Below are 40,712 nucleotides of genomic sequence, written 5' to 3'. Positions count from 1 at the left end.
GCCGACGAGGTCACCAGGGTGGCCCGCGAGGTGGGTACCGAGGGCAAGCTGGGCGGCCGCGCCAACGTCAAGGGCGTGTCGGGCATCTGGAAGGACCTGACCGACAACGTCAACTCGATGGCCAACAGCCTCACCTACCAGGTCCGCAACATCTCCCAGGTGACGACCGCGGTCGCCAAGGGCGACCTGAGCAAGAAGATCACGGTCGACGCCCAGGGCGAGATGCTCGACATGAAGGACACCATCAACAAGATGGTGGACCAGCTCTCGACCTTCGCCGACGAGGTCACCAGGGTGGCCCGCGAGGTCGGTACCGAGGGCAAGCTGGCCGGTCAGGCCCACGTGCGCGACGTGTCCGGGGTCTGGAAGGACCTGACCGACAACGTCAACTCGATGGCCAACAACCTGACCTACCAGGTGCGGCAGATCTCCATGGTCACGCGGGCGGTCGCCGCCGGTGACCTGACCAAGAAGGTCACCGTCAACGCCAAGGGCGAGATGCTGGAGCTGAAGGACACCATCAACGTGATGGTGGACCAGTTGTCCGCGTTCGCCGACGAGGTCACCCGAGTTGCCCGTGAGGTGGGTACCGAGGGCAAGCTGGGCGGCCGCGCCAGCGTCAAGGGCGTCTCGGGTATCTGGAACGACCTCACCGAGAACGTGAACTCGATGTCGCACAACCTCACCACGCAGGTGCGCAACATCTCCGAGGTCACGACCGCGGTCGCCGCCGGCGACCTCACCAAGAAGATCGACGTCAACGCCCAGGGCGAGATCCTGGAGGTGAAGACGACGGTGAACACGATGGTGGACCAGCTGTCGGCCTTCGCCACCGAGGTCACCCGGGTCGCCCACGAGGTGGGCAGCCAGGGGCAGCTGGGCGGTCAGGCCAAGGTCGAGGGCGTCACGGGCACGTGGAAGCAGCTCACCGACAGCGTGAACGGCCTGGCGGGCAACCTCACCACGCAGGTGCGCGCGATCGCCGAGGTCGCCAACGCCGTCGCCAAGGGCGACCTGACCCGCAACATCCAGGTCGACACCCGCGGTGAGATGGAACAGCTCAAGGACAACATCAACCTGATGGTGTCCAACCTGCGCGAGACCACCGCCGACCAGCGCGACGCCGACTGGCTCAAGTCCAACCTGGCCCGCATCTCCGGTCACATCCAGGGCCACCGCGACCTGAACGAGCTCGCCCGCCTGATCATGACCGAGGTGACGCCGCTGATCGACGCCCAGCACGGCGCCTGCTACCTGCCCGAGGACCAGGACCACGAGGACATCTTCCGCCTCTACGCGGGCTTCGGCTTCCAACCCTCGGAGGAGCGCCGACGCATCCGCATGGGTGTCGGCCTGGCCGGGGAGGCCCTGTCCCAGCAGGTCGAACAGCAGATCTCCAACATCCCGTCCGGCTACGTCACGGTCGAGTCGGGGCTGGGCGAGGCCGCACCGCGCAACCTGTACATCCTTCCCATCGTGACGGAGGGGCGCTCGCTCGGCGTCGTGGAGTTCGCCTCCTACGAGGAGTTCCGCGAGATCCACAAGAACTTCCTCCGCCAGCTGGTCGCCCTCCTCGGCACCACGATCAACACCATCCTGGCCAACAACCGCACCGAGCACCTGCTCGAACAGTCCCAGCAGCTCACCAGCCAGCTGCGCGAGCGCTCCAACGAGCTCCAGCGCCAGCAGGAGGAGCTGCGGGGCAAGAACGCGGAACTGCGTCAGAAGGCCACCCAGCTGGCCAACCAGAACCGCGCGATCGAACTCCAGAACCAGCAGATCCAGCGTTCCCGCAACGCCCTGGAGGAGCGCGCGCACCAGCTTCAGGTCTCGTCCAAGTACAAGTCCGAGTTCCTGGCGAACATGTCGCACGAGCTGCGCACCCCGCTCAACAGCCTGCTGATCCTGGCCCGGCTGCTCGCCGACAACGCCGAGCAGAACCTGTCCGCCAAGCAGGTCGAGTTCGCCCAGACCATCCACAAGGCCGGCAGCGACCTGCTGCTGCTCATCGACGAGATCCTCGACCTGTCCAAGGTGGAGGCGGGCCGCGCCGAGGTGCAGCCCAGCGAGGTCTCGATCGCGCAGCTCGTCGACTACGTGGAGGCCACCTTCCGCCCGATCACCGGTGAGCAGGGGCTGGCGTTCGCGGTGGACGTGTCCCCGGACATCCCCGGCACACTGTGGACCGACGAACAGCGCCTCCAGCAGATTCTGCGCAACCTGCTCTCCAACGCGGTCAAGTTCACCCCGCAGGGCGAGGTCCGGCTGCTCATCGAGCCCGCCTGGGCGCTGGAGGACACCGACCTCGACATGTTCGTGGAGAACGAGGAGGTCATCGCGTTCACGGTGGCCGACACCGGCATCGGGATCGCCGAGGACAAGCTCCAGGTGATCTTCGAGGCCTTCCACCAGGGCGACGGGGGCACCTCCCGGCGCTTCGGCGGCACCGGCCTGGGCCTGTCCATCAGCCGGAGCTTCGCCCGCCTGCTCGGCGGTGAGATCCGGGTGCAGAGCGTGGCCAACCAGGGTTCGACCTTCACCCTGCTGATCCCGGTGCGGCTGCCCGACGACGCGGGGGAGGCGGCCGAGGCGCTCTCCGCCATGGAGCCGGTCCCCGCGCTGGAGACGGGCCGCGGCGAGCACGAGCCCCTGACCGACCTCGACCACGACCTCGACCTGCCCGACGAGGACTTCGACGCGGTCGTGGCCGCGCTGACCGACTCCGGGGAGCCCGAGGAACCGCTGCCGATGGTGCAGGTGCTCAAGGCGCCCGAGCCCGCAGAGGAAGAGTCGTCCCAGGAGACCGCGGAGGCCCGGCCCGACCCGGAGCGGCGTGCCGTCCTCGCCGGCCAGCGCGTGCTCATCGTCGACGACGACGTGCGCAACGTGTTCGCGCTGACCAGTGCGCTCGAAGCCCAGGGGCTGGAGGTCCTCTACGCTGACAACGGCCACACGGGGATCGAGAAACTCGAGGCCAACGAGGACATCTCACTCGTCCTGATGGACGTGATGATGCCCGAGCTGGACGGCAACCAGACCACCCAGCGCATCCGGGAGATGCCCCAGTTCGAGGACCTGCCGATCATCTCCCTGACGGCCAAGGCCATGCAGGGGGACCGGGAGCGCAGCCTCGCGGCGGGTGCCACCGACTACGTGACCAAGCCGGTCGACCTCGACCACCTCCTGGACGTGATGCGCAGGTGGCTCACGGCCGGACCGGAGGAGACCCGGGCCGGTGCCGCGGCCGACGATGCGCAGGACGGTGAGACGGCGGCGCCCCCGGGCGGGCACAATGGCGCCACGGGCGACGAACCCCACAGCGGCACCAGGGACGACAGCGAAGCGAACGGGGCCGCTGGCAGCACCGGTAGCACCCCGACCGAAGACTCGGAGTAGCAAGCAGTGACTCAGAAGGCCAACATCCTCCTCGTCGACGACCGCGACGAAAACCTCATCGCTCTGGAGGCGGCCCTCACCTCCCTCGACCAGAACCTGGTCCGGGCCAACTCCGGTGAGGAGGCACTGAAGCACCTTCTGGGCACCGACTTCGCGGTCATCCTGCTCGACGTGATCATGCCCGGCATGGACGGATACGAGACCGCCGCGCACATCAAGCAGCGCGAGAAGACCAAGGACGTGCCGATCATCTTCCTGACCGCCCAGGAGGTCGACCGGCACCAGGTCTTCCGCGGCTACTCCTCGCGCGCGGTGGACTTCCTGATCAAGCCGTTCGACCCGTGGGTGCTGCGCTCCAAGGTCGAGGTGTTCGTGGAGCTGCACCAGCTCAAGGCGCAGATGCGGGAGCAGGCCAGGTCGCTCCAGCGCGTCCTCGGCCAGGAGACCGGCGAACCCGGCAGGGACCTCGCCGAACAGCTCGCCCAGCGCTCCCGCCAGGTCCAGTCCGACCTGGCCTCGCTGCGCGAGCACATCGTGGACAACTACCAGGAGGTCGACCAGCCGCTGGTGGACGCCGTCCGCCGCGTCGACCGCGCCGCCTCCCGGCTGTCCACCCTGGTCGACACCCTGCACGGCCCCGAGGAGTAGGGGTTGTGTTCGGTCGGGCCGGCACCTGTGTGCTGGTGACAGGTCCGGGCGCTGACAAGCCCGGGGGTTGGTGGGCCCTTCTGGCCGCCCCGGGCGGGTTTGGGTCCCCTTTTTCGCGGTGATCTTGCTACCAGGGGCAACTTCGGCGCCGAAATCGCCCCTGGTAGCAAGATCACCGAGGGTTGGGGCACGGCCAGGTGCTACGCGCGAAGCGGAGGCGGGCAGCGTCACGCGTCGGGAAACGGGGCGCCCCCACACCTGTCAGACCCCCGGGCCAGGGACGAACCTCCGGACCACGGGTGTCAACCCAACCGAAGCAACATCACCCGGACACGGGCCGAAGCCAGGGGCAGGACCGCGCCGCGGGCGTCCGCCGAAGGCGGTGGCGGGCGACACGCGGGCGGGCGGAGGCCCCGGGAAGACACAGAAGCACATCTCAGGGCCGGGGCGGCAGGGCCAGGCCGATGTGTTCGCCGATCTCCTCGATGAGGCCCAGGTCGGCGAGGCGGAAACTCCCCCGGTTGCTGCGGCGGATCAGGGTGAGCGCGCCGCGTACGCCCCGGCTGCCCCGCAGCGGTACGCACAGCAGCGAACCCGCCCCGAGCATGGAGAGCAGCGGCGCCCCCGCCCCGGTGCGGCCGAGGACCGTCTCGTCCTCGATGAGCGGGAACAGCAGCGACTGGCCCCTCCCCAGCACCTCGCCCGGGATGTCGGAGTCCCCGGGGGTGAGCGCGGCGACCTCCTCACGCTGGCCCGCGGGGGCGTCGGCCGGGCCGACCACGGCCGCGCGGCGGGCCGCCTCGGGGTCCCCCGGCAGGTCGCGGACGTCGATGATCACCCAGTCCGCGTACGAATCGGCCAGCAGGTCGGCCGCTTCGGTCAGTGCGAGCCCCCTGGTCGGTGTGGTGCCGCGGAGCAGGAGCCTGGTCATCCGGGTCAGCACGTCCAACCGTCTGGCGGCCAGCACCACGACCTGGTCCTCCACCTCCGCCTCCAACGGGGCGGGGCCCTCCTCCTCCGTGCCGTTCATGGGCGGCGACATCGCGACCAGGACCAGCGGCTGCGCCTCGGTGGGCAGCTCCAGTCGGGTGAGGGTCAGGTGCACGTCCTCCGCCCAACCGCGCTGGGCCAGCCGCGACTCCAGGTTGGCGGGACCGTCACCGCGCAGTACGGCGGCCAGCCACGACTGCATGGCCGCTCGTTTTCTCAGGTCGACGAAGTGGGAGAAGGGTTTTCCGGTGAGGTATCCGGGGGCGCTGCCCAGCTGGTTGGCTCCGGCGTTGTTGATCCTGCGGATGTAGCCGTCGTGGTCCAGCAGGACCACCGGCACGCTGAGTTCGCCGAAGACGGCGCGCAGCAGGGCGCGGTCGCCGTCCTCCGCGGGCCGTCGCGGCCCGGGCGGCTCACTGTGGGCGCGGGCCAGCTCGCCGCCGACCGACCCGAGCAGGCGTTCGGCGTACTCCAGTTCGGCCAGGGCCGCCTCGGCGGTGCCCTGGGCGTCGTCGGGGTACATGGCGTGCGTGTCGCTCAACGCGGCTATGCGTTCACTCAGCGCAGCGATCTCACGTTGCAGATCGGCGAGGTTCTCCGGCACGCTCACGGTCTCCCGGTCATCTTCGAGGGCGTCTTGCCAGCACCCGTGCGGGCGGGTCTGACACGGTTGTCTCCGATGTCTCCCGGCCGAAGCTGACTGTCGTCCGGTCGAGGGTCCCCCGAAGGTTACCTTTGGTGCTGGAACCCTGGACGTCTGGAGGAGGTTCGGACGGTGTGGATCGAACACCTTGCGCGTGACATCGCCGCGCTGGGGCAGACGGAGAACACCACCCTCGAACGCGCCCTGGATCAGATGAGCAGGGCCGCCGCCCTCGGCGTCCCCGGGTGCTCGGCCGCCCTGGTGGTGGTCTGGCGCGAGGTGGTCGGTGCGGACGGGGCCATCCGCCACGTGGTCACTGACTACGGAGCGTCACACGCCGACCTCTCCGAGGCGCTGGAACACCAGTACACGACCGACGAGGGCCCCACGGTGGAGGCGGTTCGCGAGATGCGCCAGGTCCGGGTCGCCGACGTGCTGCGCGAGCACCGCTGGCCCCGGTACACGAGCATGGCGGTCCAGTGCGGTGACCGCTCCTCGGTCACCCAGCCCAGCAAACTCGCCGGGGACGGCGACGGTGACGAGGACCGGATCCTCACCTTCGGGGTGCACTCCGGCCGGGCCGACGCCTTCGACGAGGTGGTCGTCACCCAGCTCACCGCGCTGCTCGCCGAGCACGCGGCGATGGCCCTGCACACGGCGGGCCGCCAGGCCGACGCGGCCCGCGAGTCCGCCCACATGCGCCGCGCCATGTCCGCGCGCACCGTGATCGACCAGGCCAAGGGGATCATCATGCATGCGCGCGGCTGTGACGCGGACACCGCCTTCGCCGCCCTGCGGGAGGTGGCTCAGCGCAACCGGAAGAAGGTCGTGGACGTGGCCCGGGACCTGGTGGAGCAGAACACCGGGCCGCAGCGGTCACAGCGGTCACAGCGGCCGCGGGGGCCGCGGGCGGACGGCCGCTGAGCACCGGTGCCGGGGCTGGTTCGGGCTGAGTCCCGAGTGTGACCGGGAGCCGTCATGATGAGGGCTCGGGGCCGTTGCCGTGAGCGACGGCGGTCGGCCCGCCCGGGACCGCCGCCCCGGGGCAGGCGAACGACAAGGAGAGCCGAGCGTGACGTCAGACATCTCGATCCGCCGCGAGGATGGCGTCGTCGTCGTGACACCCGTGGGGGAGATGGACGCGGTCACCTCGCCCGCGCTCGCGCAGGCCCTGGACGAGGTCCTGACGGCCCCCCTTCCGAGGGGGGTGGTGGTCGACCTCGCCAAGGTGGGCTTCTGCGACTCCCGCTGCATCGGCGTTCTGGTCTCGGCCTTCCGGCAGGCCCGCGACCTGGGTCTGGGCCTCATCGTCGCCGAACCCCAGCAGCAGGTGAACCGCCTGTTCGTGATCGCGGGGATCGACCAGGTCATCCCGATCAGCGCGAGCACCGGTACCGCGGTGGAGAGCCTCAGGAGGTGAACCGCGCCTGCCGCTCCAGCCGCGCCCTGCGGTCCAGCCTCGCCTGCTCGTCGAGGAAGTGCAGCCGTACCAGCGAACCCTCACCGCCTCCGCAGATCTCCAGGTAGTCACAGGTCTGCCGGGTGATCCACAGCCCGTAGCCGCGGGAGCGGAGGCCGTCGGCGGGACGGTACCCGGTCAGCGGGTCGCAGAGGCCGCCCCGCTCGTCGAAGACGTCGCACACCCACCGGTCCGCCGCCCGCCACACGCTCACACTCCCCTTGCCCGCCCCGTGTTCGAGCACGTTGGCGGCGAGTTCGTTCACCGCCACGACCAGGCCGTCCAGCCGGTCCGGGGGCAGCCCGAGGGCGGTGCCGAGCGCCGTGAGCTCGCCGCGCAGGCGGGGGAGCGACTGGCCGATCTCCAGGCCGTGGACGGGTCCCTGAACGGCAAGCGGCTCCGGCGTCCGGGGGCGGCGGCCGAAGGCCTGGACGCCCAGGTAGACCGGGTTGGGGTGCGGGCCGTCCGCGTCCACCAGCGCCGGGTGGGTGGCGCGGACCGCGGAGCGGGCACCCGGCCCCAGGGGGCGTTCGTCGTGCACGCACAGCAGCCGCATCCGGACCGGGGCCAGCGCCGTGCTCAGCACCGACTCCAACCGGTGCCACTCACGCCGTTCCAACGCACCGCCGAAGAGCGGCGGCTCGGCGACCACGCTGACCGGCACGGGGTCGTGGACCAGGGCCAGGCGGTGCAGGGCGGCCATGGTGCGGCCGGGCGCGTCGTAGAGGGCGCCCCGGTCGACCACGTGCACCCGGCCGCGCTCGTGCGGGGTGAGCGACTCCAGGAGAGCGGCAGGGTCGGCGACGGCGAGCACGGCGTGCGCGTCCTCGTGTACGGCCGACCGCAACCGCTCTCCGGCCACCTCGTGGAACCGTCTCTCCCGGCGGAAGAGCAGGCCCTGGTGTTCGAACGTCATCAGTGGGGGAGTCCGTTCAGTTCACGACTCCGGACAGGAGGAGGTCGGTCTCCTCCTCCTCGGTGTCGTCGCGTTCGGCCTGTTGCGGACGGGAACGCCGGTAGGCGAGTTCGGTCTCCACGGCGATGCGCTGCCAGGTGAACCGGGACCGGGCGCGGTCCACGGCTGCGATGCCGTAGGCGGTGCTCATGGTGGGCGTGTTCAGGACGGCGCGCACGGAGCGGGCGACCTCGTCGGGGCGGCCGAAACGCATGAGTACGCCGCTGGTGCGGTGCAGCACGGCGCCGGGGACCGCTCCGGTCGCCGTGGCCACCACGGGCAGGCCGCAGGCCATGGCCTCCAGCACGGCACCGCCGTAGGGGTCGTAGGCGGTGGCGGAGACGTACACGTCGGCCGAGCGCAGCAGACGGGGGAGCTCCTTGCGTTCCGCGGGTCCGGTCAGGTGCACCCGGTCGTCGACCCCTGCTTCCTTGGCGAGCAGTTCGATCCGCCGCGCGTTCTCGTCGATGGCGACGTCCTGGTCCTCCGCGGTGGAGACGAGCAGCAGTTCGGCCTCGGGCAGCCGGGTCATCGCCTCGACCAGTCGCTGGGCGCCCCCGGCCTCGGTCAGGGAGGTCACGGAGACCAGGCGGGGCCGCTCCTCGCGGCGGGCCTGCCAGGGCTCGGCGGAGGCGCTGCCCTCGACGCTGAAGTGGTCGGTGTCGACCCCGAACGGCACGACGCTCACGTGGTGGCGTGGTACGCCGAGGCGGGCGAGTTCGCCCTGCTGGTCGGTGGAGTTGACCAGGACGTGGTCGGCGCGGGAGGCCAGGATCGTCTCCATGCGGGCGCGGTCGGGCCGGTGGGTGAGGCCGGAGCGCTGTTCGCTGGCGTTGAGGGAGTGGAAGGTCTGGACGAGGGGGGTGCCGCTCTGGTCCTTCTCGCTGTGCGCCTGGGCGTGCAGGGCGGCCAGGCCGCTGGTCCAACCGACGGCGTGCAGGACGTCGGGGGTGTCCTCGTCGAGGACGGCGGCGAGCGCGGTACCGAAGGCCCCGGTGTGTTCGGCCTGCTCGTCCTCGGAGAGCGGCCGGGCCGGTCCGGCGTCCAGGTAGGCGACGGAGACGCCGCGGGCCATGCGGGTGCGGCCGTCGGGCTGTTCGGGGCTGCTGCGGCGTGCGTAGACGGTCACCCTGTGGCCGCGTTTGGCGAGCTGGCGGGACAGGGCGCACACGTGCAGGCTCGCGGGGCAGGTCGGTTCGCCCCGGTGGGCGGGCAGGGGGTTGGCGTGTTCGGCGACCATGGCGATCTTCACTGGGCTGAACTCCTTGGACACCGCCGTGGTGTCCGTTGTGGATGGGCCCGGGGGACTCCGGAGCGGGGAATCGGAATCCAACCGGGCGGGACTGTGTGCGTTGGTCCCCGGCCGGTGCCGTGGACCGGCACCGGACCGCCGGGTTCCGGGCGGTGGGACGCGGGGCTCAGGGGCCCGGGGGAGAGGGGCCGCGAACCGGTGGAGGGGGGCGCCGGGCAGCACTGGGCACCGCACGCACGCGAAGTGTGCGGACGGCGGGTACCGGAGAGTGAAGGAGAGGGGAGCGACGCACGACAAGACCACACCAAACGACCGTCGAAGGAGGAATCGAGCCACCGGGCGTGCCTGGGGAACCGAGGATCACGCGTGGGGCGGGGTCGTGTGTGTCTGCGTCTTAGACACCCAACGGGTCCCATTCTGCCAGACGGCGGGCGAGCCGACAACGTGGCTCCGGGCCGCCACCGGCGCCGATCCACCGCCCCGGGGCCGCGGCGCCGGGGCGGCCGCCCCTTCGGGCCAGTGCTCTGTACTGCGGGTTGACCGAACATGGAGCCGGGCCCTGTCGGCCGGGTCCCGGCACCGCTACTGTCGGAGCGGAAGCGGACGACGGCACAACACACGCCCCAGGCCCAACGGCCACAACACTTTTGGCGGCGAAAACCGGTGCGGGAACTGCATATCCGGGTGTTTTCCGCCATGATGTACGCGGATTTTGACCGACTCCGGCAGGGGCTCGGTACGGTTGCAGAATCCAGACGTTGTACGGGACTCGACCAAAGACCCGGCGCCTGGCGCCGGGCAACCGGCCACGGCCGATGAAACGGGAGGAAGGGCGTATGGGTGTCGCTGGTGGGGAAGTCATTGTCACGGCCCTCACGCACCGGGGCGCTATCCGCCCCGCCAACGAGGACTCCGTGGTCATGGGTGCGCTCACCGTCGCCAGTGCGAACATGACCTCCCCGGTCCGCTGCGTACTGCCGGTGAGCGAACCGGTCATCCTGGCGGTCGCGGACGGTATCGGCGGCCAGGCAGCGGGAGAGATCGCCTCCGAGCACGCGGTGCACCGGATGGCCGAGATGGGGCCGCGCCTCAACGGTCCGGAGGAGATCGCCCAGCTCCTCAGCAACATCGACGAGGAGATCAAGGACCACGCCCTCCAGCACACCGAGTTCTCCGGTATGGGGACCACGGTCGCCGGGGTCCTGCTCAACAGCGACGGCAACTTCTGGTTCAACGTGGGTGACTCCCGCACCTACCGCCTGGAGGGCCGCCACCTGCGCCAGCTCTCCGAGGACGACTCCCCCGCGCTCCCGCCCTCCGAGGACGGGCGCCCCGTCACCACCAACTTCATCACCCAGTCCCTGGGCGGCAGTTCGGGCGGTTCGATGGTTCCCCACGTGGGCCGGGACGAGGCCGCGGACCCCAGCGCCTGGCTCATGTGCAGTGACGGCCTGTCGGACCTGGTGCTGCCCGAGGAGATGGAACGGATGATCGCCGAGGCCGGCAGCGACGAGGCGGCCGTGCACGCCCTGTGGCAGGCCGCCATGGAAGCGGGCGGCAAGGACAACATCAGCATCCTGCTGGCCCGGCGCCGCTGACACGGCACACGACGAACCCGGGAGGGGTCCGCGCGTTTCGGCGTGCGGGCCCCTCCGTCGTTCGCGGGCGCCTGTTCGCGCCTAGCTCCGGGCCGAACCCCCGCCCGAACCGGGGCGGTTGCGCATGCGCACCACGACGAGCACGACGGCACCGATGGCGGCGACCGCCACGACGATGCCGACCAGGACCATCAGCGGGGAGGTCCCGTTCTCCGCCGCGTCCTCCTCGGCCGCGGCCGGGGACTCGTCGATCGGGTCCTCCTCGGCCTCCTCGGTCTCCTCGGCGCCGCCTGCGGGGGCCTCCTCCTCGGCCTCCTCCGGCGCGGCGGCCGCGACGGCCTCCTCGGTCACCGAGAAGGTCAGGGTGTCCTGGATGGGGTGGCCGTCGGAGGAGACCACGCGGAAGGCGATGGTGTACTCACCGGCCTCCTCCAGCGGCGCCAGCCCCACGGCCACGTCGGTGCCGTCGAAGGCCAGGTCGCCCTCCTGCTTCTCCGCTCCGTCGGGCCCGGTCACGACGACGGCACTGCCGCTGCCGCCCTCCATCGGGGCGTTGTTGAAGGACAGCACCACCTCTTCGGGGAGGGTGTCGAGGGTGTCGCCGTCCTCGGGGTCGGAACCGGTGAGCACGTCGTGGGCGAGTGCGGGGGAGGGCGCCAGCAGCAGGGCCGCAGCGGCGAAGGGGGCGATCAGGGCTGCGGTACGGGACTTTCTCATGGTCTTCTCTCAGGCCGTTCGGATGCGGTTCACACCCGGAGGACACGGGGCTGCCCGTGCCGGTCCGGGTTCCTCGTCTGGTCCGCGTCGGCGGTCCGGGACCGGTCGTGGTCCGGGGGCGGGCCGAGGCGGAGCGCGGACGAACCGGGAGGCCCGCGGGGTCCGTGCGTTGACGGTACTGGGGGAGGGGGAGCGGTGGGCACAGGCGCGGTGAGCGCCTGCCCGGGCGCTGCGAACGCGAGCTCGGGGGCGCCCAGGAGACGAGGCAGGGCTCGGAACACGGCGGTCGCCAGCGACCAGAGCGCGGACTCTCCGCGGGCCAGCAGTGCGGCGGCGAGCAGAGCCGCCCACAGGTGTGCGAACAGCATCCCCGGTGCGAAACCGAAGGCGTGGAGCAGGCCGTGTCCGCTGTGGTCGGTTCCGGGGGCGAGCGCGAGGAGTCCGGGTTCCGCCGCGCCCTGGAGGAGCAGGTGCAGGGCGAGTTGGGCGAGGGCCAGCACGGCGAAGATGTCGCCGAAGCCCCGCATGACGCGGGTGAACCGCCACAGGAGGGCGAAGAGGAACGCCGTGGCCAGGAGGAAGCCTCCGGCTCCGGCAGCGCTGGCGGCCCAGAGGTTGTGTCCGACCCAGGACAGCCCTGTGCACGCACCGGCCAGGAGTGCCGTGCGGGTGAGGCGGAGCGTGCCGTGAGCGGGTCGCACGGTAGTGAACCTAGATCGTGCCCCCGGGGGCCGCAAGATCTCCGGACGTGAGAACCGGCTCGTCCGTCTCGGAGCCCGAGGCCCCCGGGGGGCGAAGGAGGGCCCGCCGGATGCGATCCCTCACGCACCCGGCAGGCCCTCTCCCGACCTATCCCGCGGGTACCAGCTCGCGACGCATGTAGCGGCGCTGTTCCGGGGTGGTGCCACCCCAGACTCCGTGAGCTTCACCGGCGCGAAGGGCCCACCGCAGGCATTCCGGGCGAACAGTACAGCTGCGGCAGACGGCCAAGGCCTGCTCCGTGTCGGTACGGCCGATCCCGGTGCTGCTCACCGGGAAGAAGATCTCAGGGTCGTACGAGCGGCAGTTCCCCTGCTCGACCCAGTCCTCGCTCTCGTGGTAAAGGCGGTTCACGGGGCGCCTCCGATCCCTGGTCAGTGGTCCTCACCGTGGTCCCACGGCGGGTCAGCGAAGTTCGTGGCCGCGCTGCCGTCCCGGGGCGTCCGGACCTGTCGGGCTTCGGCTCAGCGGTGCGACCAATTGTAGTACTACATGAGGTCGTACTACACAGAGTCTGCTGTAAATCCGGCGATTCATCAAGGACGTTCGACTGTGGCCCGGGCCCGTGTCCCCCCGGTTCGGGTGGGCTCAGCCCAGGTCGGTGCCCCGGAAGATCGCCCGAGAATCGGCGGAATCTCCTGCGCACGGGTGCTTCCGAGGGGCGGCGGGCGTAGCGTGTGACGTGCGAGGGGTCGTGATCACGCGTTATGTCGCGAGGTTTCCACCGAATTGATGTGACTTAACGCACGCTTAATATTGCTCGTCGAGGCTCTATGTTTGACCCTGACGGCTGTCGGCGGCCCGTCGGCGGACGCGTCCGGACCACGGGTCGCACGCCCCCGCCTCCGGGGCCGAACCCCCTGATGGGCAGGGCGTGAGCGGCCCGGATGACCGCTACCGCGCGTCACCTGTGAGCCCGGGTCAGAGCGACTTCAAGCTGCTAAATGAACGAGTCCTACCCGATCTCAAACCTTTGAAACATCTGCGCGGAATCTCGCTGAAACGTATTTGACCTTCGTTCGCTAAATTCGATCGACGTGCCACATCTACGAACGAACCTCCAAGCACGCGACCGAACTGAAGGCGGGGCTGTGAGCTCCCAGACCGCAGAGGCCGCGGGCCGTGAGGGCGTGCGCCTGACGCACCCCTCCCCGGAGGACGGGCCACACATGTGGCGGTTGGCCGGCGAGACGGGGATGGACATCAACTCTCCGTACGCCTATACGCTCTGGTGCCGGGACTTCGCCGCGACCAGTGTCGTGGCGCGGGACACCGACGGCCGGGTGGCGGCCTACGTCACCGGTTACGTCCGTCCCGACAGCCCGGACACGTACTTCCTCTGGCAGGTGGCCGTCGACTCCGCGTACCGGGGTCAGCGGCTCGCCCGCCGGATGCTCGACTTCATCGGCGACACCTTCGCCGAGCAGGGTCTTCAGTACCTCGAAGCGACCGTCACTCCCGACAACGAAGCCTCTCGGGCCCTCTTCGCCTCATTCGCGCGGAGCCGGGGCACCGAAGCCGTCTGGAGCCCGCTCTTCGGCGAGGAGCACTTCCCGAAGGCCGGCGAGGAGCCCCACGAGCCCGAGGACCTCGTCCGCATCGGGCCCTTCGGCCCGCAGCCCGAAACCGACGACTGACCGTCCGCACCGGATCGAACTCGATCCTGACCCACCCCTCGTCTAAGCCATGAGCCCACGAAGTTGGGGAAAGGAACCAAGGAACATCACGATGGAGACCTTCCAGCGCCTCGAGTCCGAAGTCCGCGGATACTGCAGGAACTGGCCTGTCGTCTTCGACAAGGCCGTCGGCAGTCACGTCTACGACGAGTCGGGCAAGCCCTACCTCGACTTCTTCGCCGGGGCCGGATCGCTCAACTACGGTCACAACAACCCCGAGCTGAAGACCTCGCTGATCGAGTACCTGACGGACGACCGGATCGTCCACAGTCTCGACGCTTACAGCACGGCCAAACGCGAGTTCCTGAAAACGTTCGAGGACGTCATCCTCAAACCGAGGGACCTGGACTACAAGGTCCAGTTCCCCGGCCCCGCGGGCAACAACGCGGTCGAGGCCGCGCTCAAGCTGGCCCGTAAGTACACCGGCCGCCAGACCATCATCAACTTCACCAACGGCTTCCACGGCATGACCCTGGGCGCCCTGGCCGTCACCGGTAACTCCATGAAGCGGGGCGGCGCCGGCGTGCCGCTCGACCACGTGGCGACCATGCCGTTCGACAACTACCTCGACGGCAAGACCCCGGACTTCCTGTGGCTGCGCAGCCTCCTCGAGGACAGCGGCAGCGGCCTGGACGCCCCGGCGGCCGTGATCGTCGAGGCCATCCAGGGCGAGGGCGGCATCAACGTCGCCAGCGCCGAGTGGCTCCGCGGGCTCTCCGAGCTCTGCCAGGAGTACGGCATCCTGCTGATCCTGGACGACATCCAGATGGGCTGCGGCCGTACCGGCAAGTTCTTCAGCTTCGAAGAGGCCGGCATCACCCCGGACATCGTCACCCTGTCCAAGTCCATCAGCGGTTACGGCCTGCCGATGGCGCTCACGCTGTTCAAGCGCGAGCTGGACGTCTGGGAGCCGGGCGAGCACAACGGCACCTTCCGCGGCTTCAACCCCGCCATGGTCACCGGTGCCGAGGCCCTGCGCCGCTTCTGGAGCGACGACGCCTTCTCCGACGCGACCAGGGCCAAGGGCGACATGGTCGAGGCCCGTCTCGCCGAGATGGCCGCTGAGCACGCCGACTTCGGCGCGCACGTGCGCGGCCGCGGCCTGGCCCGCGGTCTGGCCTTCGACGCCGAGGGCGGCATCGCCAAGAAGGTCGCCGCCGAGTCCTTCGACCGCGGCCTGCTCCTCGAGACCTCCGGCCCCGAGGACGAGGTCGCCAAGCTGCTCCCGCCGCTCACCGCGACGGAGGAGGAGCTGACCACCGGCCTGGACATCATGGCCGACGCCGCCCGCGCCGCCGTCAAGGGAGCCAAGGCCTAGGCGCACGGTAGACCGTCCACCGAGGACTTCGGGGCCGGTCGGCGCCCCTACCGGGGTGTCGGTCGGCCCCGTACCTTGTAACCAGCGCATAACCAGCGCATCAGCACGCTAAGGAGACCCAAGTGATCGTTCGCAGTCTGGACGAGATCAGCGAGACCGACGCCGACATCAAGACCGAGAACTGGCGCAGCCGTCGGATCGTCCTGGCCAAGGAGAAGGTGGGCTTCTCCTTCCACGAGACCGTGCTGTACGCGGGCACCGAGTCGACGTTCTGGTACGCCAACCACGTCGAGCTCGTGCACTGCATCGAGGGCGAGGCCGAGCTGACCAACGAGGAGACCGGGGAGAAGCACATCATCACCCCGGGCACCCTCTACCTGCTCAACGGCCACGAGAAGCACACGGTCCGGCCCAAGACGGACTTCCGCGTGCTGTGCGTCTTCAACCCGCCCGTCACCGGACGCGAGGTCCACGACGAGAACGGCGTCTACCCGCTGGTCGTCGAGGAGGACGCCGCCGTGTAGCCCATCGGGCACGGAGTGTCGAACGAACGGGCGGGGTCCGGGTGTCCGGGCCCCGCCCGTTCGGCTTGCCGGGAAGGGAATCCCTGGGTGGCGGACACCGGAACCCAAAGTCACCAAGTGCAGGTGACCAGCTCGCGGAGGGTGCGTCATCGGGTCACCGGACGAGACATGACTCATAACCAGTGCATAACGGACTAAACCTGTTCAGTTACTGCAGAGCGCGCAGGGGGAGGGAGAACCCCGTACCAGCGCCGTCGTCCCGAGCACCCGGGCGGCGGCCGTGATCGCGGCACCGCACCGCGGAAGCGCCCGCACGAGGCGAATCCACCATCCGAATACGCGGCGCCCTCGCCCTGTGTCCTTCGGGCGAAGGCTCCGCTCTCGCGAGTTTTCGAGGAGCAGTCGTGAAGAATCAGGGACCAGCGCGTCGGCGGGGCACCTGGGGACGTCGAGACGCCCTCCGACTGGGAGGCGTCGGCCTCGCCACGGCCGGCCTCGCAGCGTGCAGCCGGGTCGACGACTCCGTCGGCGCCGACGGAGAGGAGGGCCAGTCCACCCTCGAGCGCCTGCGTGAACAGGGTTTCGTGGCGGTGGCCCTGGCCAACGAGGTGCCCTTCGGTTTCGTCGACTCCACCGGTGAGGCGGCCGGGCAGTCCCCGGCGGTGGCCCGAGCCGTCTTCGAGGAGCTGGGCATCCCGGAGATCCAGGCCTCGGCGACCTCCTGGGACGGCCTGATCCCCGGCCTCCAGGCCAACCGCTACGACGTCATCGCCGCCGGCGTGTTCATCACCCCCGAGCGCTGCGAGCAGGTCGCGTTCAGCGAACCGACCGCGACGTCCCCCGAGGCGTTCCTGGTGGAAAAGGACAACCCCCACGACATCCAGCACTTCGAGGACTTCGCCGACAACCCCGACCTCACGCTCGCCGTGCTCAACGGTTCGGTGGAGCAGACCTACGCCGAGTACTTCGGCGTGCCCGAGGACCAGCTCGAACTCATCCCGGACCAGACCCGCGGCTTCGAGCTGCTGCAGTCCGGCCGCGTCGACGCGGTCTCCATGCTGGCGGTGTCCCACACCTACCTGCTGATCGAGCACGAGAAGGAGGACGAGTACACCGTCACCGAGCCCTTCTACCCCGTGATGGACGACAAGGAGGAGAAGGGCTGGGGCGGGCTGTGCGTCCGCCAGGAGGACGAGGAACTGCTCTCGGAGATCAACCGGGTCATCGCGGAGTTCAAGGAAAGCGGCCGTCTGCTGGAGCTCGGAGAGGAGTGGGGCTTCACCGAGGCCGACCTCCCCGACGACGCCACCACCGCTGAACTCTGCGAGGGCTGATCCGGCGTGGAGTTCCTGATCGAACAGTGGCCGCGCTTCCTCGAGGGCGCGTGGCTCACGATTCAGCTCACGCTCGGTGGAATCGTCCTGGCCTTCGTCCTGGCCATGTTCTTCGGAATCCTGGGCACGGTGAACCACTGGCTGCCCCGGGCCGCCGCCACGGTGTACGTGGAGGTGTTCCGGGGCATCGCGGCGCTGGTGGTCATGTACTGGCTCATCTACGCCCTGCCGGTGGCGACCGGTTTCCAGCTGGAGGACCTGTTCGCCGCGATCCTGGCGCTGGGTCTGAACGTCGGCGCCTACGGTGCCGAGGTGGTGCGCTCCTCGATCAACGCCGTGCCCAAGGCACAGGTCGAGGCGACCGTCTCCCTGAACATGTCCTGGCCGCAGCGCATGCGCCTGGTCGTCCTGCCCCAGGCGTGGGCGCAGATGCTGCCCACGTTCGGCAACCTCGTCGTGGAGCTGATGAAGGCCACGGCCGTGGTCTACCTGGTGAGTCTGCACGACCTCTCCTGGGTGGCCGACGACCTCCGCCGCCTCTCCGGGGAGACGATCCCGGTCTTCCTGGTGGCCTTCGCGCTCTACTACCTGATCGCCCAGGCGCTGATCTTCGGTGTGCGGCTGCTCGAACGCCGGGCCAACCACAAACTGGGTAGGACCCCGCCGTCGGGCGGCGGGCTCATCGGGCTGCTGCGACCCCCGGCGGTCGGTGCGAAGGTGGGGGTGGCCAAGTGAACGGCTTCTGGGACTTCGAGTTCACCGGTCGGGTCATGCCCGACCTGCTGAGCGGCCTGCTGGTCACGATCCAGGCGACCGTGCTCGGTTACGTCATCGCGTTGGCCCTCGGGCTGCTCATCGCGGTGGTCCGCCGGGCGCCGTTCCTCGGGGCGATCGTGCACTTCCTGATGGAGTTCATCCGCACGACACCCCTCGTGATCCAGCTGGTGTTCGTCTTCGCGCTGGCTCCTTCCACCGTCTCGGTGTTCACCATCGGTGTCGTCGTCCTGGGCGTGCACTACGCGGCCTACACCGCCGAGGTGTACCGCTCGGGCATCGAGGGTGTGGCCAAGGGCCAGTGGGAGGCGTCCAAGGCGCTGAGCCTGCCCGTCAGCCGGACCTGGGGGGCCATCGTGCTGCCCCAGGCCATCAGGAAGGTCATCCCGGCACTGGGCAACTACCTCATCGCGATGTTCAAGGACACCCCCTTGCTCTTCGCCATCGGTGTGGTCGAACTGCTGGCGATGGCCCAGCAGGTCGGCAGCGCCAGCTTCCGTTACGTGGAGGCGTTCACCATGGTCGGCTTCCTGTTCCTCCTGGTGAGCATCCCCTCCGCGATTGCTATCCGACGACTGGAGAAGCGATATGCCGCCGTCTGATACCCCCGAGAACACGACGGCACCGGGTGTCGAGGGCGGGTCCGCAGAGGACAAGCTGATCGTCTTCGACCAGGTGGTCAAGCGGTTCGGCGACCTCACGGTCCTGGACCACCTCGACTTCTCGGTCGCCCCCGGCGAGCGCGTGACGCTCATCGGGCCGAGCGGGTCGGGCAAGACCACGATCCTGCGGCTGCTGATGACGCTGGAGAAGATCACCGAGGGCCACATCTGGATCGACGGTGAGCCCTTCAGCCACATGCCCCGGGGCAGCGGCCTGGTACCCGCCAGCGAGAGCTACCTGCGCCAGAAGCGCAAGCGCATCGGCATGGTGTTCCAGCAGTTCAACCTGTTCCCCAACATGACGGTTCGCAAGAACATCATGGAGGCGCCGGTCCACGTCCTGGGCCTGAGCAGGGACGAGGCCAGCGAGCGCGCCCAGGAGCTGTTGGACCTGGTGGGGCTGGGTGACAAGATCGACGCCCATCCGACCCAGCTCTCCGGCGGCCAGCAGCAGCGCGTGGCGATCGCCCGCGCGCTGGCGATGCGACCGGAGATCCTGCTCCTGGACGAGGTCACCTCGGCCCTGGACCCGGAGCTGGTCGCGGGCGTGCTGGACGTGTTGCGCGAGGTCGCCGAGACCACCGACATCACGATGCTGTGCGTGACCCACGAGATGGGCTTCGCACGGGACGTGTCGCACCGCGTCCTGATGTTCGACAAGGGCCAGATCGCCGAGGAGGGTCACCCCGACCAGATCTTCGGCGACCCCCGGGAGGAGCGGACCAAGTCCTTCCTCAAGTCGGTCCTGGAGAACGGCCACTGACCCTTCCCGTACCCGGGATGTGACACCTTCGCGGGGGGTGGGCCGGGTCGCCGCGGCGACCCGGCCCACCCCCCGCCCGTGCGTGCGGGTCGCGGCCCGCACGACGACCGGGTGACGACATACCGTAGTCATTAAGTCGCTTTTAGTTTTCCCTGGGGCAGAATGTGTGTTCTGAGACAGGGGGGACTCTTGTGACCATGGTGCGAAGATGGGGGCTCGCCTGGGGGGCCGCCTTCGCCGCGGTCCTGATCGCGGGGACGCTGTTCGCCCACCCCGGCCTGCGGGAGGACGTCTTCGGCGACTCGGCCGTGCTGCTTCTCATCTCCTGGCTTCCGATGGCCATCGGCGGAGTGATGGCCTGGGGGCTCGTCCAGGCGTTCGGCCGCCGCGAGGAGCTCGACCGGCGGATCGTCGCCGCCATGGACGGCCATCCGCTCTACCGGGAGCTGGGCTGGATGGTGCTCCTGCTGGCCGGTTTCGTCGTGTCGATGGTCTTACTGTCGATGCTCTTCGCCTTCTACGGAGCCGAGACGGGGATCGCTCCGGACCTGGCGATGTCGGTCGCCCTGGTGTCCAGGCTGCTGTTCCTGTTCGCGATCCCGCTACTGCTCCTGGACCGCTCGGGGATCACCGTCGACGGCAAGGGCACGGCCATGCCGTCGATCGCGTTGAAGGCGGTCGAGCCCTGGCGCTGGCTCGGGCTGATCCCCGTGGCCGTGTCGGTCGGCCTGATCGGCTACCTGATCCTGCCGCACATCGGCCTGCCCGCTCCCTCGCTGGCCCTGTACGCGATGCTGGTGGCCTTCGCCGTGATCGCGGGGTGCGAGGAGATCTTCTTCCGCGGCATGATGCAGACCCGGCTGGAACTGCTCCTGGGGCGGTGGGGCGGCATCATGGTGACCTCGGTGGTGTTCGCGGTGACCTACGCGCTCATCCAGCCCTATGACGCCGTCTCCCAGCTGCCCGGCCACGACCTCGTGCACGACACGGGGCTGGCCCTGCTCACCTACGGCGCCGCGAGCCTGCTCTACGGCTATCTGTGGGCGTGCTTCCGCAACACGTGGATCAACATCCTCATGCGCGTGGTGATGTTCGTCCTCATCCTTCCGCCGGACCTCCAGGTCGGGATCTCCCGGTAACGGGCCCGTCGGGGCGGGCCGGACGGGGCGCTTCCGCCGTGCGCGCCCGGTCGGGAGCGCCCCTGGCCGACCGGGGCGCGCCGGCGCTCCGGTCGGAAAATTTGTCCGGTGTCCGCGGAGGGAGCTACGGACATGGGTAGACAAGCCTCATAGCGGTCGTGTTTCGGTCATTTTCCCCTCATGGGGTTGTCACCGGGTGGTCATGAAAAAGGGGGAGTCTGCCCACTGTGAGCACGGAATCAGCGTCAACGCCAGCGGGCCCCGGCACCGCGGAACTGCCAGCCGACAGGTTCATGGACCGGGAGGAGGGTTGGCTCCGCTTCAACCAACGGGTGCTCGAACTCGCCGAGGACGAGGACATCCCGCTGCTCGAACGGGCCCGGTTCCTCGCGATCTTCGCCAGCAACCTGGACGAGTTCTTCATGGTCCGGGTCGCCGGGCTCAAACGCCGTCTGGCCACGGGGCTGTCCGTCGCCTCGGCCAGCGGCCACCACCCGCGGGACCTCCTCGAACGCATCTCCCTGTTCACGCACGAGCTCATGCGGCGCCAGACCTCCTGCTTCGAGGACAGCGTCGCCCCCGCCCTGGCCGAGGAGGGCATCCGCATCGTCCGGTGGAACGAACTGGACACCGCCGAACGCGAGTACCTGCACGGCTACTTCCGCCGGTCCATCTACCCGCTGGTTACACCGTTCGCGGTCGACTCGGCGCACCCCTTCCCCTACATCTCGGGGCGTTCGCTCAACCTCGCCGTCACCGTCCGGGACCCGCACGACGAACGGCACATGTTCGCCCGGGTCAAGGTGCCCAGTTCGCTGCCCCGGTTCATCGAGCTCACCACACACGGCGGCGGCCGCTTCGTACCGGTCGAGGACATCATCGCCGCGCACCTGCCCCAGCTCTTCGAGGGCATCCAGGTGGTCGAACACCACGCCTTCCGGGTCACCCGCAACGCGGACCTGGAGGTCGACGAGGACGAGACCGACGACCTCGTCCAGTCCCTGGAGAACGAACTCCTGCGCCGCCGGTTCGGCCCGCTCGTGCGCCTGGAGGTGGAGCAGACCATCAGTGACGAGGTGCTGTCGATCCTCCGCGAGGAGCTGGGAGCGGAGGAGGAGGAGATCTACCGGGTCCCCGGCCCGCTCAACCTGGCCGGCCTCACCCAGATCGCCGACACCGACCGGCCCGAGCTGCGGTACCCGCCCATGGTCCCGGTCGAACCGCGCGCCCTGACCTCCGGCGACCTGTTCGCGGCCATCCGGGAACGCGAGATCCTGGTCCACCACCCCTACGAGTCCTTCGCCACCACCACCGAACGCTTCCTGGAGCTGGCCTCGGCCGACCCGAAGGTCGTGGCGATCAAGCAGACCCTGTACCGCACCAGCGGCGACTCCCCCATCGTGGAGTCACTCATCGAGGCCGCCCGAGGGGGCAAGGAGGTCGTGGTCCTGGTCGAGGTCAAGGCCCGCTTCGACGAACAGAACAACATCCAGTGGGCCCGCAAGCTCGAACGCGCGGGCTGCCACGTGGTCTACGGGGTCGTCGGCCTCAAGACCCACTGCAAGCTCTCCATGGTCATCCGCAAGGACGACGACGGGCTGCTGCGCCGCTACTGCCACGTCGGCACCGGGAACTACAACCCGAGCACCGCGCGCATCTACGAGGACTTCGGTCTGTTCAGCGCCGACTCCGAGGTCGGCGAGGACGTCAGCGAACTGTTCAACAGCCTCACCGGCTTCTCCCGCAAGAAGCACTACCGCAGGCTGCTGACCGCCCCCGCGGCCCTGCGCAAGGGGCTGCTCCAGCAGATCGACACCGAGATCGAGAACAGTCTCAAGGGGGAGCCAGCCCGCATCCGCATCAAGGTGAACTCCCTGGTCGACGAGGCGGTCATCGACGCCCTCTACCGCGCCTCGCAGGCAGGGGTCAGCGTCGACCTGTGGGTACGGGGCAGCTGCGTGCTGCGCGCCGGGGTCCCGGGGCTGTCCGAGAACATCCGGGTGCGCAGCGTCCTCGGACGCTTCCTCGAACACTCGCGGGTGTTCGTCTTCGCCAACGGCTGGCGGCCCAGGGTGTGGATCGGCAGCGCGGACCTGATGCCCCGCAACCTCGACCGGCGGGTGGAGGCGCTGGTCCGGATCGCCGATCCCGAGCAGTGCCGCCGTTTGGTGGGCATCATGGACCTGGCGATGTCCGACAAGACCTCCTCCTGGCGACTCGAACCCGACGGCACGTGGAAACGGGTCACCCATGACGAGGAGGGGCAACCGCTGGTCGACCTCCAGGACACCCTGCGGGGCGACCGGCACCTGAGAGTGGTGGACGGGTGAACACCCATGAATCCGGGAGCGCAACCTCCGGCTCCGACATCCGAGTGACCAGTGCCTTCCCCCCGAGGGACACGGCGGTGGGCGGTTACCTGGAGCCGATCCGGGCGGCCGGGGCGGTGCTCTGGCGCGACTCCTCCCAGGGCCGGGAGGTCGTCCTCGTCCGCCGTCCGGACCGCGACGACTGGACCCTGCCCAAGGGCAAGCTCAAGAACGGCGAGCACCCCGTCATCGGCGCGGTCCGGGAGGTGGAGGAGGAAACCGGGCTGACCCCCGTGATGGGGCGCCGCCTGCCGCCGCAGCGCTACCTCAAGGACGGTTGGCCCAAGCAGGTGGAGTGGTGGGCGGCCACCCCGGCCCAACCGGGCGGGACCATCGACTACGAACCCAACGAGGAGGTGGAGGCCGTGGAGTGGGTGCCCGTCGGGGCGGCCCGCGAACGGCTCACCTACGACCACGACGTCCGGGTCCTCGACAACTTCCGGGCCGGACCGGCCCGGACCTTCCCGGTCGTCCTGCTGCGCCACCTCTCGGCGGGGGAGAAGCGGGCCTGGAACGGCGACGACCTGCTGCGCCCGCTCGACGGTACCGGCAGGGCCGACGCGCTGGCCCTGCCCCGGGTGCTGGCCGCCTACGGCCGGCCCCGTGCGGTGTCCTCCTCGGCGGCGCGCTGTACCGAGTCCCTCCTCCCCTACACGGTCGAGTGCGACGTTCCGATGCGTACCGAACGCGCCTTCACGGTGGGCCGTGAAGGGAAGGGGTACGAGGTGGAGGAGGCCAAGGAGGAGTTCGGGCGGATCCTGGCGGAGGGGTTGCCCACCGTGGTGTGCACGCACGGTGAACTGGTGCCCCACCTGATGACCGAGGCGCTCACCCTGCTGGGCGCACCGCTGTCGCAGCAGCGCAGCCTGCGCAAGGGGTCCTTCTGGGTCGTGCACGTGTCGTCGGACGGTGCGCTGGCCGGGGTGGAGCGGCACGCCGTGCGGGAGTGAGCGGCGCCCGTCGGCCCCGGTGGGGGCGGTAGGGGGCGCGGTGACATGATGCGGTCATGGCCAAACACATGGTGGCTCGGAGCGTCGTCGTCGACGCTCCGGCCAAGAGCATCTTCGACCTCGTCGCCACGCCCTCCCAGCACCCCGTGTTCGACGGGTCGGGCACCGTCCAGCAGGCGCACTTCGGTCCGGAGCGTCTGGAACCGGGCGCCGAGTTCGGTATGGACATGAGGATGCTCGGGCTTCCCTACCGGATGACCAACCGGGTGGTGGAGTTCGAGGAGGGGCGGCTCATCGCCTGGCGGCACGTCGGCTCGCACCGCTGGCGTTACGAGTTCGAGGAGCTGGCCGGGGGCGGGACCCTCGTCACCGAGACCTTCGACTACTCGCGGGGGCAGGTGGCCTTCTACGTCCTGAGCGGTGCCCCGGCGCGCAACGCCCGGGGTATCGAGCGGACGCTGGAGCGCCTCCGGGTCGCGGCGGAGGCCGGGGGGGCCTGACGGCCCCGCACCCGGCAGGCGCGGCACCCGCGCACGCCGCCCCCACCCGCGTCCGGGCCCCGGTCGTGCGACCGGGGCCCGGAGCGTCCGGCCGGCCCCGTGGTCAGGCCGGAGCCGGGGGCGGTCAGTAGTAGCCGTGATAGCCCCTACTCCAACCCGTGTCCCAGTCCTTGTCCTTCTCCGGCCAGTAGCCGTACCCGTACCCGTGGTCCTGCTCGGCCACGGTGCGGTGGGCGTGGTCGTACCCGTCGTAGCCCTCGTAGCCCCCGTTCGCGGCGGCGGGGGAGGCGGCCATGGCCACGGCGGCACCGGTGGCCAGGCTCATGAGACTGAGAGCGGCGAAGCGTTTCACACGAAATCCTTGCGCTTGGTAGTCGAATTGCTACTTACAGTCGTGACTGTAGGTGGGGTGTGTTTATTTGGCCAGTTCATCGCCTCCGAAACAGGGAGAGTCTTCGGATCGGGCCTCCGACGACCGCCCGGCACGACACCCTCCGAAATGCCCTAAAGTTCGGCAGGGGCCCGTGTTCTCCGCGCCTCCCGGACGCCGCGGTGCCGGCTGAGCGGGCCCGCTGACGGCAGTCCGGTCGACGCAGGGAATCGGGAGTCCAGTGGTGGGAACGAGCTTGGGTGACGTGTGGCAGGACGTGCTGTCCGTCCAACCCGACCCGGAGCGGTGGATCGTCGTCACGACGGCGGTGGTCGCCCTGGCAGCCGTCCTGCTGGGGCCGCCGTGGCGGGTGGCGCGCAATGTCGTCACCATCGCCCACGAGGGCGGACACGCCCTCGTCGCCCTGCTCAGCGGGCGTCAGCTCACCGGGATCCGGTTGCACTCGGACACGTCCGGCGTGACGGTCTCCCGGGGCAGGCCCACGGGCGTCGGCATGATCCTCACGGTCTTCGCGGGATACGTCGCCCCGAGCGTGATCGGGCTGCTCGGCATCCTCATGCTGATGTCGGGGCGCATCACCGCGCTGCTGTGGCTGAGCATCGTCGTGCTCGCCGCCATGCTGCTGATGATCCGCAACTTCTACGGCGCGCTGTCGGTCGTGTTCACCGGGGCGGTGGTCTTCGGCGTCAGCTGGTTCACCCCGCACGAGGTCCAGGCGGCCTTCGCCTACCTGTTCATCTGGTTCCTGCTCTTCGCCGGGGTGCGCCCGGTCCTCGAGCTCCAGTTGCAGCGCGTACGCAACCCCTCGCCGCACTCCGACGCGGATCAGCTGGCACGCCTCACCGGCCTGTCGGGCACCTTCTGGGTGATGGTGTTCCTGCTGGTGAACGTGGCCGTCACCGCACTGGGCGTGTGGATGCTGTTCTTCTGAACCGGGACCCGACCCCGGACACGACGACGGGCCCCGCGTGCCGACGCGGGGCCTTCGTGTACTGCTCGGGGCGTGCCGCCCGGGGGCTAGTTCGCGGCCTGCGGGGCGGCGAGCGCCTGGGCGACCGAGGAGTACACCGGGATCCGGGTGTCCAGCGCGGTCACACGCAGGGTCTGTACCACCCGCGGCACGGGCGCGGCGATCACCAGGAGGGCCTTCTGCTCCTTGGCGGCCTTGAGCGCGCGGATGAGCACGCGCAGCCCGCTGGAGTCGATGAACCGCAGATCGGAGCAGTCCAGCACGACACGGCCGAAGGGCTGTGTGGTCAACGCCTCCGTGACCGCTTCCTGGAAGCGGGTCTCGGTGGCCATGTCGATCTCCCCGTCCAGGGCCAGGACGCGTCCGGACTCGTGCAGGGTGGAGGAGATGGTCAGGTCGGGCATTGCGACTCCGGCGTACTCGGGCCGTGCCCGGTGGGTCGGCGAGGCAGGCCGCGCGTCGCCCCACCGGGGACGCGTGGTGACCGGTGCGTTGGTTGCGTTACCGCGTGAGCCAAGCTGATGGTTCATCTAGTTCCTTGCGTGGTGCCCCGGGCTGGAAACCGGGGGAGGAAACGCCTTTCTCGCCTGGTTTGCTCGGAAAAGCACGGCACCTTGGGGAACGCGTCGAACTGCGTCGAAAGTTCCTGGTGCTGTGCGTGTCATCGATGATGACGGCGTTCGAGGGTTCGGGGACTGGAGTGCGCTGCCCCCGCGCCCGGCGGTTCCGCCGGAGGCTCGGGTGCCGTGTCCGGCCCTCTGCCCGTGAGAACCCGCCTACGGCGGCGGGCATTCCCCGGTGGATGTCGGCGGGGAGTGTGGCTGGGCCGGTCGTCCCCTCCGGTTCGGCCTCCCGTGTGCCCTGTCGGGGCACCGGGTTCTGAGTCACCGAGGTCGTCCAGCCTCGGACTTTACCACAGCGCCGTGGCCGTTTCGTGACGTGAGAGACGCAGGGTCGTGCCCGTGCGCCTTGCCTTTCCCGGGGGTGGTGAGGTATGGGTCACATCTGCTGTGCGTACCCGATCCTCTCGGGCGCCGGATCCGGATCCTGGTCGCGCTGCTGGAGGGCCCAGACACAGGCGGAGAGGGTGAGCGGCACCGCCACGGTCAGGGCCAGGGCGGGGATGGCCACCCCCGAGTCGTTGGCGGCGAAGCCCACCAGTGCGGTCACCAGGGACCCGGTCAGACCCGCGCGAAGGGTCGGAGCGTACTCGTAGGCCCGCTGGAGCGCCCCGATCCGCCAGTTCCCCGGCCGGTTGAGGACGGCGAAGAGGAACAGCAGGGCCCCGGCGGCCAACAGGGTCAGGTGCCAGTTGCCCAGGGTGCCCAACATCGCGCCCAGCTTGCGGGCCAGCACGGTCCCGGCCTCTCCGTTCACCACCTGGGTCGCGAACGCGCCGAAGTGGCTCCGGTCCGCTATCGGCCTCAGGTAGTCCATCCAGGCCAGCAGGGAGATGGCCGCGACCGCGAACACGCCCACCACGGCCAGACGCACCGGCGTGATCCGCACCCCCGCGATCATCATGGTGGTCACCGCCAGCCCGGGGATCAGGGCGATGACCCCGCCGAAGTCGGTACCCAGTCCCGGCCAGCCGACGATCAGCACCGAGGCCGCCCCGACCACCAGGGCCGTGGCGACCGCCGCGCGCCGTCTGCCCCGGGAGATCAGCACGTGGGCGACGCCCGCGACCGCCATGAGCATGCCGGTCGCGAAGGTGGCGAAGGCGATGTTGCCGATCCCGTAGAACCGGCCGGCCACGATCGGCGAGTACCCGGTGGGCGAGTTCATCTGGAGGTTCGCGCCGAAGCAGAGATCGAGGAAGAGCACGACGGTGGTCGCGCCGGCCACCACCGTCATCGGGCCCAGGATGCTCCTCCGCCAGGGGCCCGCGACGGCCAGGGCCACCACCAGGGCGTCCGCGGCCAGTACCGAGGCCAACAGGGCCAGCGGCGGGGTGTCCGCCGTCCACCACGGGATCAGGTTGGCCAGATAGCTCGCTACCGGGAAGGCCGCCCCCGCCAGGGCCACCACCCTGGTCACCGACAGCACCAGGGCCCGTTTCCCCCGTTCGCAGTCGGAGTACCGGTGCAGCGCGTAGGCCGCCGCAGCGTAGATGAGCAGTTGGAGCGCGACCAGGCCGCTGAAGAACCCGGGGACGGCGGAACCCACGACCACGGCGGCGGTGTTGAAGGCCACCAGCCGGTCGACGGCCTCCCCGGTGTCCCCGGGGCGTTCGCCCAGCTGCCAGGCCCGGCCCCCGGTGGGCTCGGCCGGGCGCATGCCCAGGGCGGCCAGCACGGTCACACTCGTGTCGGTCAGCGCCACCAGACCGGGGCGCCGGGTCGACTCCGAGGCCAGGTACGCTCCGGGGCCCGTCACACCCCCGTCGGCCTTCTTCCCGCTCATCGCCACGGTCAACTGTGAGGGGCCGGTGTCCATGGAGACCCCGACCACCGTCAGGGAGGCGCCCTCCGGCAGGAGCCCGGTGAGGGCGGCCATCCGGGAGTCGATCCTCTCCAGCGCCTCGTCACGCTCCCATTCGGGCAGGTCGGGACCGGGCTCGGCGGGATCGGCTTCGGCGGCCCCCTGCCCGTCCGCCTCCCGCCCGGCCGAGAGTTCGGGGTACAGGCGGGTGAGTTCGGGCAGTTCGACCACGGCCAGGGACACGCCCCGGAGCCGTTCCGAGGTGAGTTCGCGCGCGGTGTCGACGTAGTGGTCGACCCTGCCCGACTCGTCGGCGGCTCCCAGCGCGGCGCCCGGACCTGCGGCCAGGGTGAGGCCGCCTCGGTCGCGCACGGTCTGGCCGAGCATGCCGACCGGTGCGGCGAAGGGCGCCCCCGCGTTCTGCTCGATGTAGGACCCGTACCCCGGTACGGTCGCCCCCGAGCCGTCCGCGACCGGCTCCGGGGCCGCTTCGCACACGGTGAAGTGGTCGCGCTCGGCCAGGGCGCGCTGCCCGGCGGAGACGGAGAGCCAGCCGTCCGTGGGGCAGGTGCGGGAGGTGGCGGTGCGGATCGACACGTTGCCGATCGCACCGGTCTCGGCCAGCTCCCACAGAGCGGGCGTGCGCTCGGGGGTGACGTCCTCCCACAGCAGGCCGGGGACACCCACCAGGACCACGGGGCCCGAGCGGGTGACGTCGGGGTCGGCCCCGGGCGCGCTCGCGGCCCCCGCCGTGGCGGGGGCCGTGCACACCAGGGCCGCGGCCGCCAGGAGGAGGGCGTACAGGCGCGCTCCCGGGCGTAGGCCGAGCCGTCGACTCGGTGACATGGCGGCCCCCTCTGATCGCGTGATCGCCTCGGCCGCCCACACTAGTGATCAGGCGGCTCTGAGCGGGGAAAACGGCGATTCCGGACGTGGGGTCGCGGACGCGTCCAGGCGCCGGAACCGCGGGGCGACTCCGGGGAGGGGGAGTGCCCCGGGCGTGGCCGGGGGGAGCGGTCAGGGGGCCAGGCCCCACTCCCGCAGGGTCTCGTCGGCGTCGGGCAGGGGGCGGCCCCTGGTGACACCGCCGGGGGTGCGGTCGAACCGCGGGGCCGGGCCGGGCAGGACCCGCCCGCCCTCCCGGACGAGTGCCCCGCGGGCCCGCACGTGCGGGTGGTCGGGTGCCTCTCCCAGGGACAGGACCGGCATCACGCAGGCGTCGGTGCCCTCGAAGACCGCGCCCCACTCGTCGCGGGTGCGCGTGCGCAGCACCTCGGCGAAGCGCTCGCGCAGCCGGGGCCAGCCCGCCTGGTCCCACTGTTCGGGGAGGTCCTCGCCGGCCAGCCCGGTGCCCTCAAGGAACGCGGCGTAGAACTGCGGCTCGATACAGCCGACGGACACGTGCCCGCCGTCGGCGCACTCGTAGACGTCGTACCAGGGGGCCCCGGTGTCGAGGTAGTTGGTGCCGCGTTCGTCGCTCCACGAACCGCGGGCCCGGTCCTCCAGCACCATCGACATCAGCAGGGCGCTGCCGTCGACCATGGCGGCGTCGACGACCTGCCCGCGCCCGGAGCCCTGCCGTTCCAGGAGGGCGGCGAGGACACCGGTGACCGCGAACATCGTGCCGCCGGCGAAGTCACCGAGCAGGTTGATCGGGGGGACCGGGGGGCCTCCCGCCCGGCCGACCGAGTGCAGGGCCCCGTTCACGGACACGTAGTTCATGTCGTGCCCGGCGGTGCGGGCCAGCGGGCCCTCCTGTCCCCAGCCGGTCACGCGCGCGTACACCAGGCGGGGGTTGAGCTCCAGGCAGTCGTCGGGTCCGAGCCCCCGGCGCTCCATCACCCCGGGGCGGAAGCCCTCCAGGAGGACGTCTGCCCGCGAGACGAGTTCGCGGGCGCGGGCCAGGCCCTCCTCCGACTTGAGGTCGACGCCCAGCACGGTGCGACCCTCGCTCATGTGCGGCCCGCCGGAGCCCGCCCGCATGGCCTCCGCGGCCTGCGGGCGGTCGATCCGGATGACGCTGGCGCCCAGGTCGGCCAGGAGCATCCCGGCCATCGGCGCCGGGCCGATCCCGGTGAACTCGACGACGCGGATTCCGTTGAGGGGTCCCATGGTGCCTCCGGGGCTCAGGCTTACTAGAACGACGTTCGGTTCATTGTGCAGGGTACGTCCCGCCGTCGCCAGGCCGCCCCCCGGTCGGTGGCGGAGAAAGGGAAAAGGTCGCCTTCAGGGATTTTGTCAGTAAATGGTTTTCGGTCAAAGACAAAATCATTTCCAGTGGTGGTGTTAATGTGGCCCTGTCCAGCTGCCGGATGGCCGAACGGCCACTCGCTCTCCCCGTGCGCGCCATGCCCGATCAGCGAGGACGCCTCCGGGGCCGTGAACGCTCCGAAACAGGAGCGCCCCCCGGAATTCCCACACGATCAGTCCTTCCGCGCAGAAGGGTGCAGAAGTCATGTCCGCAAAAACCGGAAGGAACGGGGGTGCCCGCCTCTCCAGGAGGCACCGGCGCTCCCGCCCGGCCCCGCCCCCGCTCCTCCTCCTGGCGGCCGCGGTCGCCGGACTCGTCGCGGCGGGCGGCGGCACCGCCATGGCCGTGGAGAAGGACGTGACCCTGGACACCGACGGTGCGCGGACCCAGGTCAGCACCTTCGGCGGCACCGTCCAGGACGTCCTCGACTCCGCCGGGGTCGAGCTCGGCGAACACGACGCCGTAGCGCCCTCCCCCGACACCCCCGTCAGCAGCGGCGACCACGTCATCGTCCGCTCCCCGCGTACGGTCACCGTCGACCTCGACGGCCACGAACACGTCCACCGGGTGAACGCCGCCACCCTCGGCGAGGCCCTCCACCAGATCGGGCTCGACCCGCAGGGCGTCGAGCTCTCCCGGGACCACGACACCCCCGTCCCCGAGGACGGCCTCTCCGTCAGCGCCGAGCGCGCACCCCGCATGGTCGTCATGTACGACACGGTCCGCTCCGAGACGCGCACCACCGGCGGCACCGTCCAGGACGTCCTCGACTCCGCCGGGGTCGAGCCCGGCGAACACGACCTCGTCTCCCCGGAACCCGAGGAGCCCGCCGAACCCGACATGGTCGTCCGGGTGGTGCCCGTCCTCGGCGCCCCCGAGACGGAGGAGGTCGTCATCGAGGCACAGACCGTGGAACGGGAGAACCCCGACCTCCCCGAGGGTGAACGCGAGGTCGTCACCGAACCCGAGGACGGGCTCAAGGAGGTGACCACCGCCCTGGTCCTGCGCCACGGGGAGGAGGTCGAGCACGAACTGGCCGAGGAGGTCGTCACCGAGCCCGTGCAGGGCCTGGTGGAGGTCGGCACCAAGGCCGGAGAGGACGCCTCCGCCCCGTCCCCGCCCGAAGGCGGGGCGGCCGGCCTCGACTGGGCCGGGCTCGCCGAGTGCGAGTCCGGCGGCGACCCCGCGGCGGTCAACTCCGCGGGCGGCTACTACGGCCTCTACCAGTTCAGCACCAGCACCTGGGCGTCCGTCGGCGGCAGCGGCCTGCCCTCCGAGGCCAGCCCGGCCGAGCAGACCCGGCGCGCACAGCAGCTCTACGACGCGGTCGGCGGGAACTGGCAGAGCCAGTGGCCGCACTGCGGGGTCCACCTCTTCGACTGAGCCCGCCGGTCCACCCGGCCTACCGGTCCCACCGGCGCGGACGAGCAGGTGGGCGGCGGCTGGCAAGATGTGTGGGTGACACAGACACCCGCACCCGACGACCGTTCCCGCCTGCTCACCCCCGCCGACGTGCGGGCGCTCGCCGAGCGGTTCGGTGTCAGGCCCACCAAGACCCTGGGCCAGAACTTCGTCATCGACCACGGCACCGTCCGCCGCATCGTCCGCGTCGCGGGCGTGGGCGCCGACGACGTGGTCGTCGAGGTGGGGCCCGGACTCGGCTCGCTCACCCTCGCCCTGCTCCCGCACGTCCGCCGGGTCACAGCGATCGAGATCGATCCGGCATTGGCCGAGGCACTGCCCGGTACCGTCGCCGACCACGCACCCGAACTCGCCGACCGGCTCACCGTGGTCCCCGGCGACGCCATGCGCATCACCGAGCTCCCCGGACCCGAGCCCACCGCGCTGGTGGCCAACCTGCCCTACAACGTCTCCGTGCCGGTCCTTCTGCACCTGCTCGAACTCCTCCCCACCCTGGAGCGGGTCCTGGTCATGGTGCAGTCCGAGGTCGCCGACCGGATCACCGCCACACCCGGCGGCCGCATCTACGGCGTGCCCTCCGCGAAGGTCGCCTGGTACGCGGCCGCGCGCCGCGCCGGGACGGTCGGGCGCAACGTCTTCTGGCCGGCTCCCAACGTCGACTCCGGGCTGGTCGAGCTGGTCCGCCGACCCCAGCCGAGCACCGAGGTCCCCCGTGAGGAGGTCTTCCGGGTGATCGACGCGGCCTTCGCCCAGCGCCGGAAGACCCTGCGCGCCGCCCTGGCCGGCTGGGCGGGCTCGGCCCCCGCCGCCGAGGAGGCCCTGCGCGCCTCCGGGGTGGACCCCAGGACGCGGGGCGAGTCCCTGGGTATCGAGGAGTTCGCCGCCATCGCCGAGCACCGGCCGGGGTAGGCCGGGCGGGGCTCGGGGGCGGTCAGCCCCGCTCCGTCGGAGGCGCGGACCCCCCGGACTCGCGGGCCCTGGACCGGACCAGCGCCCGGGCCACCCCGGCCACACCCAGACCCAACGCGAGCACCGGCAGCAACCACATCACGTCGAACTCCCACGAACCGCTGCCCCGGACGACGAAGGCGATCGCGAGCCCGAGGAACAGCAGCCCCGCGACGAGCGAACCCCAGTCAGTTCTGCGCTTGGCCATGCCGCACCTCCACCTTCCCGACCATCACGTCGGTGCGCACGTTGATCACGGGCACCCCGTCCTGGTCCGTATCGTCTCCGGACCCCTCAGCGGACTCCTCCGTCTCTTCGTTCCCGGCGCTCTCCGCGGGATCCCCGCCGTCACCGGCGGACCCCGGAGGAGCCGTCGGCTCGAAGGTCTCCTCGTAGTCGAGGGACCAACCGTGGCGTTCACCGCTCCCGCCCTCCGGGGACGGGGACTCGATCGCGCCGAGCCCGACCCGCGAGGTCACGTTGGTGCGCGCGCCCTCGGGTACCACCAGGACCAGCTCGCCCGCGTCCACCCTGACCGCGACGTCCACCGCCTCCCCCGGCGGGAGCCCGGAGGCGAGGTCGCCCAGGTCCAGCGTGCCCGCACCCACGTGCAGCCGCAGGTCCTCGGAGTCCGCCTCGGCGAGCGTGGCGGGCTGCCACGTCCTCTCGCCGTACCGGGGCCCGGTGACGTCGATCGAGGCCACCAGGACGGCGGCCGCCACCGCCAGGCAGCCGAGGAACATCAGTCCGCGCGGGTTGCCTATCCAAGTGCCGACCAGCGAGAACAGTCCGACCACAGCCACCGCGGCCGCCGTGAAGTAGACACCGAACTCCGGGCCGAACAGGAGCTCGGCGGTCGACGCCCCGGACAGGGGCGGACCCAGGTGAGGAGCCGAGAACGCCCACACCACGGCCATGGCCACCACGGTCCACAGCGCGTGCGAGGCGAGGGGGGAACGCCCGGGCCCCCGTTCGCCCCGCTCGCCGCAGCCGCCGCGGGTCCCGCCTCCGCCGTCCTCGGCACCGTCGTCGGGTTCGTCCTCCCCGCCGTCCTCCTCACCCAGCGACGTGCGCTCCGACACCACCGCCAGGTCCACCGGCCCCTGCGGAGCCGAGGCCCACGGCTGGGCCGGGTTGTAGTAGGCGGGCACCGGTTGCGGTACCGGCCCGGCGGGAGGGGGCTCGTGCGCGGCCAGATCCGAGCGGAGCGCCAGCAACGAGGCCCGCAGGTCCACCCCCCGGTTCCTGGCGGTCAGCAACCCCAGGACCAGCGGGATCGCCAGGACCATCGTCCCCCAGCTGAACCCGCCCACCAGGCTGAGCGCCGTCGCCCCGGCCAGGCCCACCGTCAGCAGCTTCAGTACCGCGTGCGGTGGGATGCCCCGGTTCAGCATCTGCTCGAAGGTCGCCGGCCCGCCCTGGGGGTCCCGCATCAGCATCCACGCCGCGGTGTACAGCACGAGCCCCGCACCGCCGCCGAACGCCGTCAGCACGAACGCGGCGCGCCAGACCACCGGATCGATCCGCGTGTACGCGCCCAACCCGGCGCACACACCGGCCAGGGCCCGCTGGTCGTCGTCGCGGCGCAACTCGGCCCCGACTGCCCCGCCGGGGACGTCCGCGGCCGAGGCGCCCGACACGGGGCCGTCCCCCCCGGCGGGCCCCGTCGGCTCCTCACCGTCGGTCATAGTCGATCACCACACTTTCCTCATGGAACCATCGTGGCCTCCGGTGCGTCGTCGGGGGAATCCGGGACGACCCTGAACCCACCCTGACCGGGACACCAGGGCAGGACCAGGGACACGCCCCCGATGCCCCACGGGGGTCGCACAGGGCATGCTGGAAACCATCCAGTCCCACGCGCGCGCCGCGACGACCCCGGCGCGCCACAGACGAGAGCGGTGATCGGGCGGTGCCAACGACAGCCGTGGAGACCCCGCGGTTCACCCGTGCGGTCGACGGCAGACTCCTCGGCGGTGTCGCGTCGGGCCTGGCCCGGCACCTGGGCCTGGACCCGCTCGTGGTCCGGCTGGCGTTCATGGCCCTCGCCGTCGGCGGTATCGGGGTGGCCGTCTACGCGGCCCTGTACTTCCTCGTGCCCCGGGAGGAGGTGACCGAGGAGGGCCCCGGGCGGACCGAGGACGCCCGGCGCCGGGGCCGCGACATCTCGCAGCTCATCGCCTACGTCGGCCTCGCCGCCGCGCTGGGCATGCTCTTCCTGGTCTTCGGCGGCGTCTTCGACCCCCTGCTGTGGTTCGTCATCTTCGGCGCGCTCGGGGCCACCATCCTGTGGCAACAGGCCAACCCCGCCGAACGCGACGAGTGGATGAACAGCGCCGTCAGCCGTTCACGTCCCAAAAGCATCATGCGCACCACCGCGGGCATCCTGCTCGTCGTCGTCGGGGTCATCGGCTTCCTGGTCTTCCAACAACAGCTCCAGGAGGCCCGGGCCGGCCTCACCTTCGCGTTCACCCTCATCGCCGGGATCTCGCTGATCGTCGCCCCCTGGATCATCGGGCTCATCCGCGAACGCGACTCCGAACGCCGCGAGCGCATCCGCAACGCCGAGCGCGCCGAACTCGCCGCGCACATCCACGACTCCGTGCTGCACACCCTCACCCTCATCCAGCGCCGCGCCGACGACCCGCGCGAGGTCCAGCGCCTGGCCCGGGTCCAGGAACGGGCCCTGCGCAGTTGGCTCTACCAGCGCCCCGCCGACGCCGAGACCACCGTGTCCCCCGGGCTGGAACGGGTGGCCGCCGAGGTCGAGGAGGAGCACGGCGTGCCGATCGAGGTGGTGTGCGTCGGCGACGCCCCCATCGACGACGGCGTCAGCGCGATGCTCCGCGCCGCCCGCGAGGCCATGGTCAATGCTTCCAAGTACGCCGGGAGCGACAGCATCTCGGTGTTCGGCGAGGTCGAGGAGGAAGAGGTCCTCGTGTTCGTCCGCGACCGGGGCGCCGGGTTCGACCTCGGCGACATCCCCGAGGACCGGATGGGCGTGCGCGGCTCCATCATCGGCCGGATGGAACGCCACGGCGGTTCGGCCCGCATCCGCACCGAACCGGGCGAGGGCACGGAGGTTCAGCTCCGCATGCCGCGCATCCCGCAGATGTAGTCCTCCGCGGATGCGGTCCTCCGTGCCCGCCGGGACACGGAGCGGAACCGGAGGCGGCTCCGACCGGGCGGGGGTCCGGATGCGGACAGCGGGCCGCTACCCTCCCGCGGTGTTCCGTGGGTAGGGTCCAGGTGTGGGAGAAGAGAGCACGAACCTCAGTGACAAGGCGGCGGTACCCCGCGTCGTGATCGTGGACGACCACCGGTTGTTCCGCAGCGGGGTACGCGGCGAGCTCGGTGACGCGGTCAACGTCATCGGCGAGGCCGGGGACGTGGACAGCGCGGTGCACGTCATCGGGGAGACCCTCCCCGACCTCGTGCTCCTCGACGTCCACCTGCCCGGCGGCGGGGGAGTGGAGGTGCTCCGGCGCGTCCTCGCCAGGCACCCGCAGATCCGCTTCCTGGCGCTGTCGGTCTCCGACGCGGCCGAGGACGTCATCGGCGTGGTGCGCGGCGGCGCCCGCGGCTACGTCACCAAGACCATCTCCGGCAGGGAACTGGCCGACGCCATCGTCCGGGTCGCCGACGGGGACGCCGTGTTCTCCCCGCGCCTGGCCGGTTTCGTGCTCGACGCCTTCTCCGCCACCGACGCACCCCCGGTCGACCCCGAGCTCGACCGCCTCACCCAGCGCGAACGCGAGGTCCTGCGGCACATCGCCCGCGGCTACGCGTACAAGGAGGTCGCCAAGGAGCTGTTCATCTCGGTCAAGACGGTCGAGACGCACGTCTCCTCGGTGCTGCGCAAGCTCCAGCTGTCCAACCGCCACGAGCTGAGCCGCTGGGCCACCGCCCGCCGCCTGGTCTGACGGCCCGGCACCCCGTAGACACGAACGGCCGCCCCCTCGGGGAGCGGCCGTTTCGGCTGTGCGGCGCGGTCCGGAGCACGGCCCGGTGCGGGCGGTCAGCGCAGCGAGTCGAGCATCCGGTCCAGGAACTCGTCCGCACGCACCCCGGTGACCACGCGTGCCGGGCGGCGTTCGTCCTGCCCGGGACGCAGCCGCCGGTCGGCCACGGTCATGCCGCGGGTCAGCGCCCCGGTCAGCTCCACCCGGAGCGGAGCGTCGAACGCCTCGGTGACCAGGTGCGGGTCCACCAGCACCGCCGCGGCCAGCGGGTCGTGCATCGCGCACTGGCGCACCCCGAAGATGCCCCGGTAGAACTCGGCGTAGAAGTCCAGGAACGCGGACGTCTTCTGTGCGCGCGTGCCGGGGACCTCCTTGAGCCGGTCCAGCCAGGAGCCGGTGGCCACCGTCCTCATGGTGATGTCCAACGCGACGATGTCCAGGTCGAACCCGGCCGCGAACACGGCCTCGGCCGCCTCCGGGTCGTTGGCGATGTTGGCCTCGGCGTGCGAGGACACGTTCCCGGGCACCTCGACGGCGCCGCCCATCACCACCAGCCGCCGCACCAGCGCAGGCAGGCGCGGCTCCAGCCCGAGCGCGAGCGCCAGGTTGGTCAGCGGGCCCACGGCCAGCACGTCGATCTCGCCCGGGTTCTCCCGCACCAGCCGCACGAGCAGCTCGGCGGCGGTCTCCGGTACCGGAGCGCGCACGGGATCGGGAAGTTTGACGTCGCCCAGGCCGTTGCCGCCGTGCACGTGCCCGGCCAGGCGCGGTTCCTGCACCAGCGGCCGGGTGGCGCCCACCGCAACCGGCACGTCCGGGCGGTCGTACAGGTCGAGCAGGCGCAGGGCGTTCTGTGCGGTCACGTCGACGGCGTTGTTGCCGAACACCGCGCCGATTCCGACGATCTCCACCTCCGGCCGCGCGGCCAGGTAGGCGAGTGCGACAGCGTCGTCGATCCCCGGATCGCAGTCGACGAACACGCGCATGGACTCCCGGTCAGCCAAGACCAATCTCCCCCCGATAAAGGACACGGACCAGCGAGGCAAAGGACTCGACTGGTGTGAAAACAGCCTAAGGCGCACTCGGCACCGGACGTGGACGGGCACGTCGCCGGTCGGCCGTAACCTGGTAGGCGTGTCCTCCCAAGAACAGCTTCTCGAAGGTCTGAACGGTCCCCAGCGCGACGCCGTCACCCACTCCGGCTCGCCGCTCCTGATCGTGGCGGGCGCGGGCTCGGGCAAGACCCGCGTCCTCACCCACCGCATCGCCCACCTCATGGCCGAACGCGGGGTGCGCCCGGGGGAGATCCTCGCGATCACCTTCACCAACAAGGCCGCCGCCGAGATGAAGGAGCGCATCGAGGCCCTCCTCGGCACCCGTGCCGCCAACACCATGTGGACGATGACCTTCCACTCGGCGTGCGTGCGCATCCTGCGCCGGGAGGCGCACCGGTTGGGTTACCCCAGCAGCTTCACCATCTACGACGCCGCGGACTCCCAGCGCCTCATGCAGTTGGTCTGCAAGGAGCTGGACCTGGACCCCAAGCGGTTCCCGCCCCGGTCCTTCAGCTTCCAGGTGTCCAACCTCAAGAACGAGCTCGTCGACTACGACACCTTCTCCGAACAGGCCCAGACCGAGCAGGAGAAGAAGCTCGCCGAGGCCTACCGGCTGTACCAGCGCCGCCTCCACGAGGCCGGCGCCATGGACTTCGACGACCTGATCATGATCACGGTCAACCTGTTCCAGATGTTCCCGGACGTCACCGAGTACTACCGGCGCCGGTTCCGGCACGTCATGGTCGACGAGTACCAGGACACCAACCACGCCCAGTACGTGTTCGTCCGCGAACTCGTCGGCGCGGCCGAGGACTCCGACACCAGCGTGGTCCCGCCCGCCGAACTGTGCGTGGTGGGCGACGCCGACCAGTCGATCTACGCCTTCCGGGGCGCGACCATCCGCAACATCCTGGAGTTCGAGCGCGACTTCCCGAACGCGCGCACCATCCTGCTGGAGCAGAACTACCGCTCCACCCAGAACATCCTCTCCGCCGCCAACACGGTCATCGACCGCAACGAGGGGCGCCCGGCCAAGAACCTGTGGTCGGAACAGGGCGAGGGCCCGAAGATCATCGGGTACGTCGCCGACAACGAGCACGACGAGGCCGCGTTCGTGGTCGGAGAGATCGACCGGCTCACCGACGAGGGCGTGGTCCGGCCGGGGCAGGTCGCGGTGTTCTACCGGACCAACGCGCAGTCGCGTGTGTTCGAGGACGTCTTCATCCGGACCGGGCTGCCGTACAAGATCGTCGGCGGCGTGCGCTTCTACGAGCGCAAGGAGATCCGCGACATCCTCGCCTACCTGCGGGTACTGGCCAACCCGGAGGACACGGTCAGCCTGCGCCGCATCCTCAACGTGCCCAAACGCGGCATCGGGGCCCGCGCGGAGGAGTCCGTCGAGCTGCTGGCGGCCCGGGAACGGATCTCGTTCGCCGGGGCACTGCGCCGTGTCGACGAGGCCCCGGGCCTGGCGACCCGCTCGGCGAAGGCGATCAGGAACTTCACCGCCCTGCTGGACGAGCTCGCCGAGGCCGTCCCGGGCAGCACCCCGGCGGAGATCGTCGAGACGGTGCTGAGCAGGACCGGGTACCTGTCGGAGTTGGCCGAGTCCAAGGACCTCCAGGACGAGAGCCGGGTGGAGAACCTGGAGGAGTTCGTGGACCTCGCCCGGGAGTTCGAGCACACCTTCGCCACGCTCCTGCAGGACGAGGCGGACCTGGAGGGTGAGGAGAACCAGGGCATCGACCCGGGCGAGCCGACCCTGGTCGACTTCCTGGAGCGCATCGCGCTGGTCGCCGACACCGACCAGATCCCCGACGAGGACGACGAGGGCGGGGTGGTCACGCTGATGACCCTGCACGCCGCCAAGGGGCTGGAGTTCCCGGCGGTCTTCCTCAGCGGTATGGAGGACGGCGTCTTCCCGCACACCCGCACCCTGGGGGACAAGACCCAACTGGAGGAGGAGCGGCGCCTGGCTTACGTGGGCATCACGCGTGCGCAGGAACGCCTGTACGTCAGCCGGGCCGCGGTGCGCAGTGCCTGGGGGACGCCCTCCTACAATCCGGCCTCCCGGTTCCTGGACGAGGTCCCCTCGTCACTGGTCGACTGGCGGCGTGCCGAGTCCACTCTCGCGGCTCCGCCCAGTCGCACCATCGGCGGTCGTCCGGGCGGCGGTTCCGGTGGTTTCGGGAGCACGTTCGGCGGCGGGAGGGCGAAGGCCGCCAAGGAGGCGCCCGCGCTGAGCGTCGGCGACCTGGTCAACCACGACTCCTTCGGGATGGGCCGGGTGGAGCTGGTCGACGGTGCCGGTGACCGGACCAAGGCCCGGATCGACTTCGGTGCCGACATCGGGGAGAAGGACCTGCTCGTCAAGTACGCGCCCATCGAGAAGCTCTGACCGCTCTTCCGGGGCGGTCGTGCGGGGTCGGCACGGCCGTCAGGGCTGGTGGCGCCAACGGGGCCGGCGGTGGTCTGCGGCGGGCCGCCAGGGGTACGGGGCGGTGTGTAAGCCACGACACCGGCGAGTTTCGCCGAACCCGTCACGAGCACTCCGGCCCGGGGGTAGAGTTGGTCAAGACCGAGCGAGACGAACGCGGTTTCTTCCGCGGGCGGGCCGGTCCACCTCTTCCGAAAGACAGTGGTTCGAGCAGTGCTCGGAACATGTAAACTTCGGAGAGCCGCTTCAAAAGCCCGGTGGAAACGCCAAGGCAAACGAAGCACACGGGCTTTACCCCGAACAGGTTGTTTAGTGGAAACACTGACACAAACCGCCAGTTTGGCGGGGCGCGGAACACCTGATAAAGTAAAGACACAACACAGCGAGAAAGCCGCACAGCGGCCGGACCGCAACAAAGCTTCCACG

At 70.5% G+C, this 40,712-nt stretch carries 35 protein-coding genes; 22 read left to right on the top strand and 13 right to left on the bottom strand.

Annotation, left to right across the window (positions count from 1 at the left end):
* Together IE195_RS00175 and IE195_RS00170 are read left to right on the top strand one after the other, a co-directional pair.
* Positions 1 to 3,396: HAMP domain-containing protein (locus IE195_RS00175; protein ID WP_191266422.1), on the top strand; the 3,396-nt coding region annotated here is incomplete at its 5' end.
* Positions 3,397 to 3,402: 6 nt separating this feature from the next.
* Positions 3,403 to 4,044 (top strand): response regulator, encoded by a 642-nt coding sequence (locus IE195_RS00170; protein ID WP_191266419.1) that lies wholly within the window; start codon positions 3,403 to 3,405, stop codon positions 4,042 to 4,044.
* Positions 4,045 to 4,480: 436 nt separating this feature from the next.
* Here IE195_RS00170 and IE195_RS00165 read toward each other — a convergent pair whose 3' ends face one another.
* Complete coding sequence (locus IE195_RS00165) at positions 4,481 to 5,638, bottom strand: GAF domain-containing protein (protein ID WP_191268014.1); 1,158 nt, start codon at positions 5,636 to 5,638, stop codon at positions 4,481 to 4,483.
* A gap of 171 nt (positions 5,639 to 5,809) precedes the next feature.
* Here IE195_RS00165 and IE195_RS00160 point away from each other — a divergent pair, with 171 nt between their 5' ends.
* The gene (locus IE195_RS00160) at positions 5,810 to 6,601 is read left to right on the top strand and encodes a GAF and ANTAR domain-containing protein (RefSeq protein WP_191266417.1); all 792 of its coding nucleotides are present in this window, start codon (positions 5,810 to 5,812) and stop codon (positions 6,599 to 6,601) included.
* Between the two features lie 148 nt (positions 6,602 to 6,749).
* Positions 6,750 to 7,097 carry an STAS domain-containing protein gene (locus IE195_RS00155; protein WP_191266415.1) on the top strand — a complete coding sequence of 116 codons (348 nt, stop codon included), beginning with the start codon at positions 6,750 to 6,752 and terminating at the stop codon, positions 7,095 to 7,097.
* On the opposite strand, the gene IE195_RS00150 is transcribed toward IE195_RS00155, so the two are convergent.
* A complete protein-coding gene (locus tag IE195_RS00150) occupies positions 7,087 to 8,052 on the bottom strand; it encodes an anti-sigma factor RsbA family regulatory protein (protein ID WP_191266413.1) in 966 nt (321 codons plus the stop codon). The genes IE195_RS00155 and IE195_RS00150 overlap by 11 nt on opposite strands.
* Positions 8,053 to 8,068: 16 nt before the next feature.
* A complete protein-coding gene (locus tag IE195_RS00145) occupies positions 8,069 to 9,343 on the bottom strand; it encodes a glycosyltransferase (protein ID WP_191266411.1) in 1,275 nt (424 codons plus the stop codon).
* Between the two features lie 836 nt (positions 9,344 to 10,179).
* Here IE195_RS00145 and IE195_RS00140 point away from each other — a divergent pair.
* Complete coding sequence (locus IE195_RS00140; RefSeq protein ID WP_191266409.1) at positions 10,180 to 10,941, top strand: PP2C family protein-serine/threonine phosphatase; 762 nt, start codon at positions 10,180 to 10,182, stop codon at positions 10,939 to 10,941.
* Positions 10,942 to 11,022: 81 nt separating this feature from the next.
* Here IE195_RS00140 and IE195_RS00135 read toward each other — a convergent pair whose 3' ends face one another.
* From IE195_RS00135 to IE195_RS00125, 3 genes are all read right to left on the bottom strand, one after another.
* A complete protein-coding gene (locus tag IE195_RS00135) occupies positions 11,023 to 11,658 on the bottom strand; it encodes a copper resistance CopC family protein (protein ID WP_191266406.1) in 636 nt (211 codons plus the stop codon).
* A gap of 29 nt (positions 11,659 to 11,687) precedes the next feature.
* Positions 11,688 to 12,359 (bottom strand): copper resistance protein, encoded by a 672-nt coding sequence (locus tag IE195_RS00130; protein ID WP_229826038.1) that lies wholly within the window; start codon positions 12,357 to 12,359, stop codon positions 11,688 to 11,690.
* 148 nt (positions 12,360 to 12,507) lie between these two features.
* Positions 12,508 to 12,771, bottom strand: coding sequence for a WhiB family transcriptional regulator (locus IE195_RS00125; protein WP_191266404.1), 264 nt, complete (start codon positions 12,769 to 12,771; stop codon positions 12,508 to 12,510).
* A gap of 776 nt (positions 12,772 to 13,547) precedes the next feature.
* On the opposite strand from IE195_RS00125, the gene ectA reads away from it, so the two are divergent.
* The 11 genes from ectA (at position 13,548) to IE195_RS00070 (ending at position 24,426) form a co-directional block, all read left to right on the top strand.
* Complete coding sequence (gene ectA, locus IE195_RS00120; RefSeq protein ID WP_268249150.1) at positions 13,548 to 14,054, top strand: diaminobutyrate acetyltransferase; 507 nt, start codon at positions 13,548 to 13,550, stop codon at positions 14,052 to 14,054.
* 91 nt (positions 14,055 to 14,145) lie between these two features.
* A complete protein-coding gene (gene ectB / locus IE195_RS00115; RefSeq protein WP_191266396.1) occupies positions 14,146 to 15,411 on the top strand; it encodes a diaminobutyrate--2-oxoglutarate transaminase in 1,266 nt (421 codons plus the stop codon).
* A gap of 122 nt (positions 15,412 to 15,533) precedes the next feature.
* On the top strand, positions 15,534 to 15,935 hold the full coding sequence (locus tag IE195_RS00110) for an ectoine synthase (protein WP_191266394.1): 402 nt from the start codon (positions 15,534 to 15,536) through the stop codon (positions 15,933 to 15,935).
* 464 nt (positions 15,936 to 16,399) lie between these two features.
* The gene (gene ehuB, locus IE195_RS00105; RefSeq protein WP_191268013.1) at positions 16,400 to 17,269 is read left to right on the top strand and encodes an ectoine/hydroxyectoine ABC transporter substrate-binding protein EhuB; all 870 of its coding nucleotides are present in this window, start codon (positions 16,400 to 16,402) and stop codon (positions 17,267 to 17,269) included.
* A 6-nt stretch (positions 17,270 to 17,275) separates the two neighbouring features.
* A complete protein-coding gene (gene ehuC / locus IE195_RS00100) occupies positions 17,276 to 18,004 on the top strand; it encodes an ectoine/hydroxyectoine ABC transporter permease subunit EhuC (RefSeq protein WP_191266392.1) in 729 nt (242 codons plus the stop codon).
* Between the two features lie 35 nt (positions 18,005 to 18,039).
* Positions 18,040 to 18,645 (top strand): ectoine/hydroxyectoine ABC transporter permease subunit EhuD, encoded by a 606-nt coding sequence (gene ehuD, locus IE195_RS00095; protein ID WP_225943551.1) that lies wholly within the window; start codon positions 18,040 to 18,042, stop codon positions 18,643 to 18,645.
* Positions 18,632 to 19,468: an ectoine/hydroxyectoine ABC transporter ATP-binding protein EhuA gene (gene ehuA / locus IE195_RS00090; RefSeq protein WP_308428374.1), complete on the top strand. Its 837-nt coding sequence runs from the start codon at positions 18,632 to 18,634 to the stop codon at positions 19,466 to 19,468. The genes ehuD and ehuA overlap by 14 nt, the downstream gene beginning before the upstream one ends.
* A 197-nt stretch (positions 19,469 to 19,665) precedes the next feature.
* On the top strand, positions 19,666 to 20,607 hold the full coding sequence (locus IE195_RS00085; protein WP_191266388.1) for a CPBP family intramembrane glutamic endopeptidase: 942 nt from the start codon (positions 19,666 to 19,668) through the stop codon (positions 20,605 to 20,607).
* A gap of 227 nt (positions 20,608 to 20,834) precedes the next feature.
* Positions 20,835 to 22,937 carry an RNA degradosome polyphosphate kinase gene (locus IE195_RS00080; protein ID WP_191266386.1) on the top strand — a complete coding sequence of 701 codons (2,103 nt, stop codon included), beginning with the start codon at positions 20,835 to 20,837 and terminating at the stop codon, positions 22,935 to 22,937.
* 44 nt (positions 22,938 to 22,981) lie between these two features.
* Positions 22,982 to 23,926 carry an NUDIX hydrolase gene (locus tag IE195_RS00075; protein WP_229826037.1) on the top strand — a complete coding sequence of 315 codons (945 nt, stop codon included), beginning with the start codon at positions 22,982 to 22,984 and terminating at the stop codon, positions 23,924 to 23,926.
* A 56-nt stretch (positions 23,927 to 23,982) separates the two neighbouring features.
* Positions 23,983 to 24,426: an SRPBCC family protein gene (locus IE195_RS00070; protein ID WP_191266382.1), complete on the top strand. Its 444-nt coding sequence runs from the start codon at positions 23,983 to 23,985 to the stop codon at positions 24,424 to 24,426.
* Positions 24,427 to 24,550: 124 nt separating this feature from the next.
* Here the strand turns inward: IE195_RS00070 and IE195_RS00065 are convergent, their stop codons facing one another.
* The gene (locus tag IE195_RS00065) at positions 24,551 to 24,778 is read right to left on the bottom strand and encodes a hypothetical protein (RefSeq protein WP_191266369.1); all 228 of its coding nucleotides are present in this window, start codon (positions 24,776 to 24,778) and stop codon (positions 24,551 to 24,553) included.
* Positions 24,779 to 25,052: 274 nt separating this feature from the next.
* Here IE195_RS00065 and IE195_RS00060 point away from each other — a divergent pair, with 274 nt between their 5' ends.
* The gene (locus tag IE195_RS00060; protein ID WP_191268011.1) at positions 25,053 to 25,748 is read left to right on the top strand and encodes a M50 family metallopeptidase; all 696 of its coding nucleotides are present in this window, start codon (positions 25,053 to 25,055) and stop codon (positions 25,746 to 25,748) included.
* A gap of 86 nt (positions 25,749 to 25,834) precedes the next feature.
* On the opposite strand, the gene IE195_RS00055 is transcribed toward IE195_RS00060, so the two are convergent.
* The 3 genes from IE195_RS00055 to IE195_RS00045 form a co-directional block, all read right to left on the bottom strand.
* Positions 25,835 to 26,191, bottom strand: a complete 357-nt coding sequence (locus IE195_RS00055) for an STAS domain-containing protein (RefSeq protein ID WP_191266367.1) — start codon at positions 26,189 to 26,191, stop codon at positions 25,835 to 25,837.
* 595 nt (positions 26,192 to 26,786) lie between these two features.
* Complete coding sequence (locus tag IE195_RS00050) at positions 26,787 to 29,057, bottom strand: threonine/serine exporter family protein (RefSeq protein WP_191266365.1); 2,271 nt, start codon at positions 29,055 to 29,057, stop codon at positions 26,787 to 26,789.
* 171 nt (positions 29,058 to 29,228) lie between these two features.
* Entirely contained in the window at positions 29,229 to 30,323 is a 1,095-nt protein-coding gene (locus IE195_RS00045) for a CaiB/BaiF CoA transferase family protein (protein WP_191266363.1), read from the bottom strand.
* Between the two features lie 343 nt (positions 30,324 to 30,666).
* On the opposite strand from IE195_RS00045, the gene IE195_RS00040 reads away from it, so the two are divergent.
* A complete protein-coding gene (locus IE195_RS00040; protein WP_191266361.1) occupies positions 30,667 to 31,845 on the top strand; it encodes a resuscitation-promoting factor in 1,179 nt (392 codons plus the stop codon).
* Between the two features lie 69 nt (positions 31,846 to 31,914).
* A complete protein-coding gene (rsmA, locus tag IE195_RS00035) occupies positions 31,915 to 32,793 on the top strand; it encodes a 16S rRNA (adenine(1518)-N(6)/adenine(1519)-N(6))-dimethyltransferase RsmA (RefSeq protein ID WP_191266350.1) in 879 nt (292 codons plus the stop codon).
* Positions 32,794 to 32,815: 22 nt separating this feature from the next.
* On the opposite strand, the gene IE195_RS00030 is transcribed toward rsmA, so the two are convergent.
* Complete coding sequence (locus IE195_RS00030; RefSeq protein WP_191266348.1) at positions 32,816 to 33,040, bottom strand: hypothetical protein; 225 nt, start codon at positions 33,038 to 33,040, stop codon at positions 32,816 to 32,818.
* Positions 33,021 to 34,520, bottom strand: a complete 1,500-nt coding sequence (locus tag IE195_RS00025) for a PspC domain-containing protein (RefSeq protein WP_191266345.1) — start codon at positions 34,518 to 34,520, stop codon at positions 33,021 to 33,023. Before IE195_RS00025 ends, IE195_RS00030 begins: the two co-directional genes overlap by 20 nt.
* A gap of 224 nt (positions 34,521 to 34,744) precedes the next feature.
* Between IE195_RS00025 and IE195_RS00020 the strand changes: the two genes are divergently transcribed.
* Both IE195_RS00020 and IE195_RS00015 read left to right on the top strand, forming a co-directional pair.
* The gene (locus tag IE195_RS00020; RefSeq protein WP_191266342.1) at positions 34,745 to 35,950 is read left to right on the top strand and encodes an ATP-binding protein; all 1,206 of its coding nucleotides are present in this window, start codon (positions 34,745 to 34,747) and stop codon (positions 35,948 to 35,950) included.
* A 133-nt stretch (positions 35,951 to 36,083) separates the two neighbouring features.
* Entirely contained in the window at positions 36,084 to 36,755 is a 672-nt protein-coding gene (locus IE195_RS00015) for a response regulator (RefSeq protein WP_191266338.1), read from the top strand.
* A 95-nt stretch (positions 36,756 to 36,850) separates the two neighbouring features.
* Here the strand turns inward: IE195_RS00015 and IE195_RS00010 are convergent, their stop codons facing one another.
* Positions 36,851 to 37,780, bottom strand: a complete 930-nt coding sequence (locus IE195_RS00010; RefSeq protein ID WP_191268010.1) for a nucleoside hydrolase — start codon at positions 37,778 to 37,780, stop codon at positions 36,851 to 36,853.
* A 148-nt stretch (positions 37,781 to 37,928) separates the two neighbouring features.
* On the opposite strand from IE195_RS00010, the gene pcrA reads away from it, so the two are divergent.
* Complete coding sequence (gene pcrA / locus IE195_RS00005) at positions 37,929 to 40,247, top strand: DNA helicase PcrA (protein ID WP_191266336.1); 2,319 nt, start codon at positions 37,929 to 37,931, stop codon at positions 40,245 to 40,247.
* The last annotated feature ends 465 nt before the right edge of the window (positions 40,248 to 40,712 follow it).

The sequence above is a fragment of the Nocardiopsis terrae genome (assembly GCF_014651695.1).
Classification (GTDB): domain Bacteria; phylum Actinomycetota; class Actinomycetes; order Streptosporangiales; family Streptosporangiaceae; genus Nocardiopsis; species Nocardiopsis terrae.
The sequence above is the reverse complement of the archived record's forward strand: the minus strand, read 5'-3'. Positions and strand labels throughout refer to the sequence as shown.

Coding starts and splice junctions, on each gene's coding strand:
- IE195_RS00140 (WP_191266409.1), top strand. CDS start 10,180: ATGGGTGTCGCTGGTGGGGAAGTCATTGTCACGGCCCTCACGCACCGG.
- IE195_RS00045 (WP_191266363.1), bottom strand. CDS start 30,323: ATGGGACCCCTCAACGGAATCCGCGTCGTCGAGTTCACCGGGATCGGC.
- IE195_RS00055 (WP_191266367.1), bottom strand. CDS start 26,191: ATGCCCGACCTGACCATCTCCTCCACCCTGCACGAGTCCGGACGCGTC.
- IE195_RS00040 (WP_191266361.1), top strand. CDS start 30,667: ATGTCCGCAAAAACCGGAAGGAACGGGGGTGCCCGCCTCTCCAGGAGG.
- IE195_RS00025 (WP_191266345.1), bottom strand. CDS start 34,520: ATGACCGACGGTGAGGAGCCGACGGGGCCCGCCGGGGGGGACGGCCCC.
- ectB (WP_191266396.1), top strand. CDS start 14,146: ATGGAGACCTTCCAGCGCCTCGAGTCCGAAGTCCGCGGATACTGCAGG.
- IE195_RS00085 (WP_191266388.1), top strand. CDS start 19,666: ATGGTGCGAAGATGGGGGCTCGCCTGGGGGGCCGCCTTCGCCGCGGTC.
- ehuA (WP_308428374.1), top strand. CDS start 18,632: ATGCCGCCGTCTGATACCCCCGAGAACACGACGGCACCGGGTGTCGAG.
- IE195_RS00030 (WP_191266348.1), bottom strand. CDS start 33,040: ATGGCCAAGCGCAGAACTGACTGGGGTTCGCTCGTCGCGGGGCTGCTG.
- ehuD (WP_225943551.1), top strand. CDS start 18,040: ATGCCCGACCTGCTGAGCGGCCTGCTGGTCACGATCCAGGCGACCGTG.
- IE195_RS00135 (WP_191266406.1), bottom strand. CDS start 11,658: ATGAGAAAGTCCCGTACCGCAGCCCTGATCGCCCCCTTCGCCGCTGCG.
- IE195_RS00070 (WP_191266382.1), top strand. CDS start 23,983: ATGGCCAAACACATGGTGGCTCGGAGCGTCGTCGTCGACGCTCCGGCC.
- IE195_RS00150 (WP_191266413.1), bottom strand. CDS start 8,052: ATGACGTTCGAACACCAGGGCCTGCTCTTCCGCCGGGAGAGACGGTTC.
- IE195_RS00050 (WP_191266365.1), bottom strand. CDS start 29,057: ATGTCACCGAGTCGACGGCTCGGCCTACGCCCGGGAGCGCGCCTGTAC.
- IE195_RS00010 (WP_191268010.1), bottom strand. CDS start 37,780: ATGCGCGTGTTCGTCGACTGCGATCCGGGGATCGACGACGCTGTCGCA.